At 56.4% G+C, this 57,671-nt stretch carries 50 protein-coding genes, 1 tRNA gene and 1 pseudogene (1 of these 52 running past the window's edge); 30 read left to right on the top strand and 22 right to left on the bottom strand.

What is annotated here, in order from left to right; translation table 11 throughout:
- Positions 1-423, bottom strand: the 5' portion of a protein-coding gene (locus tag H151_RS0113985) for a tetratricopeptide repeat protein (RefSeq protein WP_019962295.1). 348 nt of this gene lie to the left of the window's left edge; only the first 423 of its 771 coding nucleotides appear in the window; it begins with the start codon at positions 421-423; the stop codon falls past the left edge of the window.
- 178 nt (positions 424-601) lie between these two features.
- Here H151_RS0113985 and prfA point away from each other — a divergent pair, with 178 nt between their 5' ends.
- The 5 genes from prfA to H151_RS0113960 all read left to right on the top strand — a co-directional run bounded on the left by prfA (position 602) and on the right by H151_RS0113960 (position 7,321).
- Complete coding sequence (gene prfA, locus H151_RS0113980) at positions 602-1,678, top strand: peptide chain release factor 1 (protein ID WP_019962294.1); 1,077 nt, start codon at positions 602-604, stop codon at positions 1,676-1,678.
- Between the two features lie 2 nt (positions 1,679-1,680).
- Positions 1,681-2,532: a peptide chain release factor N(5)-glutamine methyltransferase gene (prmC, locus tag H151_RS0113975; protein WP_019962293.1), complete on the top strand. Its 852-nt coding sequence runs from the start codon at positions 1,681-1,683 to the stop codon at positions 2,530-2,532.
- A 242-nt stretch (positions 2,533-2,774) separates the two neighbouring features.
- Entirely contained in the window at positions 2,775-3,563 is a 789-nt protein-coding gene (locus H151_RS16570) for a DUF4167 domain-containing protein (protein WP_019962292.1), read from the top strand.
- Positions 3,564-3,754: 191 nt separating this feature from the next.
- Positions 3,755-6,379 carry an ATP-dependent chaperone ClpB gene (gene clpB, locus H151_RS0113965; RefSeq protein ID WP_019962291.1) on the top strand — a complete coding sequence of 875 codons (2,625 nt, stop codon included), beginning with the start codon at positions 3,755-3,757 and terminating at the stop codon, positions 6,377-6,379.
- A gap of 111 nt (positions 6,380-6,490) precedes the next feature.
- The gene (locus H151_RS0113960) at positions 6,491-7,321 is read left to right on the top strand and encodes a dienelactone hydrolase family protein (protein ID WP_019962290.1); all 831 of its coding nucleotides are present in this window, start codon (positions 6,491-6,493) and stop codon (positions 7,319-7,321) included.
- A gap of 72 nt (positions 7,322-7,393) precedes the next feature.
- Here H151_RS0113960 and H151_RS0113955 read toward each other — a convergent pair whose 3' ends face one another.
- Positions 7,394-8,929, bottom strand: coding sequence for a M23 family metallopeptidase (locus H151_RS0113955; protein ID WP_019962289.1), 1,536 nt, complete (start codon positions 8,927-8,929; stop codon positions 7,394-7,396).
- 225 nt (positions 8,930-9,154) lie between these two features.
- Between H151_RS0113955 and H151_RS0113950 the strand changes: the two genes are divergently transcribed.
- From H151_RS0113950 to H151_RS0113920, 7 genes are all read left to right on the top strand, one after another.
- On the top strand, positions 9,155-9,388 hold the full coding sequence (locus tag H151_RS0113950; RefSeq protein ID WP_019962288.1) for a hypothetical protein: 234 nt from the start codon (positions 9,155-9,157) through the stop codon (positions 9,386-9,388).
- A 57-nt stretch (positions 9,389-9,445) separates the two neighbouring features.
- Positions 9,446-10,111, top strand: a complete 666-nt coding sequence (gene chpT, locus H151_RS0113945; RefSeq protein WP_019962287.1) for a histidine phosphotransferase ChpT — start codon at positions 9,446-9,448, stop codon at positions 10,109-10,111.
- Between the two features lie 101 nt (positions 10,112-10,212).
- Positions 10,213-13,077, top strand: coding sequence for a chemotaxis protein CheA (locus H151_RS0113940; protein ID WP_019962286.1), 2,865 nt, complete (start codon positions 10,213-10,215; stop codon positions 13,075-13,077).
- A gap of 11 nt (positions 13,078-13,088) precedes the next feature.
- Positions 13,089-13,550, top strand: a complete 462-nt coding sequence (locus H151_RS0113935) for a chemotaxis protein CheW (protein ID WP_019962285.1) — start codon at positions 13,089-13,091, stop codon at positions 13,548-13,550.
- 11 nt (positions 13,551-13,561) lie between these two features.
- Positions 13,562-13,927: a response regulator gene (locus H151_RS0113930; protein ID WP_019962284.1), complete on the top strand. Its 366-nt coding sequence runs from the start codon at positions 13,562-13,564 to the stop codon at positions 13,925-13,927.
- A gap of 18 nt (positions 13,928-13,945) precedes the next feature.
- Positions 13,946-15,031, top strand: a complete 1,086-nt coding sequence (locus tag H151_RS0113925) for a protein-glutamate methylesterase/protein-glutamine glutaminase (protein ID WP_019962283.1) — start codon at positions 13,946-13,948, stop codon at positions 15,029-15,031.
- Positions 15,031-15,846 carry a CheR family methyltransferase gene (locus H151_RS0113920; protein ID WP_019962282.1) on the top strand — a complete coding sequence of 272 codons (816 nt, stop codon included), beginning with the start codon at positions 15,031-15,033 and terminating at the stop codon, positions 15,844-15,846. Before H151_RS0113925 ends, H151_RS0113920 begins: the two co-directional genes overlap by 1 nt.
- A gap of 148 nt (positions 15,847-15,994) precedes the next feature.
- On the opposite strand, the gene ctrA is transcribed toward H151_RS0113920, so the two are convergent.
- The 4 genes and pseudogenes from ctrA to H151_RS17905 form a co-directional block, all read right to left on the bottom strand.
- Positions 15,995-16,696: a response regulator transcription factor CtrA gene (gene ctrA / locus H151_RS0113915; RefSeq protein ID WP_019962281.1), complete on the bottom strand. Its 702-nt coding sequence runs from the start codon at positions 16,694-16,696 to the stop codon at positions 15,995-15,997.
- A gap of 188 nt (positions 16,697-16,884) precedes the next feature.
- The gene (locus H151_RS0113910) at positions 16,885-18,330 is read right to left on the bottom strand and encodes a KamA family radical SAM protein (protein ID WP_019962280.1); all 1,446 of its coding nucleotides are present in this window, start codon (positions 18,328-18,330) and stop codon (positions 16,885-16,887) included.
- Between the two features lie 236 nt (positions 18,331-18,566).
- Positions 18,567-18,698 carry a hypothetical protein gene (locus H151_RS17820; RefSeq protein ID WP_267878386.1) on the bottom strand — a complete coding sequence of 44 codons (132 nt, stop codon included), beginning with the start codon at positions 18,696-18,698 and terminating at the stop codon, positions 18,567-18,569.
- 64 nt (positions 18,699-18,762) lie between these two features.
- Positions 18,763-18,969 (bottom strand): annotated as a pseudogene (locus H151_RS17905) (ATP-binding cassette domain-containing protein); the annotation flags it as partial.
- Between the two features lie 240 nt (positions 18,970-19,209).
- Between H151_RS17905 and fliI the strand changes: the two are divergent.
- The 3 genes from fliI to H151_RS0113890 all read left to right on the top strand — a co-directional run bounded on the left by fliI (position 19,210) and on the right by H151_RS0113890 (position 22,376).
- Positions 19,210-20,535, top strand: coding sequence for a flagellar protein export ATPase FliI (gene fliI / locus H151_RS0113900; RefSeq protein ID WP_019962278.1), 1,326 nt, complete (start codon positions 19,210-19,212; stop codon positions 20,533-20,535).
- Entirely contained in the window at positions 20,532-20,948 is a 417-nt protein-coding gene (locus H151_RS0113895) for a flagellar FliJ family protein (protein ID WP_019962277.1), read from the top strand. The genes fliI and H151_RS0113895 overlap by 4 nt, the downstream gene beginning before the upstream one ends.
- A gap of 414 nt (positions 20,949-21,362) precedes the next feature.
- Positions 21,363-22,376, top strand: coding sequence for a DUF6607 family protein (locus tag H151_RS0113890; RefSeq protein WP_233354599.1), 1,014 nt, complete (start codon positions 21,363-21,365; stop codon positions 22,374-22,376).
- A 411-nt stretch (positions 22,377-22,787) separates the two neighbouring features.
- Here the strand turns inward: H151_RS0113890 and H151_RS0113885 are convergent, their stop codons facing one another.
- From H151_RS0113885 to H151_RS0113825, 13 genes are all read right to left on the bottom strand, one after another.
- Positions 22,788-23,135, bottom strand: coding sequence for a hypothetical protein (locus H151_RS0113885; RefSeq protein ID WP_019962275.1), 348 nt, complete (start codon positions 23,133-23,135; stop codon positions 22,788-22,790).
- Positions 23,136-23,196: 61 nt separating this feature from the next.
- Positions 23,197-24,018 (bottom strand): nucleotide-binding protein, encoded by an 822-nt coding sequence (locus H151_RS0113880; RefSeq protein ID WP_019962274.1) that lies wholly within the window; start codon positions 24,016-24,018, stop codon positions 23,197-23,199.
- Entirely contained in the window at positions 24,015-25,007 is a 993-nt protein-coding gene (locus H151_RS0113875) for a flagellar biosynthesis protein FlhF (RefSeq protein WP_019962273.1), read from the bottom strand. The genes H151_RS0113880 and H151_RS0113875 overlap by 4 nt, the downstream gene beginning before the upstream one ends.
- A 13-nt stretch (positions 25,008-25,020) precedes the next feature.
- On the bottom strand, positions 25,021-27,153 hold the full coding sequence (flhA, locus tag H151_RS0113870; RefSeq protein ID WP_019962272.1) for a flagellar biosynthesis protein FlhA: 2,133 nt from the start codon (positions 27,151-27,153) through the stop codon (positions 25,021-25,023).
- 74 nt (positions 27,154-27,227) lie between these two features.
- Complete coding sequence (gene flbD / locus H151_RS0113865; RefSeq protein WP_019962271.1) at positions 27,228-28,601, bottom strand: sigma-54-dependent transcriptional regulator FlbD; 1,374 nt, start codon at positions 28,599-28,601, stop codon at positions 27,228-27,230.
- A 34-nt stretch (positions 28,602-28,635) separates the two neighbouring features.
- Complete coding sequence (fliN, locus tag H151_RS0113860) at positions 28,636-28,968, bottom strand: flagellar motor switch protein FliN (protein ID WP_019962270.1); 333 nt, start codon at positions 28,966-28,968, stop codon at positions 28,636-28,638.
- Between the two features lie 9 nt (positions 28,969-28,977).
- The gene (locus tag H151_RS0113855) at positions 28,978-29,640 is read right to left on the bottom strand and encodes a FliH/SctL family protein (protein WP_019962269.1); all 663 of its coding nucleotides are present in this window, start codon (positions 29,638-29,640) and stop codon (positions 28,978-28,980) included.
- Between the two features lie 10 nt (positions 29,641-29,650).
- The gene (gene fliG / locus H151_RS0113850; RefSeq protein ID WP_019962268.1) at positions 29,651-30,682 is read right to left on the bottom strand and encodes a flagellar motor switch protein FliG; all 1,032 of its coding nucleotides are present in this window, start codon (positions 30,680-30,682) and stop codon (positions 29,651-29,653) included.
- Positions 30,683-30,684: 2 nt separating this feature from the next.
- Positions 30,685-32,319: a flagellar basal-body MS-ring/collar protein FliF gene (gene fliF, locus H151_RS0113845; protein WP_019962267.1), complete on the bottom strand. Its 1,635-nt coding sequence runs from the start codon at positions 32,317-32,319 to the stop codon at positions 30,685-30,687.
- Positions 32,320-32,473: 154 nt separating this feature from the next.
- Positions 32,474-32,752 (bottom strand): CtrA inhibitor SciP, encoded by a 279-nt coding sequence (gene sciP, locus H151_RS0113840; protein WP_019962266.1) that lies wholly within the window; start codon positions 32,750-32,752, stop codon positions 32,474-32,476.
- A 181-nt stretch (positions 32,753-32,933) separates the two neighbouring features.
- Positions 32,934-34,337 carry a flagellar hook protein FlgE gene (locus tag H151_RS0113835; RefSeq protein WP_019962265.1) on the bottom strand — a complete coding sequence of 468 codons (1,404 nt, stop codon included), beginning with the start codon at positions 34,335-34,337 and terminating at the stop codon, positions 32,934-32,936.
- 87 nt (positions 34,338-34,424) lie between these two features.
- Positions 34,425-35,108 carry a flagellar hook assembly protein FlgD gene (locus H151_RS16565; RefSeq protein ID WP_019962264.1) on the bottom strand — a complete coding sequence of 228 codons (684 nt, stop codon included), beginning with the start codon at positions 35,106-35,108 and terminating at the stop codon, positions 34,425-34,427.
- A 15-nt stretch (positions 35,109-35,123) separates the two neighbouring features.
- Positions 35,124-37,340 carry a flagellar hook-length control protein FliK gene (locus H151_RS0113825; RefSeq protein WP_019962263.1) on the bottom strand — a complete coding sequence of 739 codons (2,217 nt, stop codon included), beginning with the start codon at positions 37,338-37,340 and terminating at the stop codon, positions 35,124-35,126.
- A gap of 415 nt (positions 37,341-37,755) precedes the next feature.
- Here H151_RS0113825 and flgK point away from each other — a divergent pair, with 415 nt between their 5' ends.
- The 3 genes from flgK (at position 37,756) to mnmA (ending at position 42,162) form a co-directional block, all read left to right on the top strand.
- The gene (flgK, locus tag H151_RS0113815; RefSeq protein WP_019962261.1) at positions 37,756-39,879 is read left to right on the top strand and encodes a flagellar hook-associated protein FlgK; all 2,124 of its coding nucleotides are present in this window, start codon (positions 37,756-37,758) and stop codon (positions 39,877-39,879) included.
- Positions 39,880-39,893: 14 nt separating this feature from the next.
- The gene (locus H151_RS0113810) at positions 39,894-40,802 is read left to right on the top strand and encodes a flagellin (protein ID WP_019962260.1); all 909 of its coding nucleotides are present in this window, start codon (positions 39,894-39,896) and stop codon (positions 40,800-40,802) included.
- Positions 40,803-40,914: 112 nt separating this feature from the next.
- Complete coding sequence (gene mnmA / locus H151_RS0113805; protein ID WP_233354597.1) at positions 40,915-42,162, top strand: tRNA 2-thiouridine(34) synthase MnmA; 1,248 nt, start codon at positions 40,915-40,917, stop codon at positions 42,160-42,162.
- A 17-nt stretch (positions 42,163-42,179) separates the two neighbouring features.
- Here the strand turns inward: mnmA and H151_RS0113800 are convergent, their stop codons facing one another.
- Together H151_RS0113800 and H151_RS17700 are read right to left on the bottom strand one after the other, a co-directional pair.
- Positions 42,180-42,479, bottom strand: a complete 300-nt coding sequence (locus tag H151_RS0113800; RefSeq protein WP_019962258.1) for a hypothetical protein — start codon at positions 42,477-42,479, stop codon at positions 42,180-42,182.
- A gap of 144 nt (positions 42,480-42,623) precedes the next feature.
- A complete protein-coding gene (locus tag H151_RS17700) occupies positions 42,624-42,992 on the bottom strand; it encodes a CPBP family glutamic-type intramembrane protease (protein WP_169336762.1) in 369 nt (122 codons plus the stop codon).
- Between the two features lie 208 nt (positions 42,993-43,200).
- Between H151_RS17700 and H151_RS0113790 the strand changes: the two genes are divergently transcribed.
- The 10 genes from H151_RS0113790 to H151_RS0113745 all read left to right on the top strand — a co-directional run bounded on the left by H151_RS0113790 (position 43,201) and on the right by H151_RS0113745 (position 54,179).
- The gene (locus tag H151_RS0113790; protein WP_019962256.1) at positions 43,201-44,388 is read left to right on the top strand and encodes a thiolase family protein; all 1,188 of its coding nucleotides are present in this window, start codon (positions 43,201-43,203) and stop codon (positions 44,386-44,388) included.
- A 331-nt stretch (positions 44,389-44,719) separates the two neighbouring features.
- Positions 44,720-45,949 (top strand): thiamine pyrophosphate-dependent enzyme, encoded by a 1,230-nt coding sequence (locus H151_RS0113785; protein ID WP_019962255.1) that lies wholly within the window; start codon positions 44,720-44,722, stop codon positions 45,947-45,949.
- 2 nt (positions 45,950-45,951) lie between these two features.
- Complete coding sequence (locus tag H151_RS0113780) at positions 45,952-46,965, top strand: alpha-ketoacid dehydrogenase subunit beta (protein ID WP_019962254.1); 1,014 nt, start codon at positions 45,952-45,954, stop codon at positions 46,963-46,965.
- A 2-nt stretch (positions 46,966-46,967) separates the two neighbouring features.
- Positions 46,968-48,278, top strand: coding sequence for a dihydrolipoamide acetyltransferase family protein (locus H151_RS0113775; RefSeq protein ID WP_019962253.1), 1,311 nt, complete (start codon positions 46,968-46,970; stop codon positions 48,276-48,278).
- 63 nt (positions 48,279-48,341) lie between these two features.
- On the top strand, positions 48,342-49,763 hold the full coding sequence (lpdA, locus tag H151_RS0113770; protein ID WP_019962252.1) for a dihydrolipoyl dehydrogenase: 1,422 nt from the start codon (positions 48,342-48,344) through the stop codon (positions 49,761-49,763).
- A gap of 188 nt (positions 49,764-49,951) precedes the next feature.
- Positions 49,952-50,293 carry an energy transducer TonB gene (locus H151_RS0113765; RefSeq protein ID WP_019962251.1) on the top strand — a complete coding sequence of 114 codons (342 nt, stop codon included), beginning with the start codon at positions 49,952-49,954 and terminating at the stop codon, positions 50,291-50,293.
- 54 nt (positions 50,294-50,347) lie between these two features.
- Positions 50,348-51,301: a cation diffusion facilitator family transporter gene (locus tag H151_RS0113760; RefSeq protein ID WP_019962250.1), complete on the top strand. Its 954-nt coding sequence runs from the start codon at positions 50,348-50,350 to the stop codon at positions 51,299-51,301.
- 157 nt (positions 51,302-51,458) lie between these two features.
- Entirely contained in the window at positions 51,459-51,791 is a 333-nt protein-coding gene (locus H151_RS0113755) for an energy transducer TonB (RefSeq protein WP_019962249.1), read from the top strand.
- A gap of 80 nt (positions 51,792-51,871) precedes the next feature.
- Positions 51,872-53,911 carry a methyl-accepting chemotaxis protein gene (locus H151_RS0113750; protein ID WP_040759754.1) on the top strand — a complete coding sequence of 680 codons (2,040 nt, stop codon included), beginning with the start codon at positions 51,872-51,874 and terminating at the stop codon, positions 53,909-53,911.
- Between the two features lie 191 nt (positions 53,912-54,102).
- Positions 54,103-54,179 (top strand) — tRNA-Met (locus tag H151_RS0113745).
- 60 nt (positions 54,180-54,239) lie between these two features.
- Here the strand turns inward: H151_RS0113745 and H151_RS17220 are convergent.
- Positions 54,240-55,739 carry a pentapeptide repeat-containing protein gene (locus H151_RS17220; RefSeq protein ID WP_233354595.1) on the bottom strand — a complete coding sequence of 500 codons (1,500 nt, stop codon included), beginning with the start codon at positions 55,737-55,739 and terminating at the stop codon, positions 54,240-54,242.
- A gap of 111 nt (positions 55,740-55,850) precedes the next feature.
- On the opposite strand from H151_RS17220, the gene H151_RS17620 reads away from it, so the two are divergent.
- Positions 55,851-56,093: a hypothetical protein gene (locus H151_RS17620; protein ID WP_156823521.1), complete on the top strand. Its 243-nt coding sequence runs from the start codon at positions 55,851-55,853 to the stop codon at positions 56,091-56,093.
- 410 nt (positions 56,094-56,503) lie between these two features.
- Positions 56,504-56,995: a winged helix-turn-helix transcriptional regulator gene (locus tag H151_RS0113730; RefSeq protein ID WP_019962245.1), complete on the top strand. Its 492-nt coding sequence runs from the start codon at positions 56,504-56,506 to the stop codon at positions 56,993-56,995.
- Positions 56,996-57,671 lie beyond the last annotated feature (676 nt).

The following is a 57,671-nucleotide window of genomic DNA, read 5'->3' as shown; positions in this document are numbered from 1 at the left end:
CTCATGCATGGCTTGTGGGTGACCTGCAATGGCTGCGCCCAACAGATATTCAAATCCGGCATTGAGATTGGGTTTGGAGCCAAAGCTTAAGACCAAAACACCCACGCGATACATCGCCTCAGGATCATTCGCCAAGGCCTGTTCCATCAGCGCCGGTGAGATTTGACCCGTGCTCTGCATATATTGGGTTTCACGCTCCATCCAGGCCAGGCCCGGGCGATCAGCCCAAATCGCGCTGGTTGCACAGGTCTGCGCGCGCGTCAGCCAGGTTTGTTCCTGCGCGGAGAGAGGGGGAAGGGCACCTGCGGTTTCGCTCGGCTGCGCGGCCTGCGGATAGCTGATCCACAGCGCGGCTAGACCCAAAATGCTGGCCGCACTGGCCCAGCCCCACCGTACCGGGTGGCGCGATGTTTCCTCAGCCATGATAGTCCCCTCAAAGTCCAGTCTAAGGCCCACTATGGCAGGCTCGCCTAAGGGGTGAAAGCAAAAAGTGTTAACACTTTCTTGTCACCTGCAGTCGGCCCCGGTTTGCTGTGGAAAGCGGCATAAACGGTAAAAGGGGACTTCACGGACGATCAATCCAAGCGTATTCGCTTATCCTATGCGTGTACAAGAAGCCAAACTCGACCAAGTCATCGACCGTTTTGAGCAAGTTGAAGCCCGTTTGGGCGCGGCTCAAGACGGGGAAGAAATCGTGCGCCTGTCCAAGGAGCATGCCGAATTAAAGCTCGTGGCGGATAAAGCCAAGGAGCTGAAATCCGCGCGCGCGGACCTGAAAGAGGCCGAAGCGATCATCGAGGATAATTCGGATCCCGATATGACGGCGCTGGCGCGTGAAGAACGCGAAGAGATTAAAGCCCGCTTGCCGGAGCTGGAGCAGGAATTGCGTTTGCTGCTGCTGCCCAAAGATGCCGATGATGAAGCTTCGGTGATGTTGGAAATTCGCGCCGGGACCGGCGGCGATGAAGCCGCTCTGTTCGCGGGCGATTTGTTCCGCATGTATGAGCGCTATGCCAGCTTGAAGGGCTGGAAGGTCGAGGTCGATTCCGTCACCGAGTCTGAAGTGGGTGGGTATAAAGAGATCATCGCGGCCGTATCTGGCGCGGGCGTCTTTGGTCAATTGAAATTCGAATCCGGTGTGCACCGGGTACAGCGCGTACCGGAAACGGAATCGGGCGGACGTATCCACACTTCGGCGGCGACAGTGGCAGTTTTGCCTGCGCCCGATAATATCGAGATTGATATTAAAGACAGTGATATCCGCATTGATACCATGCGCGCCTCTGGCGCGGGCGGTCAGCACGTCAACAAAACCGATTCTGCGGTGCGTTTGACCCACCTTCCCACCGGGATTGTTGTGGTCTCGTCTGAGAAGTCTCAGCACCAGAACCGCGCGCGGGCGATGAAAATCCTGCAAGTGCGCCTTTATGAAAAAGAGCGTGAGGAAAAGGCCGCTGCGCGTGCCGCTGAGCGTAAGGGCCAGGTCGGTTCGGGCGATCGTTCTGAACGGATCCGCACCTATAACTATCCGCAAGGCCGGGTCAGTGATCACCGGATCAATTTGACGCTGTATAAATTGCCCGAAATCGTCGCGGGTGACGCGCTGGGCGATGTGATCTCCGCGCTCATCACCGAGGACCAGGCCGCGCGTCTGGCCGCGATGGAGCAAGAGGGTTAGGCGTGGCGGGGCTCAGCGCCCTTCGCCGCACTTTGACGACGCGCCTTCTTCATGCCGGAATTGATGAGGCCGAGGAGGAGGTGCGCCGCCTGATCCTCGCCCTTGAGGGGATGAGCGCCAGCCGGTTGATCACCGATCCCGACTATGAACTTGACGCCGACAACTTGGCGCGTTTGGAGTGCTGGATCAAACGGCGTGAAGCGCGCGAGCCTCTCTCTCAGATCTTAGGGTGCCAAGCCTTCTGGACTTTGGATCTGAAGGTCACGCGTGATGTTCTAACCCCGCGCGCCGATAGTGAGGCCTTGATTGAGGCCGCGCTCAAACGCCGGCCTGATCGCGTGCCAGCTTATAGATTTTTGGATCTGGGTACCGGATCAGGGGCGTTAATCCTGGCGCTCCTCAGCGAATATCCCAAGGCAACCGGGGTGGGCGTTGATCTCTCGCCTGAGGCCTTGGCGGTGGCGCGCGAGAATATGAGGTTGACCGGGTTGGAAGCGCGCTGCGAGATGCGACAGGGCTGCTGGGCAGACGGCTTGAGCGGGCCTTTTGATCTGATCATCTCAAACCCGCCTTATATAGCCCATGAGGTGATCGCCAGTTTAGATCCAGAAGTGCGCGATTTCGAACCGCATCTGGCCCTGGATGGTGGGGCGGATGGACTTGATCCTTACCCGCATTTATTTCGCGAAGCGCGCCGATTATTAGCGCCCAAAGGGGTGGGTGTTTATGAAATTGGGTATGACCAGGGTGCGCGTGCGCAAGAAATTGCACATCAGGCGGGTTTTCAGGATGTTGAAATCGTTAAAGATTTAGGGGGGCGTGATCGCGCCATCGCTTTTTCGCAAGCACACTGAGAAAAAGGGGTTGGAATCTAGGACATAATAAGGCTAGGTTCAGAACCCGAGCGAACGAGACGCACGCGATATTTCAAAATCGTGTCTTAAAGCGGGGGTTTGTCGCTCAAAGATCCGGGCCAGGGACATACGCTTTGTAACCCTTTTCATGGGTGTACAAACGCAAGGCTTAAACCTCGCGCGACTATTAAGGCTCCGGGATAAGCATTTTAATGATAACGCCGCAAGAGGTCAGGCGAACCATGAAGCGTCAACGTGGTCGCGGACGTAAGTCCAGCAATCCCCAAAACCGTACGTTTGAGAGCAATGGCCCAGACGTAAAAGTTCGGGGCAATGCCAGTCATATCTACGAGAAGTATTCTCAATTGGCCCGCGATGCCGCCTCGTCTGGCGACCGGGTTATGGCGGAAAACTATCTCCAATATGCCGAGCATTATTACCGTATAGCCTCGCAATTCGCGCCCAAGCGTGAGCGCGAAGATCATTATGATCGCGACGATCATGACAGCTCGGATGAGGGCGAGGATACACTCGACACCTCTAACGAGGAGGGCGAGGGCCAAGAGGCCAATAATGGGGCCTCTCATGGGGGCTCTCGTGACTCGTCTCACGGTGATCAGGACGGCGAGGACAATCGTCAAGAGCGTCCACGCCGTGGTCGCCACAATAATAATGGTCGCGGTCGTCGTCGCTCTGAGGATGAGGATCAGCGCCCGCGCCGTCAACCGCGCGCAGAAAAGCCTAACAGCGACAGTTTTGGCGATCCTTTGGCTGTGGTCAGCCCTGAGGGTGCGGATGATGAGGTCAGCCATGGCGCGAGTGAGCTGGATGGCACATCGAGTGACACCGCGCCAATACCTGCACCTGTACCCGCTCCTGCACCGAGCCCTGAGGTTGGCGCAGAGGAAAAGCCCAAGCGTGTACGTCGTCCGCGCAAGCCCCGCGTCGCCAAGGATGAAGACGCTGAAGCGGCTTTAAAAGACGCAGGCCCTAAGGATTCTGATGATAAATCAGAGACCGCTGCGGCCTAAACGCGAAGCGCAAGGATGTTAAAAAAAAGCGCCGTCCCGCCGGGACGGCGCTTTTTTTTGTCCATTTTGCCGCATCCCCCTTGTGTTGCGTGTTTGTCACACCTAAGTGAAGGACACGCAGCCAGAGCGTGCTTCGAAGAAGGCGTTCAAATCCAACAGGCTGTGTCTCGCTGAAGTCTCGGGAGACAGATATGAACTTTGATACTTATACTGAACGTGCGCGCGCGATCATTCAGGCCGCACAGGGCTATGCCCTTAATCGCAAACACCAACACTTTACGCCTGAGCATCTGTTCAAGGCGTTGATTGATGACAATGGCGGATTAGCGAAAAACCTGATCCAGGCCGCCGGTGGGCGCGCGGATGCCGCGCGCGATCTGATCGAAGCGGCGTTGAAAAAACTGCCCCAGGTTGAAGGCGGCAGTGGCCAGCTTTATCTCGCGCCCAAAACCGCTGAGGTCTTCACGACCGCTGAGGAGGCCGCGAAGAAGGCGGGTGATCAATTCATCACCGCTGAGCGCCTGTTGCAGGCCCTAAGTGTTGTGGGTGGCACGCCTACGCAGGAAATTTTCAAACAAATTGGCGTCACCGCGCAAAGCCTTAATCAGGCGATTAATGATCTGCGTCAGGGCCGGACGGCCGATAGTGCGTCCTCAGAAGATACCTATGAGGCGTTGAAGAAATATGCCCGCGATCTGACCGAGGTCGCCCGCGAAGGTAAGCTTGATCCAGTGATTGGCCGCGATGATGAAATCCGGCGCACAATCCAAGTGCTTTCCCGGCGCACCAAGAACAATCCGGTTCTGATCGGGGAGCCCGGCGTGGGTAAAACCGCGATCGCCGAAGGCTTGGCGCTGCGCATCGTCAATGGCGATGTGCCCGAAAGCATCAAGAATAAACGCCTGTTGGCGCTGGATATGGGTGCGCTGATTGCGGGGGCAAAATTCCGTGGTGAGTTTGAGGAGCGTTTGAAGTCGGTCCTCAACGAGGTTCAGTCCGCCAATGGCCAGATCATTCTCTTCATTGATGAAATGCACACGCTTGTCGGTGCCGGGAAGACCGATGGCGCGATGGATGCGTCCAATCTGTTAAAGCCCGCTTTGGCGCGTGGGGAGCTGCATTGCATCGGCGCAACGACCTTGGATGAGTATCGCAAACATGTGGAAAAGGATGCCGCCTTGGCGCGTCGTTTCCAGCCGGTCTTCGTGGAAGAACCCAATGTGGCCGATACGATTTCGATCCTGCGCGGTTTAAAGGAAAAATACGAAGTTCACCACGGGGTGCGCATCGCCGATAGCGCGATTGTGGCCGCGGCCACCTTGTCCAATCGCTATATCACCGACCGCTTCTTGCCCGATAAAGCCATCGATTTGATGGATGAGGCGAGCGCGCGTCTGCGTATGCAGATCGATAGTAAGCCCGAAGAATTGGATGAGCTGGATCGGCGCATCATTCAGCTGAAAATCGAAGCCGAAGCCTTGAAAAAGGAATCGGATGAGGGGTCGAAAAAGCGCCTCGATAGTCTGCATAAAGAATTGGCGGAGCTCGAAGGGCGCTCCAATGAGTTGACCGCCGCTTGGCGGGCCGAGAAAGACAAGCTTGCCTCTGCCACCGAGGTTAAAGAGCAGCTCGATCGCTTGCGCGCGCAATTGGCTGATGCAGAACGGCGCGGTGATCTGGCCAAAGCCTCTGAGCTGAAATACGGCCAGATCCCTGAATTAGAGGCGCGCGTGCGCGCGGCTGAGGAGGGCGATCATGCTCCCGCCAATGGTCATGCCAGCATGGTCAAGGAAGTGGTGGAGGATGAGCAAATCGCCGCTGTCGTGTCGCGCTGGACCGGGGTGCCGGTGGAAAAAATGCTTGAAGGCGAGCGTGATAAGCTATTGCGGATGGAAGACGGTCTGCGTTCGCGCGTCATTGGTCAGGATGCGGCATTGGAAGCCGTGTCGGATGCCGTACGCCGGGCGCGTGCAGGCCTGAAAGATCCGAACCGCCCGATTGGCTCTTTCCTCTTCCTGGGGCCGACGGGTGTCGGGAAAACCGAGCTGACCAAAGCTTTGGCGGAGTTTCTGTTCGATGATGAAACGGCCGTAACACGCCTGGATATGTCAGAATATATGGAGAAGCATTCGGTCAGCCGCATGATCGGCGCGCCTCCCGGCTATGTTGGGTATGAAGAGGGCGGAGCCCTGACCGAAGCCGTGCGTCGCCGGCCCTATCAGGTGGTCTTGCTGGATGAGGTAGAAAAGGCGCACCCGGATGTCTTCAATGTCTTGCTGCAAGTGCTTGATGATGGGCGTTTGACCGATGGTCAGGGGCGCACGGTGGATTTTCGTAACACCTTGATTATCATGACCTCTAATCTGGGCGCGGAGCATCTCTTGAGCGGGGATGTTGAGGCGGCCCGCGATAAGGTGATGAATGCGGTGCGCATGGCCTTCCGGCCCGAGTTTTTGAACCGGATTGACGAGGTTATCCTCTTCCGCCGCTTGGAAGCCGAGCATATGGGCTCTATCGTCGCCATTCAGATTCAGCGCCTGGCGCAATTACTGGCGGATCGCCGGATGACGATTGATCTGGATGACCATGCCGTTCAATGGCTGGCGCAGAAGGGCTATGACCCGGCCTATGGCGCACGGCCTTTAAAACGGGTGATCCAGAAGGAGCTGCAAGATCCGCTGGCGCGAATGATCTTGGAAGGAAGCTTGAAAGATGGCCAAGCCATTCATGTCAGCGCTGAAGGCGATGCCCTAACTGTCAATGGCACGGCGGTCAGTCGAAATGTGCGTCCGGCGCAAGAGGCGGTCATTCAATAAGCCTTGCGTGCTCATTTGATGAAACGCCTCAACCCGGCCGGGTTGGGGCGTTTTTACTTGGTGGGGGCAAGGGGCTGTTCTAGGGTTAAGGCCTAACCGCATGAGAGCGCCATGGAAGATTTTAGCCCCGATCCCTATCGCCAAATCCTGAAATCGGATGCGCAGCATCCCTTCGACAACGCTTTTGATTTCGAGGCCGAAGGGATGGGCCATCCCGTCCTGGTCGAAGGCGCGGGGCCGGGCGTCATCTTGATGCATGAAATGCCGGGCTTTGTGCCGCAATTCTGGCGCTTGGCGCGCTGGTTGATCGCGGCAGGCTATCGGGTTTATGCGCCTGCGCTTTATGATCCCGTGGGCACCCCCGCGGATGAGGCCTGTCAGGCCAAAGGTATGGGGGCGTTTTTAACTGCCTGTATCTCGCGTGAGATCCATTTGTTTGCCCGCAATCACGCCAGTCCCGTGACGCAATGGCTGCGCGCGCTGGCCCGCCACGCTCATAACGAATGCGCTGGGCCGGGTGTGGGGGTGATCGGGCTATGCGTGTCGGGTAATTTTGCCTGGTCGATGGCGCTGGACCCCAGTGTTGTCGCCCCCGTGGCCGGGGAGCCGTCCTTGCCGCTGGGCGCGAAGGGCGCGGCGGGCAGCCTGCATCTTTCGCCCGCAGATGAGGCCGCCTTGACGGCGCGTGAAGACCTTCATGTTATGGCGCTGCGGTTTTCTGGCGATCCGGTCTGCCAAGCCCCGCGCTTTGAGCGCTTGAAATCCGTGGTGGGCGCGCATCGCCTGATCGAGCGTGTGATGCCGGACAGCGCCAAGAACCCGGCGGGCAATCCCTTTCCCCATGCCGTTCTCACCAAAGACCTCATCCAAGCCGATGGGGAGCCAACTTTTGAGGCCGCGCGTGAGGTTTTGCTCTTCTTAGAGGCGCGCCTTCAGCCTTAAAGATCTGTATGCGCCATTAAAAAAGCCGGGCTGCGATGGCCCGGCTTTTGTGCTTACGATGTCGAAATCCGATTACTCAGTCTGTCCATCGCTGTCCTGGCTGTCACCGGCCTGGGTATTGGCGGCAAACAGGGGTTGTGAGAAATCGCTGTTGGCGGCCGGTGAGGCGTCGCGCATGGCCCGGATCTCATCACGCGCGGCGATGAAGGTTTCCAACTCAGCATCGCTTAAGCGGCGGCCCGTAGGCAGGTCCAAGCTCATTGGATTGATGGGCGTGCCGTTCAAATGCACTTCATAGTGCAGATGCGGACCGGTAGAGCGCCCGGTTGTGCCGACATAGGCCACGATCTGGCCCTGGGTCACGCGGCTACCGGCGCGCACGCCGCTGGCAAACCCATTCAGGTGCGCATAGGCCGTTTGATAGCCATTGGCGTGGCGGATACGTAGATAATTACCAAAGCTGCCAAAGCGATTAGCGCGCTCGACTACGCCATTACCTGCGGCCATGATCGGCGTGCCGCGCGGGGCGGCAAAGTCGGTGCCGTTGTGCGGGCGTGACGTGCGCAAGATTGGGTGGAAACGACGGCCAAAGTTGGACGACAGGCGAGCCCCGTTGATCGGTGTTTTCATCAATAGGCGTTGGGCGCTTTCACCCTCTGGCGAGTAATAGCCGATAATGCCGTCTTCGGTTTCAAAGCGATAATATTCCAGATCCCGCCCACGATGATTGAGGTTCACATAGAGCACATCGCCGGTGCGCGCCACGGACCCTTCTTCATCGACCATGCGTTCAAATAGCACATCAAACGTATCGCCGGCCTGAATGGCGCGGAAGTCAACGGCAAAGCCTAGAACGCCGGCCACTTCATAAACGATGCGGTCGGTTGCACCAGATTCCAATGCGGCAAGGTAGAAATTGCTGTCAATTTCGCCTTGAGCGCGGACCATTTGCTGATCAAAGCTCGCCAAAGCTTCGCGGGTTTGGAACGTGCCATCATAGGTGCGCGCAACGGTAATGACGCGCTCACTATCGGGGCGGAAGGAGAGACCGGCCAGAGCCTGGACGGTCTCTTCAATCGCCTCGCCGGTATCATCATCCTGACGGGTGATTTTACGCGGGGCAAAATAAACTTTCAAATCCTGACCGGCGCGAAGATCGCGTGCCGGATAGACGGGGTTCAGCGCGGCAATGGCGCGCGCGGCTTCAACCCGTTCGGCACCGACATCGGAAAGGACGCTGGCGAAAGTCTGACCCGAGCGCACAGTGACATCAACACCGGGATCTTGGATGCAGGTTGCACACGCGCCGGTGAAAATCTCGTGCTCGGCCTCAATCAAATTGACGCCGACCAAAGCCGTTTGCGGGGCAGGGCTTTGCGTTAAAGCCGCTGAGGTGAGTTCTGTGCTCTGAGCATCCTGAGCGGATCCGCGCTGATGGCGCAGAGTGATCTGATTGCTGGCAGCCTCGCGGCTTTGCTCTTCGGCATAAGAGGGAAAGCGCGAAATCAGCAGACCAAAGGTCAAAACCAGACCCAGGCCCAGGGTGAAGAATAAGACCATAGCGCGAGAGCGACGCGCATGAGCGAGGCGGACGTCAAAACCGGACATTACGGGTGGCGCCTTTTCCTGCGTTGCTGAACAATACGATGAGTGTCAGGGTTGATCCCCGATCACAGTCGTTAAACTTACACTCTTATTGTCAACATATTATGATCATAGCGTCAAAATATGTCGAACCAGCATGTTGCTATCAATTTTGCCGTCTGCCAAGTGACTTTTAACGCGTTAACTGGTTAAGGATTTTCTGGTTTGGGCGATTAAGGATAGAGATCAATGACAAAGACGATTTTGCTGGCGGTGGTGCTGGGTGCAATTTTATTGGCCGCTGTGATTGCCTCGGTCATCACATGGCTTAGCATTGATAGTGCTATGACTTGGCACGGTTATTTGGCCTTATTCTTGGGCGTGGTCATTTCGCTGGGTTTGGGCGGTGGCCTGATGGCGCTGAGTTTCTACTCCTCACGCTCAGGCTGGGACGAGGCCGCGCATGATGATCGTGATGTATAAAATTTTGCACGCGGCGTTAACCTTATTGCTAGGCTGAATCAGCTAAGAGCGAATGTTATGATAGATACACTCGCTCTCGCCCCCGCCCAAATGGCCGCTTTGCTTTGTGCGCGGCTGTGTCACGACCTTGTCAGCCCTGTCAGTGCGCTCGGGGCTGCGCTTAGCGTTTTAGATGATGAAAACGCCGCTGATATGCGCGATGACGCTTTAGATCTGGTGCGCACCGGTGTGCGCCAGGCGCAAAGCAAGCTGGAATATGCGCGCTTGGCCTATGGGGCAGGCGGATCTGCCCCAGGTGTGATTGATATGCGCGAAATTCAGCGCCTGGCCGGTAATCTTTATAAAGAGGCCAAGCAGGAGCTGATTTGGAAGACCGAGGCTAGTGGTCTGGGTAAGCCTGCCGCGCGGGTATTGCTCAATCTGTTAATGCTCGCGGTCGATTCCATCCCGCGCGGCGGTCAGGTCACTCTTGATGTGACATCTAATGGCGGCGGAACGCGCATTCGATTGATTTCTCAAGGTAAAAAGGCGCGGATCGAAGAATCTGTGAAGCTGGCTCTGGCCGGTAAGACCCCCGATGATGGCTTCGATGGGCGCTCGATCTTGCCTTATTATACCGGACTTATCGCACGCGAGGCCGATGGCCGCGTCGATACTCATGTTGAAGAAGAGCGCACGGAATTTTCAGCTTTAATCCCGCCTATGGAAGGCATGATTGGTTGAACTGATTTCAGTGAGTGGGCTCGGACAAAAACGATGCGTTAACTCTGTGCGTGACACAGTAGGCAATATACTTGATCGAGCCCGTACTTAAGGTAGGCGTCATGGATGATCTGATCGTCGAATTTCTCGGTGAGACTTCTGAAAGTCTCGATGTTATTGATGTTGAGTTGGTCAAGTTTGAAAACGACCCGACCGACAGAGCAACGCTCGATAACATTTTCCGTCTGTTGCATACGATCAAGGGAACCTGTGGTTTCTTGGGTCTGACACGGCTTGAGGCCCTGGCCCATGCGGGGGAGACCTTGCTGGGTAAATTCCGCGATGGAGATATGATCGCGGATAGTGCGGCAGTGACCGTGGTTCTGAAATCCATCGACCGCACCAAAGATATTTTGGGCGGACTGGAAGAAACCGGGGCGGAACCTGCGGGCGATGACAGTGATCTGATCACCCAGCTGGAAGATCTGGCCATGCGTAAGAACGCACCGGCCCCGGCTGCGCCGCCGCCCGCACCAGAGCCTGAGCCTGAACCTACCCCGGCGCCTGTTGAGGCAGCCGCGCCAAGTGATGATCGCTTCGATTCTGATTTAGATCGGCCATTGCGTCCGGGCGAGGTATCCCTGGCCGAATTGGAAGCCGCCTTCCAGAATACTGACATTGAAGATGCGGCTCCAGCGGCCCCTGCGGCAACCCCACAGCCTTCTGAGGCGGGTGAAGAGCGAACTTTGCGTCCGGGTGAAGTGTCTTTGGAAGACCTGGAAGCCGCCTTCCTGGCCGCCGAAGGCCCAGACGACATTATCAATCCGCGCGATGAAGTCCCGGCTGAGCCTGTGGCTGTAGCGCCTGCGCCAACGCCAGCCCCTCCGGCTGCCGCGCCTGCGGCGGCGGCACCTAAACCCGCTGCGCCCGCACCGAAACCTGCTGCGCCCAAGCCTGATCCGCGTGATGATACGGCGCATGAAGGCGGTCTGAAAAAAGGTCAGTCTTCTATCCGGGTGAGTGTGGACGTCCTTGAAAGCCTGATGACAACGGTGTCGGAATTGGTTCTGGCGCGTAACCAACTCCATCAGATCGTTCGTGATAACGAAGATTCAACGCTGAAAACCCCGCTGCAACGCTTGTCCTCTGTGACCGCGGAATTGCAGGACGGCGTGATGAAGACGCGTATGCAGCCGGTGGGCGATGCCTGGCGTAAGCTGCCGCGGATTGTTCGCGATATTTCTCAGGATCTGGGTAAGTCCATCAATCTGGTGATGGAAGGTGAAGAGACCGAGCTTGATCGCCAGGTCTTGGAACTGATCAAAGATCCGCTGACTCATATGGTGCGTAACTCCGCTGATCACGGGTTGGAGACCAAGGAACAGCGCAAAGCCTCAGGTAAGTCTGAGGTCGGTACGATTAAGCTGTCTGCCTATCATGAAGGCGGCGCAATCATCATGAAGATTTCTGATGATGGTGCGGGCCTTAATACTGAACGCATCGCACAGAAAGCCGTTGAAAAAGGGCTGATCAGCGAAGACGAATTGGCCACGATGAGCGAAGGCCAAATCCATCGCTTTATCTTTGCCGCTGGCTTCTCCACAGCCGCCCAGGTCACTAACCTTTCTGGGCGCGGTGTGGGTATGGATGTGGTGCGCACCAATATCGAGCAAATTGGTGGCTCCATCGATGTGATGTCAGAGCGCGGTAAAGGCACCACCTTTGCCATCAAAATTCCGCTGACCTTGGCGATTGTCTCTGCCTTGATCGTGAAAGCCGGTGAAGATCGCTATGCTGTACCGCAATTGGCGGTGCGTGAGCTGGTCCGGGTTGGCCCTGGCAGCGATAATAAAGTCGAAGCGATCAATGGCGCGCACATGATCCGTCTACGTGATCGCTTGCTGCCCGTCGTCAGTGTACATACGGTTTTGCAAACCGGTCATAATGTCGATCACATCAATGAGTCTGGTTATGTCATCTTGGTCGAAGCGGCCGGGCGTAAAATCGGTCTCATCGTTGATGATGTTCTCGATACAGAAGAAATCGTGGTCAAGCCGCTCTCCGGTGCGCTGCGTGGGATCAATGTCTATTCGGGCGCGACCATCTTGGGCGATGGTGCGGTGATCATGATTTTGGACCCCAATGGTGTGGTTCAAGAGGTCGCCCATAGCGAAGAAGAGGGCGAGACCGAAACCGCCGAAGCGTTGCGCGCTTCAACCGAGCAGCGCCAGCGCTTGTTGTTGGTCAAGGCCGGTGGGGCCGAGGCCAAGGCCGTTCCTGTCAGCCTTATCACCCGTCTGGAAGAATTCGATGCGGCCAAGATCGAAGTGGTCGATGGTCAGCACGTGGTGCAATACCGCGAGCGTCTGCTGCCGCTGGTCCACATTTCGGGTATGGATACCTTTGCCGGTGAGGGCCGTCAGGCCGTGCTGGTCTTCTCCGAAGAGGGGCGTTCTGCCGGTGTCGCCGTCGACGAGATCATGGATGTCGCCGAGGAAACTCTTGATCTGCAGCTCGGCTCGCAGCGTCCAGGGATTATCGGCTCTGCGATCATCAAGGGCAAAGCCACTGAAGTTATCGACATCGCCTGGCATATGGAACGCGCCTGGAGCGGGGCTCCGGAACGCCGGATCCAGGGGCGCAAATCCATCCTGCTGGTTGATGCCGACGCGTTTGCACGTCGCATGATGGCGCCTCTATTGGCCGCCGCAGGCTATGATGTGACCGTTGCCGGTAGCTTGCATGAAGCGCGCGATGCCGGGGCCCATGGGGCTGTGTACTCGGCCATCGTTGGCGATCCTGCGGCGCTATCGCGTCTCGCCCAGGAAGGCTATTTCGCCGAAGTTCCACGTCTGGGCATCAGCTCAGAAGGGGCGTATGGCGCAAGCTATGACAGCGTCAATGAAGTGATCAGTTCCAATGATCGCGGCGGTATCATTGCCGCTCTTGATCGTGCGGCGCAATCTGATGATCAGCGTGCGGCTTAAGGAGCCAGGCTATGTCGACCATAACCAACGCCGAAATGACCTATGAATATGTGACCGTCAAAATTGGCGATCAATTATTCGGGGCCGGGGTGAGTGAAATTCGCGAGGTCTTCTCACCCCAGGGGGTGACCAGCGTGCCGCGTGCGCCCAGTGAAATCGGTGGATTGTTAAATTTGCGCGGACGAATTGTCACAGCCATTGATGCGCGTCGCCGGTTGGGCTTGGCCCCACGCGGTGCGAAAGAGCCTTGCATGGCGCTCGGCCTGGAAGTTGGATCTGAATTATATGGGGTTCTCGTCGATAGCGTGGGTGAGGTGATGCGCCTTCCCATATCAACATTGGAACCCACCCCTAGTCATTTGGATGGGCGCTGGCGCTCGATGATCAAGGGCGTTCACCGTTTAGAAGGTGAACTTATGGCAGTCTTAGACATGCGCGCACTTATCGCGGTTGACGCCGCCTATGCGGCGTAGAGGAGACGGTGATGAAAACCTGCCTGGTGGTGGATGATTCAAGGGTTATCAGAAAAGTAGCCCGCAAGATTGTCGAGGATATGGGCTTTGCCTGTGAAGAGGCGGCCGATGGACAACAAGCCCTCGATTACTGCCGAAAAAATATGCCTGAAGCGATTTTGCTCGATTGGAATATGCCGGTCATGAATGGCTTGGACTTTTTGATTGCACTGCGTGAAGAAGAGGGTGGGCGTAAGCCGATCGTGGTCTTCTGTACGACAGAAAACGACATGTCCAACATCACCCAAGCATTGCGCGCGGGGGCGGACGAATATGTGATGAAGCCCTTCGATGGCGACATCATTGAATCCAAGTTTGCTGAAGTCGGCCTGGTTTAAGACAAGATAGGACGCTGGATGACGGGCTCACCGACACAGATGGGTGCGGCGCAAAGCCGTACGGGACTGACATCGGTCATTGTCGTCGATGATTCTGCGGTGGTGCGCGGACTGGTCTCGCGCTGGATTGACGCCGATGAGCGTTTTCAAGTCTTGGCGACCTGTTCTGATGGCGAGCAGGGCGTTAAGAAAGCTCAAGAGCTGCAGCCCGACCTGGTGATCTTGGACGTGGAAATGCCCCGCATGGACGGGCTAACCGCGTTACCGCTGATCTTGAAGGCTTCGCCGCGTTCAAAAGTGGTCATGGCCTCATCTTTGACCCGTAAGGGCGGTGAGATCACCATTAAAGCCCTCTCCTTAGGCGCGGCTGATTATGCGCCCAAGCCTGAAGCGGGCCGGGTTGCGGGTGCAGATGCCTATCGTAAGGAGCTGCTAGACAAGCTGGCGGCTCTCTCGCCGCGCCGCGCGGCACCGGTTATGGCGCGTGCAGCCAATATTCCCGTATCTACCCGCCCGGTTGTACGCTCGAAGCCCAGCCTGGTGGCGATTGGCTCCTCAACCGGAGGGCCGCAGGCGCTACGCGAAGTCATTGGCTCACTGCAAGGCATTCGCGATGTGCCGGTGGTGATCACTCAGCACATGCCCAAGCTGTTTACCGCGATTTTGGCCGAGCACCTGACTAAGGCCGGCATGCCGTGTAAGGAAGCCACCGATGGTGAAATCCTCAAAGGCGGCCATGCCTATATCGCGCCAGGGGACTGGCACATGACCATTCATGGCAGCCCAGGTGCGTTTAAGGCCAAATTAGACCAAGGCCCGCAGGTGAATTTCTGTCGCCCGGCTGTAGATCCGATGTTCAAGACGGCCGCAGATGCGGCTGGAAAGTCGTTACTGGCGATTGTCCTGACCGGTATGGGCGCAGACGGGCGTGAAGGCGCGCGCGTCATTCGCAATGTCGGTGGACAGGTGATCGTTCAAGACCAGGCCACCAGTGTGGTCTGGGGCATGCCCGGCGCGGTCGCAGAAGCGGGCCTAGCGGACATGATCTTACCATTAAAAGATATCGGCGTAGAACTCTCACGCCGCTTGAAGGGGGGCGTATAATGCTACCTGAGCACAAACACCAAATTTTGGCCGCAGAAGTCAAAAAACGCTCAGGTCTCGTTTTGGGGCCGGAAAAGGGATATTTGATCGAAAGCCGCCTGGCTCCGGTCGCGCGCGCCGAAGGCATGGCCTCGGTTGAGGCGCTGGTCGATGCGATGCGCATGGATCAACGCTTGGCCAAGGTTGTCACCGAAGCCCTGTGCACCCATGAAACCTTCTTCTTCCGTGATCGCACCCCCTTTGACATGTTCCAGAATGTGATCATTCCAGCCATGGGGCCTGCGCGTACAAGCAATCTTCGCATTTGGTCTGCGGCGTGTTCCAGCGGGCAGGAGCCTTATTCGCTGGCCATCCTGGCCAATGAAATGGGGCGTGTGCGTCCGGATATTTTGGCAACGGACATTAGCCCGAATGTGCTGGAAAAGGCCAAAGCGGGTCTTTATTCCCAGTTTGAAGTTCAACGCGGTATGGCCATCCAGCGCCTGGTCAAGCATTTCGACCAGATGGGCGATAGCTGGAAAATTAAGCCCATGCTGCGCCAGATGGTGCGGTTTGAGGTTCTAAACCTGTTGGATGATTTCCGTCATCTGGGCAAGTTTGATGTCGTGTTCTGCCGCAATGTGCTGATCTATTTCGATGTGGAAGATAAGCGCCGCGTGCTTGAGCGGATTGCCAATCAGCTCCAGCCTGATGGCTTCTTGATCCTGGGCGCGGCGGAGACGGTTGTGGGCCTCACCAACGCCTTCCGTCCCGTACCCGGTCAGCGCGGCCTCTATGCCAAGCCTGAAGGCCTGGCGAAGATCGCAGCGGCCTAATCTAAATTCGCCTTGTGATGTATAAAGGGGAGCCGCTGGCTCCCCTTTTTTGTAAGCGATGGCGAGAGATGGCATTGAGATATTAAAAAACCCGGCTGGGGCGGAGCGCCGAGCCGGGTTTTTAATACTGTAGGACGTTGGCGCTGAATTAAGCGGCGCCGACTTCCATTTCTTCGTGTGGATCGCGCAGAACATAGCCGCGGCCCCAAACGGTTTCGATATAATGATCGCCGCCGGTTGCAGACTGCAGCTTCTTGCGAAGCTTACAGATAAACACGTCGATGATTTTCAGCTCGGGCTCGTCCATGCCGCCATAAAGGTGGTTCAAGAACATTTCCTTGGTCAAGGTTGTGCCCTTACGCAAAGAAAGAAGCTCCAGCATTTGGTATTCTTTGCCCGTCAGGTGAACGCGCTGATTGTTGACCTCAACGGTTTTCGCATCGAGGTTGACCGCGATATCCCCGGTCTTGATGACCGATTGAGAATGGCCTTTAGAGCGGCGCACAATGGCATGAATGCGCGCGATCAGCTCTTCTTTGTGGAACGGCTTGGTGAGGTAATCATCGGCCCCACAGCCCAGACCACGAACCTTGTTATCGATGTCCGCATTACCGGTCAGGATCAAGATCGGGGTATCGACCTTGGCCATCCGCAAAGTTTTGAGAACATCAAACCCAGGCATATCAGGCAGGTTCAGATCTAATAGGATAATGTCGTAATCATACAACTTACCCAGATCAACGCCCTCTTCACCAAGATCCGTTGTATAAATGTTGAAGCCGTCCGACTTGAGCATCAGTTCGATGCCCTGCGCGGTAGCTCGGTCATCTTCGATTAGAAGAACCCGCATCGATATCTCCGCCTTACACTCGCGCGAATCACTAACCCGCGCGTTAGCCCTATGGTTAACGTGCTTCGCAGCTTAGGGCGAGAAGTCCTTAAAGGAGGTTAATCACTCTTAAGCAGTGAAAGAAAAAATAAAAAAAGAGGGCATTTTTTGCAGTGCCCTCTTTTTTGGATAAATCTAACGCTTTGAAATTATTCAGCGGCTTGGCTTAACACCGGCAACAATGTTGCCATCAATTGGCCCCATTTTTTTTCATTTGCACCCTTTCGACCATCATAAAGGATGCGATCTTCATATCCAGTAATCCACAGCGCATTTTTATTGCGCCGTGCAATGATTAAATCGCCTTGCAGGTTTTCCACAGGGGTGCGGTGTAAACGGAAGATCACCAGACCCTCGGCCAGGGCATCGCCCAGCTCTCCGCCCAGGGCGCGCAGCTCTTCGCGGCCTTCAATCACGCCCACCACTTCGGTCTTGCCGGCTTCAGTGGAGAGGGCAAAGCGCGAGCGCTCAATCCCTGACAGATTGTGTTGGCTTTGCGCGTGAATTTTCCAGGCCGTTTCCACGGGCAGGGCAAAGGCTTTATGGCCCTCAATCTCGCGGCATTGGAAGAAATAGTGATTATTGACGCCCATGCGTTTAAGCTCGCGCTGCATCAGGCGCAGTACATTGGGATCATCATTGACGCTGTCAATAATCGGGGTCTGGTTTTCCAAGGTGACAAAGCTGCGTGCGCGCAGGCGGCTTGCGGCCTCTTGGACCAGAGGGTTGCGCTTTGGGCGGCCATGCTGGTTATAGACATAGCGGCCATCGGCCTCGACGTGCAAAAACTCATCCGGGTGGGTGAAGTGCACCATGAAGGCGATCATCACATCGGGGTGCAGCTCGTGGAACAGGTCGAGCATGGCGAAGAAATTATCGTCAAAGCGCTCGGGGTAGAAGGCCATCTCCTTGGTGCCGATGCGAATGATATCGAGACCCGCTTCGGCCAAACCATGCAGATAATCAAAGAGATTACGATTAGAGAGCACCATCGGATCGCCGCCCGACAAAAGCGCCTCACGAATGCGGGGCTTATCCGTGATCTCGCCTGAGGCCACCTTGGCATTATGCGTGGTGATATAGTCGGCAATCTCATGGATGGAGGCGGTGTCTTTACCCGTTTTGCCGGTCAGAAAGTCGGAGCGGTAGCAATACCGACACCAGGACGAGCAGGTGCGCACGACATATAATAAGACCAGCTCATACTTATGTAAGAGGCCCGGAATGGGCGAATATTTTAGCTGATTGGAAGGGTCTGCCTCACCGGAGAGGTCATCCATCTCTTCCGGGCGCGCCTTGATCAGATTATTGACCGCCTCAGAGCGTTTGGCGAGGTCAAGATAATAGCCCGTGGCGCGCGGGGGCAGGCGATTGGACACGCCGGAGGCTTCGAGCGCTTTTAATTCTGCCTCAGAATAGACGCTCGCCCCGCCTTCGGCCAGATATTGGCGATAGCGCGCAATATCATGCAGAACATAGCGGTTGAACTTGGTCTCTTGAATTTGGCCATAAAGATTATCTTTGTGGCGTCGCGAACGTGATTTCTGCTTCGGGCGGGATCCGGCGATCCGCACAGGCTGACTATCGAGCGGCATAGGCAATCCTTGTCGTCGTATTCAGGGTCGTGGCGTGGGTGCGCCAAACTGTTTTTATTGTGTGAGAGGCACGAACAAAGCGCGCCAATTGTCCTTAAGGCCCTTCTGCACGCAGATATCCTTATGGGGGACGGGCCGGACAAATCTGAGGCGGACCATAGAGATTTTGGCGAAAAAGGAAACAGCTGAGCGGTTTTTTCTAGGATTCCACTGCATTTTGACAAAAATGAAAAGATCTAGTGAGGCTGTACACCTAGGTTAAGTATCTGATCAAAGGTGAGATTGTCGGTGAAGCCTTGGTCATGGCTGAGCGTGATCAAGCTGGCGCTCAAGGGCGTAAATGTCGCCATGACGCAGGACTGTCTCATCCTTGCCCTCTAAAACCCGATTACTTGGAGCGCATTGACTTCGCTCTAAGCCCCAGCTCTGCTCCTGGCTTAACACCGCTCCGCTAAGGTTAATCACCCCGCGCGTGGGGGTGAGTTTTTGGGTGATAAGCGCGAGGAGGGTAGACTTTCCAGACCTGTTAGGTCCGGTCAAACCCACGCGCTCGGGGCCTTGGCTGTAATTAAGCTGAGAAAAAAGCGTTTGCGCGTCAGGTGTGACGTAGGTGAGATCCGTTAGAGATAAAGAGGGCATAAAGGCGTCCGATAACAGCGTGTGCACAAAGGGTTAGGTCAAAATTGTGCAGTGCCGAAATCATCGGCAATCTCCTGTGGATCAATGCAATTGAGTTTAGCCTAACCGGGCCAATCAGTCAAAAGTGGGCCGTTGGTGCGCGAAAGAGATCTATGTTTACGCGGTTGAAACCGCACTGACGTTATAACGCTCCATGAACCTTAAGCCCGAGCCAAAAGGCTCATTATTGCGAGAACCGCAGTGCAAAGTCTGATCGAACGTGTTCGCGGCCTTGAAACGCGCACCTATAAGGGGCGTGTGGCGGCCGTCAACGGATTGCTGATCGAAGCGCAAGGCCCGATGGCGGGCCTGACGCTGGGCGCACGTGCGCAGATTTCTCATCGCTATGGCTCCAGCGTGTGCGAAGTGGTCGGCTTTCGCGGCGATACCGCTTTGATGATGGCCTTTGGCGATCTGCATGGTGTGCGCCCGGGCGCAGAGGCGACTTTGCAGCCCGAAGGCGCACTGGTCCGCCCCCATGAAAGCTGGCTGGGCCGGGTGATCGACAGTTTTGGTGCACCTTTGGATGATTTAGGCCCCTTGGCCGATGGCCCGGCGGGCTATCACCTCAAAGGGGGACCGCCCAGCGCCCATGCGCGCGATCGTCTGGGCGAGCGTCTGGATCTGGGTGTGCGCGCGATGAATTTGTTTACCCCGATGCGTCGGGGGCAGCGCCTGGGCGTGTTCGCCGGATCGGGCGTGGGCAAATCGGTTTTGATGTCGATGCTGGCGCGCGGATGTGACGCCGATGTTATCGTGATCGGCCTCATCGGGGAACGTGGGCGTGAGGCCCGCGAGTTCGTTGAGGATGTGCTGGGACCGGACGGGCGTGCGCGCTCAGTCGTCATCACTGAAACCTCCGATGCGCCCGCCTTGGCGCGCCGCCAGGCGGCTTATATGACGATGACGGTGGCGGAATATTTCCGCGACCAGGGCAAATCGGTCTTCTGTCTGATGGACTCGGTCACGCGTTTTGCCCTGGCCCAGCGCGAGATCGGTCTTGCCGCCGGTGAGCCCCCGACCACGCGCGGCTATACCCCGTCGGTCTTTGCAGAATTACCCCGCCTGTTGGAGCGCGCCGGCCCTGGTGTGAAGAGTGGCGGGTCTATCACCGGTTTATTTACCGTTTTGGTGGATGGTGATGATCACAACGAACCGGTCGCCGATGCCGTACGCGGTATTCTGGACGGCCATATTGTGATGGATCGCGCGATTGCCGAACGCGGACGTTTCCCGGCGATTGACGTTTTGAAATCAATTTCGCGCACTGCCCCAGAGGTTTATGAGCCCCAAGAGGCTCCCCTGGTGCGTGAGGCGCGTAAAAATCTTGCTGCCTATGCGGACATGGCCGAGTTGATACGGCTGGGCGCTTATGCACAAGGCTCAAACCCGGAGGTGGACCGGGCAATTACGGTCAATGAACCGTTAGAGGCGCTACTTAATCAGGCAAAAGATGAGGCCTCCTCAATCGAGGAGAGTTTCGCAGCCCTAAGCGCAATTTTGGTGGATGAGGGAGTTCAAGGATGACACGCTCGCACGCACCTTTGATCCGGCTGGCCCGGTTCAAAGTAGAAGAGCTTCAAAAACAGATGGCCGAGATAGATCGCGCACGCCAGTCTATTCTCGATCAGATTGATCGCCTGGAAGAAAGCGTTCCCGGTGAACAAGTGGTCGCGCAGGAAAATAAAGACGGGTTCTTGGCCTATGGCTCCTATGCCCGTTCTGTTATTGCGCGCAAAGACAATCTTCGCGCCTCGCTCGATGGGGTTCAGGCCCAAACTGATGAGCTGCGCACCCGCATGGAAACGGCTTTCCAGGAATTGAAAAAATACGAATTGCTTGAAGAGCGCCGCCTGGCCCGCGCTCAGGAAAGCGTGCGTAAAGCCGAGCAAGATGAAATGGATGAGATCGCAGGGCGCATGCGCCGCCTGGCGAATTAGGATCTCAATCCTCATCACCACAAAAATAAGTAAGCCCGGGCTGATGACCAATCGCCCGGGCTTACTCCCCTCAAAGCGCGCCAGGAACAAAACGCGCCAAGATGAATTTAGATCGCCCTGCCTTTGATCGAGGAAGGCAGGGCGATCTTATGTATCCAGCTCGCCGCTCTTCTGGGAAAGGACGGATCTTTCCCGGTAAGCCGGATACAGACTTTGAACCCCTTACATCATCTGCCGATACGCGATTTCCCGATGGGGGAGGCGTGGAAAGATGCGCGCCCACAGTTGCAAGTGGTTCTCAGTTGCGATAGTTGTGCCTCAGTCTTATTAAGAACGCAAGTCAGAATCGCTCGCAATTTGCACCGGGTGATTTTAGCCATCTGGGCCTGGCTGTGTGTGTGGAAGGGGAAGACGATGATGCGACAATCACTAAGAATAGGTCTGGTTGGGGCTGTCTTGATGGTGGCGGGCTGTACGAGTGTGCCGGCTGATTTAAATCAGGGTCCGGCGGTGAGCGCTGCGCGCACTGAGGCGCAGTATGAAGCCGATCGCCAAGCTATTTTGGCGATGCAGGGCGATTATGCGGTAACCTTTGATTTCACTGAAACCGTTGCCATTGCTGAGGGATATGAGCTGAAAGAGCCCAAACTCAGCGGCGCGCGCGAGGTTGTTTGGGTGATCGCCGATACCGGTGATTTCATTTCGCTGCAGCATGCCTTGCTGGTCGGTGATGAGGATGCGCCCTTTGTGATCAAGCATTGGCGTCAAGACTGGCAATATCAACCGAGCCAGGTTCTGGCTTATGAAGGTTTTCAAACTTGGCGGGTCGATCCGGTCAGCGCGGCTGAGCGCATCGGGGCCTGGTCGCAAACCGTTTATCAAGTCGATGATTCCCCGCGTTATGCGGGCGTTGGGCGCTGGCACCATGGTGAGGGAGCCGCCACCTGGCAACCGCCGGTATCCTGGCGGCCTTTACCGCGCCGTGATGCAACGACGCGTGATGATTATGATGTGATCGCGGCCGTTAATCGCCACACCATCACGCCTTGGGGGTGGACCCATGAACAGGATAATTCCAAGCTGATCCTGCGCACGACACCGCATCAGGAATTGGTCCGTGAAGTGGGGGTCAATACCTATCGCAAGGCTGAGCTGGTCGGCACGTTTGCGGTGGAGGAATATTGGGCCGCGACGGCGCAATACTGGGCGCGGGTACGTGCGGCCTTTACCCAGCTTGAAACCACCAGCACGCGTTTTACCATTCATGATGACGCCGAGGGTACCCAGCTTTATGGTCCGCTCCTCTCCTTAAGTCAGGAGATTTATTTTGAGGCCAAAACCACCGATGCCGCCTGGGCCGAGGCGGTGGAGTTGTTACAGGCGCAAATCATCCAAGACGGCCATGGCTTTGTCGTGGATGTGGAATAGAGGACTTTATCCTCCCCCCAATTGCGGGGGAGGGGGTTCCCTGGACCCCGGATCAAGTCCGGGGACGCGTTCTGAATTAAATAAAGGACTGTCATCCCGGACGAACGAAAGTGAGATCCGGGATCTATAAACATCGCCTTCACGCTCAATAGATCCCCGATCAAGTCGGGGATGACAGGTTAAGAGGTTTCCTCGCTTACGCTGCGGGCGCGCAATTTTTATTTGTCCTATCGCCTGTCGGCTATTTGAGGACAGTCGCGCTTGCGACCCTTCGGGTCGAACATGTCATGCCAGATCAAGTTTGGGTGACAGCTTGGTGATTTATCCTCCCCTGCGATAGCGGGGGAGGTGGCCTGAAAGGCCGGAGGGGGCAGCTTTGGATTCCAAAATCAAGTTTTAGCGTAAAGCCGATCAGCCGCGTTTCTTTTGAGGCGGTGCAGGCGGGGGGCCATAGCGTCGGCGGGCATAGAACATCGCCGCAATCAGCCCGAAATACAGGGCCAGACGTAACACTGCGGCGGCACCATTATCATCGAGACGGGTAAAGGCGAACTGGAAAGCAAAATTGGCCGGAATGCCTTCAAACATGCGTCCGAAGAAGGGCGCAATGGAATCGAGCGTATAGGCGGTTAAGGCTGCCGGGGTCAGTTGATCCCAGCGCCGAATGACCAGCGCGCCGACAATCGAAAACGCGATCAGCATCCACCAATCTGATGCGGTAAAGCCCTCGGCGAGCCGCTCTACAACCATATCGAACATAAGCGCCCCCACGCCTGATAAAAACCGCGCGCTAAGCCCCTAAAGGGCCAGCGGTTTAACCCTAACGGTGTTTTACGCCGGTCGCGAGGGCATTGGCAAGGCGTTCCAGATCGGCAGACGCATCACTGGTGGGATAGCGCACACTGACGGGGGTTTGGGTGCGGATGGCCTGGGGCACGTGGGGGTCGCGCCGAATGATACCGGCCAAAGGCGGACGGAAGCTTAAAAAGCTCTCACAGGTGCGCGCGAAGGTCAGATAGGCTTGCTCAGCGGCTTTGCGGCTGGGTGCGCCATTGACGACAATAAAGGGTGAGGCCCCTTCATCGCGCATGCGCAAAGTTTTCACAAAGGCATAGGCATCTGTCAGCGAGGTCGGCTCATCATTGATGATGATCAGCACATCATCGGCGGCAATGGCCAGGCGAATATTGGTGCGTTCTGCCCCGGCGGCCAGATCCAAAATGGTGCGATCATAGGAAAGCGCGACGGCGGCAACATTGGCGGCCAGATCATTCACGGTATCCATATCCAGACCGGCCAGCGCGCCTGAACCCGATTGCCCGGGCAGCACATCAAAGCCGCCGCGATCTTTGGATCCGCCAAGTACCGGGGAGAGGGCCTCTTGCAAGGTCATCCGGCCTGACACGACCGAGGCGAGATCCCCGGCGGGGGTAATTCCCATCTGCACATCGACATTGGCCATGCCCAGATCGGCATCGACCAGCAGAACCCGCTCGCCCAGGCGGGAAAATCCGCGCGAGAGCGAGGTGGAAATCACAGTCTTGCCCACCCCGCCCTTACCTGAGGCCACGGCGAGGATCCGCCCGGCCGTGCGCGGTCCGTTTTGCGGGAAAGGTGTGGATGCGGAGGTCGGACGGTTCATCCGCTTATTCCTTCAAAGGGGCTGTCGAAATCGTCGAGCAATAAGCGCGATAAACGTAAGGGTGTGGCGGGCGCAAGCCCAGAGCCAATAAAGGGAGAGGCAGAAATTTGAGCATAAGAGAGCCCGGCTTCGCCAGCCCCTAAGAGCCCACCCAGGCGCCGGGCAATATCCAGCTTGGTAATCACCGCGCGCGCGACCCCGATGGAGGCAAACAGCGCGGCCATGTCTTCACCATCCTCAGGGCCCATCGCAGCTTCATGGGTAAGGATGATCTCGCCTTCACTGGAAAGCGCGATGTCGCGAAGATCATCAAGCTGGTCGAGGTCAAAAGGATTACACGCCGGACTATCGATCAGGATAACGCTTTCTTCTGCCCCTGCCATGACGGCATCCAATTCATGGGGGCCAAGGGCGGTTTCGAATTTGCAACTCATGGCGTGGGCAAAGGCACCTAGACGCTCACGCGCGCCTGCGGCCCGGTCCATGCCGATAATTAGCGTTGAGTTTTTATGCGCCAGCGCGCGCGCGGCGACCTTGGCCAAGGTCGAGGTCTTGCCAGAGCCCGGCGTTCCGGCGAAGACTAGCGGGCGTTGCGGGGCTGGCTCAATGGGGTGCATGGCATAACGCGCATCCAGGGCGCGCGCCAACATGGCGGTCGCTTCACCCTCTTCAAAGGCGCAGGCCGATTCAATCAACGCTTCTGCCGCAGGTTCCGAAACCCGATGATAGGAGAGGGCGCGCGCAATGCGCGTCAAGCCCTCGGCATGATCACCGCGTTCTTTGCGTCGGTCTTCATTGCGCTGGGCGGCATGGCTTTGGGCATCTTGTTCGGGGCGCGCCAGGGGTATGCGTTCTGCGGCCGCGCGCACTTCCACCCCGCCGCCGGGCGCATCATGGGTGGCGATAATCACCGCATCATGACCCATGGATTGGCGCACCTGGCTCATCGCCTCATGCAAGGTTTTCCCGGTAAATGTACGAAGACGCATGGCGCCCTAACCCCTAGACCTGACCCAATGTTTTCAGTTTTGCGCTCGGATGGATTTCATTTTGCGACATCACAATGGTCTGGGGCCTGAAGCGTTCCACCAGGGAGCGGACATAGGGCCGGATCATCGGAGAGGTCAACAAAACTGGTACTTCACCCATATTTCCTGCGTGATCGAAGGCTACACGCACAGCGTTTACAAAGTCTCGCAGTTTTGAGGGGGCGAGCGCTAATTGTTTTCGCTCACCATCATTAATAAGGGCTTCAGCAAATGATTGCTCCCATTGCGGGGACATGGTGATGACGGGCAATTGCCCATCCATGCCCCGATTGGCAAAGCACAGCTGGCGCGCCAGGCGGGTGCGCACATGCTCAACAATGGCGTCAAAGCTCTTGGTATGGCTGCACGCTTCGGCAATGCCCTCCAATATCGTGCTGAGATCGCGGATCGAAACGCGCTCTTTCAGCAGCGATTGCAAGACCCGCTGAATACCGGCCTTGGTGATCTGGTTGGGGGTAATGTCCTCAACCAGGCTTTGATGCTCTTTACAAAGACCGGCGAGGAGTTTTTCCGTTTCCGCATAGGATAGTAGCTCAGGCATATTATCGCGCAGAATTTCAGTCAGATGAGTGACCAGAACTGCTGCCGGATCGACCAAAGTATAGCCGCGGAAGGTCGCTTCTTCACGCAAGGCGTCCTCGATCCAGGTCGCAGGCAAGCCAAAGGCGGGTTCTTTGACATGGGTGCCGGGCAGTTCGACCTGCGCTCCGGTAGGGTCCATCGCCAATAGATGACGCATTTTCAAGACGCCAGCCCCGGCCTCCATCTCTTTGACGCGGATCACATAATCTTCGGCAGACAATTGTAGATTGTCGATGATGCGCACCGATGGCATCACAAAGCCGCTTTCCTGGGCCAGATTGCGCCGGAGCGCCTTGATCTGGTCGGTCAGTTTGCGCCCTTCGACGTCATTGATCAGCGGCAGCAGACCATAGCCCAGTTCGACCTTAAGATCGTCCATGGCCAGGCTGTCTTCGATGGGCGGTTCTGCGTTTTCGCTCTCAGCTTCTGCGCCCGGCTCACCCGGAGCGGGACGCCCCGCGGCCCGGCGTTTTTCCATCGCTTTTTTCTCATCAACCTGCTCGCGCGAGGGGGAGAAATAGGCCAAAGCCCCGGCACCCGCCGACATCAGTGCAAAGGGGATCAGCGGCATGCCGGGCAAGAGACCGACAATCATGGCACTGACCGCGACGACACCCAGGCCTTGGCGATTGGCGACCAGCTGGCCGAAAACGGCTTTTTCAGCCTGACCCTCTAAACCGGCTTTGGAGACGAGAATACCCGCAGCGACTGAAATGATCAGGGCCGGAATTTGTGAGACCAGACCATCACCAATGGTCAAAGTGGAATAGGTGTTGGCCGCATCGCCAAAGGCCATACCACTTTGTGCCACGCCGATAATCATGCCGCCGATCAGGTTGATCGCGGTAATCATCAGGCCGGCCATGGCATCCCCGCGCACGAATTTCGACGCACCGTCCATGGCTCCGAAGAAGTTGGATTCGTCTTCCAGCTTTTTACGCCGATCGCGCGCTTCATCCTCATTGATCAGGCCGGAGGAGAGATCGGCATCAATCGCCATTTGCTTGCCGGGCATCGCATCCAAGGTGAACCGGGCGGCCACTTCGGCGATCCGGCCTGAACCCTTGGTGATCACGACGAAGTTCACAATGACCAAGATGATGAAGACGATAATCCCGATGACGAAATTACCTTGCATCACGAAGGCCCCGAAGGCTTCGATGATCTGGCCCGCCGCGCCCGTCCCGTTGGAGCCTTCAGACAGGATCAGCCGGGTCGAGGCGACATTAAGGCCCAGGCGCAGCATGGTCGTGATCAAGAGCACGGTCGGGAAGGCGGTAAATTCCAAGGCCGAACGGGTGAAGAGCGCGGTCATCAAAACCAGGATCGAAAGCGAGATTGAAATCGCCAACGAAAAGTCCAGCAAAAACCGGGGCAGCGGCAGGATCAGCATGGTCAAAATGGCCAAGATCCCAACCGCCATACCAATATCCCCGCGCAAAAAGCGCTTGGTCCAGGCCGGCATGCCGGAGCTAGAGGAAGGGGTGAGCGAGCTGTCTGCCATGATGGGTCTGCTTTATGGTTAAGGCATTAAGGCAAAGCGAAAATCGGTCGAGCGCGAGTCAAAAATGCTAAGATCTAGGCCGGGCTGATGCGGGTTTCCCCCGGACCCGGCACGCTGACCCCTTCATCGGAATATTGCTTGAGCTTATTGCGCAAGGTGCGGATCGAAATGCCCAGAATATTCGCCGCATGGGTGCGATTACCCAGACAATGATCCAGCGTATCGAGAATGAGGTTTTGCTCCACTTCCGCGACCGTCATCCCCACCCGTGCGGCTTGGGGCAGGTGTGCAGCCTGGGCGGCGTGTTGGACCAAGGGATGGGTCTTGGTGGACATCCCGGAAAAGGCGGAGCCATCGGGCATGCGAATGGCTTCGGGCGTGATCACTTCACCGCCCGCCAGCAGAACCGCGCGGTGCATGGCATTTTCCAGCTCGCGCACATTACCCGGCCAGTCGCGCGCGGTAATCATCGCCTTGGCGTCTTCGCTGAGGGTTTTATGGCCCACCCCATTGGCGTCGGCATATTTGGCGATGAAATGATCGGCCAGCGCGATGGCATCAGAGGGGCGATTGCGCAGCGGCGGCACAGCCAGATTGACAACATTGAGGCGGAAGAGGAGATCCTCGCGGAAGCTGCCGTCTTTGACGGCCTGGGCGAGATCGCGGTTTGAGGTCGCCAGCACGCGGATATTGACTTTGACCGGCTTGGTGCCGCCCACCCGGTCAATCTCGCGCTCTTGCAGGGCGCGCAGTAATTTAGCCTGCAGGCGCGCATCCATTTCGGAAATCTCATCGAGCAAGAGCGTGCCGCCATCGGCCTCTTCAAATTTACCGACCCGGCGCGCAATCGCCCCGGTGAACGCGCCTTTTTCATGTCCGAACAGTTCGGATTCCAAAAGGTTTTCTGGAATAGCCGCGCAGTTGACCGAGACAAAGGGCTGGTTTGCGCGCTTGGACTTCATATGGACATAGCGCGCCATGACTTCTTTACCGACCCCGGATTCCCCGGTGATCAGGACAGAAGCATCAGACGGCGCAATGCGCTCCGCCAGTTCGATGACCTGCAACATCGCCGGATCGCGCGCAATAATCGGGCGATTATCTTCGGCAACGGCCGCCAGAACCGCCGCGATCAGCTCTGCATCAGGGGGCAGGGGAATGAATTCCTTCGCGCCGGAGCGAATGGCAAAGGCGGCATTTTGCGGGCTGGCATTCACACCGCAGGCAACCACAGGCACGGTGATGCGCTCAGCCTCATTGGCGCGGATCAGGCTTTGAATGTCCAGATCGACATCGACCATCAACAGATCCGCACCCTTGCCTGCGCGCAAATAGGCGGTGGCCTGAGAGACGGTATCGACATGGGCGACTTTCGCGCCGCGATCCATGGCGATCTTTGTGGCGGTCGATAGCTGGCCGCCTAAACTTCCTACGATGAGTACCCGCATGGCTCATATCCTCCAAGGCTTTGGGAAGGGGCGGCTAGACGCCTTCGCCATCCTTAATAATTTCGGTCATGGTCACGCCCAGGCGCTCATCCACGACCACGACTTCACCGCGCGCAACCAGGCGGTTATTGACGTAAATATCTATGGCTTCACCGACTTTGCGATCCAGTTCCAACACTGAACCAGACGACAGTTTCAGAAGCGAGTTGACATCAATCTGGGCTTTACCCAGAACGGCCGAGATATTGACCGGAACATCGAAGACCGGTGCCAGATCGGTGGCCGTTCGCAATTCATCGTCAATCAAGGTGGCGGGCTTACCGCCTTCATTGCCAAACTCGGGTAAATTTAAATCATCATCAGCCATGATAGACCTCTATTGTCCGCTGGCCTGATCGAAATCAGGGTCTTCAGCGTGGTCAGGCGCGCTGGACGGGGTTGCCAGCCATTTTTCCGCCGCGCCTTGAATTTGGGTGAGAATGTCTTGGCGGGTGCGCTCGATCGCCCCATTTCGCCACTCTAAAACGCAATCGCCCACCGCCATGTCGTCATCGCCGCGCACATGGATCGCGCCCTCATAGCCGATATGCTTGGCCATTTGCTCGATTTCAGGGGCGAGGGCATCGACATAGATCGGGTTCAAGCGAATAGTGACACGCGGTTCGCCGCGAAGATCGCCTAGCGCCTCTTCAATGCATTGACGCACGCTCTCTTCGCCAAATTGCTCCAGCGCTTTGTCCGCAATGACTTGCGCGGTAATGAGGGCGAGTTCAACGGCCTCGTGACGCAGGCTTTCAGATTCTTGATGGAGGCGGGAGAGCAAGATTTGTAAGCGCCCGTCAATATGGCGCAGCGCATCGGCGCGCGCATGAGCGGCCTTGGCCTCTTCGCCATGCAAAGCCGCCTGGGCGGCGGCCTGCGCCTGCGCGTCGGCTTCTTCAATCGTGAGGATTTTCTTGATCCCGGTATTATCGCGCAGAATGGTCCCATCCGCGGCGTATTCGCGATCGAAAGAGAATTTCTCGTAGCGTTCAGCCATTCATCGGGTCCTAGTAAATCAGCTCGTCTTCGCCGCCGCCATCGGCGATCAAAATCTCGCCCTTCGCGGCGAGATCCTTGGCGGTGTTGACCATGGTTTGTTGCGCGCCATCGACGTCTTTCAGGCGTACCGGGCCGAGGGCGGCCATATCCTCGCGCATGATTTTTGCCGCGCGTTCGGACATGTTGGAGAAGAACATATCGCGAAGCGTGTCCGAAGCCCCCTTCATGGCCAGGCCCAGTGTCTCCTTGTCCACCACGCGCAACAAGGTCTGAATGCCTTGCGGGTCGAGCTTGTTGAGATCTTCGAAAACGAACATCAAAGAGCGAATTTTCTCAGCCGAATCGCGGTTACGCTCTTCCAAAGCGGCCAGAAAGCGGTTTTCGGTCTGACGGTCGAAATGGTTGAAGATGTCCGCCATCATTTCGTGACTGTCTTGCTTCGAGGTCCGCGCCAGGTTGGACATGAATTCAGTCCGCAAGGTCTCTTCGATCTTCTCCAAGATCTCGCGCTGAACCGGTTCCATGCGCAGCATGCGCATCACAACTTCCAGGGCGAAGTCTTCCGGCAGCGCGCCGAGCACCCGGCTGGCGTGATCAGATTTTACTTTCGAAATCACCACCGCGACGGTCTGGGGATATTCGTTTTTGAGATAGTTCGCCAAAACTACCTCATTCACATTGCCCAGCTTATCCCACATGGTGCGCCCGGCCGGACCGCGCAGCTCCTCCATGATGGCTTCGACTTTTTTGCCGGGCAGGAAAGAGGCCAGCATGCGCTGGGTCTTATCCACCGAGCCGGAAATCGTCCCCGTGGAGGACATATTGCCGACAAATTCAACAATCACGCTTTCGACGACGTTCGAGGACACATTGCCCAAATTGGCCATGGCCTGGGAGACGATGCGGATTTCTTCCTCCTCCATCATTTCCCAAAGTTGAGCCTGTTCTTCGCCCAGCGCCATCAAGATGACGGCCGCTTTCTCTGCGCCCTCTAATTGGGTCGCATCATCGACATGGCGAATATCTTTATCGCGCGCCATTTTTAGCTCTCATTCAACCAGGATCTGAGGATATTCATGGATTCCTCAGGGTGTTGTTCGACTAGCTGAGCGACCTTTTTGACCGAGGACGCCTTCACCTGACCATCGATATGCTCGATATCAATGGTCTCGCCTTCATCATCATCTTCAGGAAGTGTGGCCCCATCCGCAGCCGGTAATCCGGTCCGCTCCGCCGTCCCGTCGCCCAGTGCGCCCGCTGAGCCTCCTGCACCGGCAAGGGCCAGCTGACTTGGCTCAATCACTGTTTTAACCAGGGGGCGCACCACCATAAAAACAATAATTAAGGCTGTGATGAATAAAACCGCAATTTCCCCGATCCGCATCAGATCGCCGCGCGCCAGAGAGAAGGCAGAGCTGGCCGGTGTGCCCAAGCTGAGATCAGGGCGCGAGAACTGCATATTGGTCACTTCCAGCGTATCGCCGCGCTCCTCACTAAAGCCCATAGCAGAGCTGACAAGCTGGCGAATTTGCGCCATTTCAGCGTCCGTGCGCGGTTGCCAGTTGAGGGTGCCATCCTCATTCAGGCTGGTGATGCCATCAACAACCACCGCCACTGACAGGCGCTGTAGACCGCCGGCCTCCATAATCCGGGTGCGATCGGTGCGCGAGATTTCAAAGTTGCGCGTGGTGCGCTCCTCTTGGGATTGCGAGCGTTGGGTGGGCCCGCTATCGCCTGCACCTTGGGCGGTTTCCTGAGGCAGGTTTTCACTGACCGAAACTCCGCCATCTTGGTTGTTTTGATCGCTGGAGGTGATGTCTGAGGAGACTTCAGAGCGCAAAACCCGTCCATCGGGGTCATAGATCTGACTGGTTTCACTTAAACTTTGTCGGTCGAGCTGGGCGGTAACCACCACACGCACCCCGCCTGCGCCCACCACGCCGGACACGACATCGCGGATTTTCTCACGCAAATCAGATTCAAAGCTTTCGCGGCGATCTTCTAAGGCGGCGGCGCTGGCACTTTCGCCTTCACCTGATGGGCTGGCCAATAGGCGCCCTTGATCATCGGCGACCGTAATGCGCCCTGGTGATAGACCTGTAACGGCGGTTGAGATCAGATTTCGGATCGTATCGACCTGGCTTTGCGTCACCCGGCCTTGCGTGGTGATGACAACCGAGGCGCTGGGGTCTTCCTGGTCTTGTGAAAACAGGCGACGTTCGGGCAGCACCAAATGCACCCGCGAGGCGCTGACGGTATTGATGGTATTGATCGAACGCGCCAGCTCGCCTTCCAAGGCCCGCTTGGCATTGACGTTTTGGACAAAAGCGGTGGTGCCCAACGCATCACTTTCGTCAAAGATCTCATAGCCGACCGAGCCAAATCCTAAAGCCCCTTGAGAGGCCACCCTTAAGCGGGCCTCATCGACCTGGGAGGCGGGGACATAAACCGCTGATCCGCCTTCGGCAAGGGTGTAGGAAATACTGGCCTGATCCAGGCGCTGGGTCACGGTTGCGGCATCGGCGGGTTGCAAGCCAGAAAACAGCAACGCCTCCCCACCCCCATTCATTTTGGAGGTGAAAATCACCAGTGCGGCTGCGGCCCCCGCCGTCAGACCAAAAATGGCGATCAGTCGGCCGATGCCGAATTTCGTCAATTGTTCTAAAAATGCATTCACGGAAACAGTCCACCCAAACGAATCAATTCGCTCTCAAAGCATTAGTGCTAGGCAGAATTTTCCCACTTGTCCCGTAAACGTCTCATTAATGTGTGAATAGAAAAAGGCGATCCGCTTCCGGATCGCCTTTTACTCATCCCTCTATGGGGAGGGATTACTGTGCTTGACGGTAATCTTGAATGCGTGTGGTGCGTAGGCCTGCAAGGCCGTGGCGGTCGATCGCGCGCTGCCAGCCGAGAAATTCCTCAACCGTCAACCGATAGCGCTCACACGCATCATCCAAACTGATCAAACCTCCGCGCACGGCGGCTACGACTTCAGCTTTGCGCCGAATGACCCAGCGTTTCGTGTTCGGAGACGGTAGATCGGCCACCGTCAGGGGCGACCCATCCGGTCCGATCACATAATTTTCCTTTTTAAACCGACGTTCCATCCGACCCAGTCCTTATCTTACGCAGCACTTTTGTGTGCCGTCATGAAGAGGACTATACGCGAAGGCTTTTAACACCGCCCTAAGCGCTTCGGTAAATATCAGGTAAATCAAGCGTTTAGAAAAAATTTAACCCCAGGGTAGATGGCCCTGGGGTTAAAGTGTAGTAAATTGCGAATTTACTCTATCGTTTCAACTGGATCGCCTCGGCCAGCATCTCATCGGCGGTGGTGATAATACGCGATGCGGCGGAGTAGGCGCGTTGGGTGATGATGAGATTTGAAAATTCTGTCGCAATATCGACGTTAGAATTTTCCAGCGTTTGGGCCGACACACTGCCTGAAGACCCAGAGCCAGGTACGTTCAGGGTAAAGGCACCGGATTCAGGGGTTACAGCGAAGGAGCCTGCGCCAACGGACGCCATGCCGTCTGGATTGACGACAGAGGCCAAGGGAACTTGATAGATCTGGCGGACCACACCGTTACTGAAGCGGGCGGAGACGAAACCATCAGAGCTGACTTCAACGCCTTCAAAGGAGCCAAAGACGGCACCATTGATAATGGTCGAGCCGATATTGGTTGGACTATTATACTGGGTAATCCCGCCTGGTGCGCCGGCTGCACCCAAATCAAGAGAGACCGTTTGTGAGCCAATCCCTGTCGCGGGTGCCCATTGGACTTGGTTTGCCCCCAAAGGCCCGGCAAAGTCTGAACCCTGAATGGTGAAGGAGTTCGGTAAAGTGGTGTTCGTGGTATCGATCTGACCATTGGTGTCAAAGGCGATTGTTCCGGTCGCGATTTGACCATCGACAAGATTTGCCCCGGTTACAGCATCTGTTGCGGGCGTGATGTGAAGCTCTGCATACCATTGGTTGGCGGTCGCGCTTTTTAAAAGCGACAGGTTCACCGTGCGAACGCCGCCTTGGGTGTCATAAACTTCCAACGGGACAACAATATCAGGCGCAACATTGCCTGAGGCCATGTTGAGAGCGCTGTTTGTCGGGTCATAGGTGGCAGGCGCGCCGGTCGCTGCAGCCGATATGGTTGTGCCAGATGATAGGTTTGCGTTCACGCGCACCCGCGATGTCGCTTCAGCAGCGCCGCCAATGTTGGACAGGTTGACCGCTTCTAGCAAGCTGACATTGGAAGGGTTTACCGGAACTGATCCATCGGAAGAAACCGGCCAGCCATAGAGATACATGCCGGCATTGTTTTTAAGATAACCAGAATTATCCGTTTCAAAGGAGCCAGCACGGGTGAAATAGACCGCATCAGCAACCCCGGCAGACGCGTTTGGGCGGACAACAAAGAAGCCTTTTCCGCGAACGGCCAAATCTGTGGCGGAGTTGGCGGGGTTTAACAGCCCTTCGGTGCTGATATCCAAAGACGATAGCGAAGATACACCACCGGCTGCATAGCGCGCATCGCCTGCGCCCTTGGTGGTTTCATAATTGGCCGAAAAGGTCGTGGCCACACGCTTATAGCCGACCGTATTGACATTGGCGATGTTATCAGAGATCGCGGCCAATGCGAATGAGTTGGCAAGTAGTCCAGATGCACCTGCGGCAAGGGCTGAGTTAATACTCATAAGTGGCTCCAGTTGTAAACACCATCGGAGCTTTCTGCTTTTTTTGTCACTTGATTGAATTTTTCAATCAAATGGGGCTATTGCCCGTTATGAATTCGTATTCGTGGTTGAGCTTTTAATGCCAACAACCAAGCCCAGAGGAATTTTAGTTTCACCGATTTCTACATAAACTTGTGAACCAGAAAGATCCACGCCGGTGACGACCCCCTCTGTACGCGTGTCAGTTTCGATTGCGTTACCTTCAGCATCCTTCGAAACAATTTCTATTCTGTAAACACCTTCAGGTAAACGCTGACCTTTTTCGTTTTTTCCATCCCAGGTGAAGTCGTGTGCGCCGGCCCCGGTCTGCGCGTCGTACTCATTCACCAAGCGGTCTTTGTCATCATAGACTTTGACAGTGGTTTCATCGGCCTCACGCGCTAGGTTATATGTCCAGGTCAGATCGCCGTCCTCGCCCAAGGAAAGTTTGTCGTTGAGGACAATCGCCTTTTGGCCCATGAAGCCCACGGCATTCATCTGCAAGCTGGTGGATTGCAGCTGTAGGAGGCTATCCATGCTTTCTTTCAGCGCGATTTGTTGCTCCACCCCGGTGAAGGCGGTCAATTGGCTGACAAATTCCTGAGAATCTTGCGGGTCCAGCGGATCCTGGTTGGCGAGCTGGGTCGTCAACAGGGTTAGGAAGGTTTCGTAATTGTCCGCCAATCCGACGCGGGCTTTGGATTGTTGGCTGGCTTGAGCTTGTGCATTTTGCGTTCCGGCGACTTCGGGCATTTTGACCTCTTAGCGCTAAGCTTGGACATTGAGGCTTTGGCGCGCTGAAAGCGCAAAGCCATATAAAGAGACGGATGCGGGGCGTGTGGCGAGGTTGAGATCCTCGTCCAGCGGATTATGGAAAAATACGGTTTGGCGCGGGCCAAAGCCCGAGTTTTCAGATGAATTTTGCTCGCCACCTTGATGATGAGGCGTATTCAGTTCAAAGCTGAGATCGCCGTTTTGTACGTCAAGCCCGGCGTCTTGCAGCGCTTTTTCCAGATCCCGTGCGGAGCGTTGCAGCTCGCTCAACGCTTCAGGGCGTTCGGCTGACAAGATGGCTTTGATGCGATCGTTCGGGCCAAGCTCTAATTTCACCGACACCTTGCCCAGCTCTGGCGGGTCAAGGCGAATATCAAAGGTCTTGCTGCCCTCATTGAATTTTTTGGCGATATGCGCGGCCATGCCATGGGCGGCAGCCGGCGCGAAGCGCCCCGCTTGCGTATGGGCTTGCGCGCGATCCTGGCCTGCACGTTCATTACCGGTGGTGCCCTCAATGCGGCTATCGCCTGTGAGGGACGCATCGCCCCCATCAAGAGGGGCGCTCGCCTGTGGATCGCTCAATACGGAAGGTTGAGTATGCGTTGGTGCGCTGGCTTGTGCCCCAATACCGGCCTTGGCGTGCAGGTTTTCAAGGGGTGTGTCGCGGCGCAGCTCAGCGGGGGCCTCTGGATTGGCCTCAACACTCAGATTGTTTGGTGTGGCCGGTGTGGATTGCGCTAGAGTGTGATGGGTTTGGTGCGTTACGCCGCTTTCTGACTTAGCGCCTTTTTCGATATGGGCTTTGGCCTTGTCTTCATAAGCGTCGAGCAAGCGTTCACGCCGTGGGGCGCTGCGTTCAGTCTCTCCGTCTGAGGAGGGCTCTTCCACCGGGGTGTTTTCGTTTTTCTGCGCCTTTGGCTTGTCTTGGGACGCGAGCGCTTGGGCTTGGGCCTGAGGGGCCTGGCTATTCTCACTTTGCGCGTTGGCGGCGGCTGAACGCGGATCCTGTGCCGTCTCAGGGGACTGTTCAACGCTTGGGGTTTTAACCGACGCGTCCACGATTTCAGAGGTGGGGAGCGTTTTAGCCTCGGTATGAGCCTTAACTTTAGGGCCTGCTTCAGCCTTAACCTCTGTTCGCGCAGATGCCGGGGTCTTCGCTTCAGATGAGGGGGCAGCGGCGTGCGCGCTATCCTGGGCGACACCTTGAGGGGCGCGCGTTGATGAAGCCTCCGGCGTCGAGGTGTTTTCAGTTTCTTGCGCGGCTTGATCGGGTGTCGGCGCTAGGCTTGCAGGCGCTTTGACAGCTTCAGCGTTTGGCTCTGAGGGGCTGGGCTGGGGCGGCTCGTTACGAGGCGCAGTGTCTACGCGTTCTTGGGGGATAGGGCGCGCTTCACTTTGAGCATGTCGGGGAGCTTGTTGTGCGTCAGGTGTCGGGGTATCGGCCTCTTGTGAAGGTGTGGCGCTGGAAGGAATGCGCGGGGTGCTCTCAGTCGCCTGCACGGAGCTTGGCGTAGGGGCGGCATTTGGCGTCGTGGGGGCATTCTCAGCTTTGGGCGCTGCGACCTGTTTTTGTGCTGCGCTATCTGGCTGAGCCTGAGGAGGGGCGTCTTGAGCACGAGAAGGGGCTGAGGCGGGCTGGGTTGGTGCAGCTTGGTTTTGGTCTGGGCGCGATGTTGCGTTTGTGCCGCTCTGCGCAGAGATGTTCGCAGGGGCGGGCCCGCCTTTGGCTTTAGGCGTGCGTGCGACGGGGGCCTCTGGCGTAGCTTCAGGCTCGACTTGAGGCGCGGCCTCAACTGCGCGGGCACCAGCGCTTTGTGCCTGCGCATTCGCGGTATCGGTTTCACGGGCCTGTGCGCCAGTTTGCAGGGCCAATAAATCTTCAGGGCTCATGCCAGGTATAGGCGCGCTTTGAGCGTGAGTGTTGGGCTGCGGGCCAGGGTGAGCCCCATCTTGGGCCTGCGCGTCTTGATCGCGCACGTGTGTATCTTCGCCATGATCACTGTTGTCGCGTGAAGGCCTGCTCGGACGCTCATTACGGCCTGCATCGCGCGTGTCTTGCGGGGCAGGACGCGCCTCATCGCGGCTTGATGCGTCTTCACGCATCATGCGCTCGAAAGTCTCATCTTTCGGAGCACGCGCGGGCATGGCGGCCTCACGAGCCGGTGCACTATTGCCCGCAGGCAAGGGTGCAGGTGAAACAGGCGCAAACATAGCAGTCCCCAGTCATCCATGGCGCGGTATTTCTCGCGCTTTTTAATGGAGCTGCGTTTTGCAGCCACGTTAGCGAGGGTATGGCTGCAAGGGGTGGGCCATATTTACGTATCGTTAGTAATTATTATAAAACAATAGCTTACGAGGAGTTTTTAACGCTTCTTTTACGTCACTGGGCAAAAGCCGCCGGGAAGACTTTGCCAGGCTTTTACTTGGCCCAAGCTTTGCGCCTTGTGATCCTAGCAAAGGCTCGAATAGTAGGAGCTGCAGGACGCGAATGTCCAATAAGGATAATTAATATAATGGGTTACCTGGTCTTCCATCTTGAATGCGCCGCTGGGCAGGAGCTGCCGGGTTCGGCAATTTCTACCCTTAAGTGGGCAAGAGATGAAGGGCGCGGGGTGGAGGATCTGCCATGTCGATGATGGGCGTTATTTCCAATGCACTCTCGGGGCTGAATGCCAGCCAGATTGGCTTGCGCACGACCTCTAACAATATCTCGAATGTTAACACGCCTGGCTATGCGCGCACCCAAGTCGTTCAGGTGCCGCGCGTCAGTGCCGGCCAAGGCATGGGCGTGGAAGTGGTCGGGGTGCGCCGGATTGCCGATGCTTTCCTGACGGCCGCATCTCTGCGTGCGCGTGGGGATGCTTCGGCGGCCCAGGCTAAATCCGATGCTTTGGATCGTATTCAATCGCAATTTGGCTCGACCAGTGATCAGGGTAGCGTATTTGGTAAGTTAAATTCGGCCTTTAGTGCCTTTGCTGCGGCGGCGTCCAATCCCTCGACCACTGTTTCACGCTTGACCGCGGTCTCGGATCTCGAAAGCTATTTCGATGAGGCCGCGCGGCTGTCCGAAGAAATTCGTTTAATGCGGGCCGAGGTCGATGACCGGATAGGAAACCGTGTCCGGCGCGGCAATGAAATTCTAGGTGAATTGCAAGCCCTGAATGCTCAAGCCCAAACTTTTGCGGCGGGTTCTGATTTATCGGGCATGCAAAACCAGCGCTCGCAATTGATGGACGAGCTGGCCACGATCATGGATGTGCGCGGGGATCTGCAACCCGATGGGCGCGTGTTTGTGCGTACCGGTAATGGTCAGCTCCTTTTGGGTAATACCATTGCGCTTCTTGATTATGTGCCCTCGGGAACGGGGACTTATGGTATTGATTATGGGGGGGTCAGCGCCTCTTATGGCAATAGCGGCGTTCCTGTTGATATCACCCATAATATTCATGGCGGTGAAATTCGCGGCCTGATCGAGGCACGTGATGTGGATCTGCCTGCGATGGCGGCAGAATTGGCTGAATATACCTCGGGCGTGGCAGATGCGTTAAACGCGGCCCACAACCAGACCTCAGCCTATCCCCCGTTAAACACTTTGACAGGGCGTCAGACGGGGTTATTGCCCGCCGATATTGTTCAGGGTTCGGGCCAATCGACCTTGGCGATCGTTGATAAAGACGGCACTTTGATCGACACGATTGATCTGCAGTTTAACGCGGGTGGGTTTACCGTGAACGGGGCCCCAGGGGGCACGGTCAATGGTTTGGTGGCGGGCCTCAACACCGCTTTGGGTGCGAACGGCACGGCCAGCTTCACCAATGGGCGTTTGACGATTTCTGCGACTAATCCCGATCATGGCATTTCTTTTATTGATGATGCGGCAAATCCGTCATCACTGGGCGGGCGCGGCTTTTCGCACTTCTTTGGCCTTAATGACATGGTCACCACGCCATACCCCAGCTTCTACAATACCATGCAGACCAATGGCGCGGATCATGGCTTTAATCCCGGTGGCACGCTGAAGTTTAAAATCAGCCACCCCGATGGCCGTGTGGTTCAGGAAATTACCAATGCCCCTGCGGGCCTGACCTTTGGCACTATGCTGTCTGGCATCAATAACGCCTCCGCCGGGATCGGGACCTATGCGCAATATAGCCTGGACGCCAGCGGCGCTTTGGTGCTGACGCCTCAGCCGGGCTATGAAAATTATACGGTCGAGATTGTAGAGGACACCACCCAGCGCGGTGCGACCGGCATTTCCTTCAGTCAGTTATTCGGGGCCAGTGATGGCGCGAAATTCTCGCGTACGGAAAGCTTTCACGTGCGTTCAGATTTGCTGAGCGATGGTAGCCGGGTCGGCATGGCGCAATTGGATTTGAGCGGGCCTGCCGTGCCCGGTGATACGGTCTTGACCGAGGGCGATGCGCGCGGCGGTCAACTATTGTATAATGTGCTCAATAAGAAATACAGCTTCTCTGCGGCCGGAGGATTGGCATCCGGCGCGGCCAGCTTGCAAGATTATGGTGCACGCGTTGCCGGAGATATCGGCGCGCGTTCGGCGCGCGCAGCGCGTGAATATGACAGCGCCCAATCTGTGCAAACCGTGGCCGATCAAAAGCGCAGCGATGTCGAAGGCGTCAATATGGACGAAGAGCTGGCCAATCTGACTATTTATCAATCGTCATACAATGCGGCTGCACGCTTGTTGCAAGCGGCCAATGAGATGACGGAAACCCTGCTCAATCTGGTTTAAGGGCGGTCTAAGCGATGCGTGTTGCCTCTAATGCAGTGATCCAAGCCTCGGTCGATAATCTGATGCGCTCGCAAAAGGCGCTCTATGATGCGAATTTTCAGATCAATACCGAGCTGAAAGCGCCCGATCTGAAAGGCTATGGCCTGGATGCGGAATTGATCCTGGCGGGTAAGGGCGCGATTTCTCAGTCTAAAACCTATATCGCGGCAGGTAAAATGGCGCAAAATCGTATGGACGTTCAGGATTTGGCGCTGAAAGAGCTGTCCAATCAGGCCACAGAGCTGCGCAAAGCTCTGACCACCGATGATGGCGACTTCATCATGACCAAGATGCAGGAAATCTTCGAAGCCGCACAGGATATTTTAAATACCTCGCATAAGGGCGAATATATCTTCGGTGGCACGCGCACTGATACCAAGCCCTTTGTGGCCGATACAATTGCCGACCTTCAAGCTGCCGCGACGATTGATGACACCTTCGTCAACAATAACCGCAAGCCCACCGCGACCATCAATAAGAACCGCACCATTGAAGTGGGCGAGCTGGCCAATGAGCTGGGCCGCGATTTGATGGGCGTGATTGAACGGGTGGCGGATTTTAACGCTAGCGCGGCAGGCCCGTTTGCGGGTGAGATTACGCCCGCCCAGCTGACTTTCATCCAGACCGAAATACAAAACGCAATCGGGGCCTTTGATCAGATCAATACGCTTCAGGCCCGCGCCGGATCGACCAATAAGCTGGTCGATAATACCATAGATGCGCAGATCAAACAGCGTGATCTGTTAACGATCATGGTCCATGATACCGAAGGGGTGGATCCAGCTGAAACCGCAACCCGGTTTCAACAGGCCAAGGCGGCCCTGGATGTTTCGGCGCGCACCTTTGCCACCTTGTCTCAGGTATCCCTGCTTCAGTTTATCTAGGCGCTTTTTAAGTCTCTCAGCGGCTTTGGCTGGAAAACCGGCCGGTTTTGCGCTATAGGTGCGCACTTTGTAACCGGTTGCTGCGGGCCTTGACCCCGCAGGAGGCGAGGATATGGCGACTTTATTCAAGACTACCCCGGTAAGCCCGGGGGCTGGGGCCATGGCTCTACCCGGTGCGCCCGGTGTGGAGAAGGCCGACTGGGCGCGCGTTGATGCGCTGCTGGAACAATATGGTTTAACCGGTGAGTTTCTGGGCCTGGGCGGTGCGCCGGGTGATCACCGCGTGGTGGCCGCCATGTCGGGCGGGGTGGATTCCTCGGTCTGTGCCGCGGTTTTACACCGCGCGGGCTATGACGTCGTGGGCGTCACCTTGCAGCTTTATGATCATGGCGAAGCGATCAAGCGCAAAGGGGCCTGCTGCGCAGGACAAGATATTTATGACGCGCGCAAAGTCTCAGAAAGCCTGGGCTTTCCCCATTATGTCCTCGATTATGAAAGCCGCTTCAAAGATGCGGTAATGGATGAATTCGCCGATACCTATCTGGCCGGGGCGACGCCCATTCCCTGCGTGCGCTGTAATCAGAAAGTGAAATTTGCCGACCTGCTGGCGACGGCCCAGCAATTGGGCGCGCGCGCCATGGCGACGGGCCATTATATCCAGCGCACCATGGGCGGAAACCGCGCTGAGCTGCGCCGGGCCAAGGATGCGGGCAAGGATCAATCCTATTTCTTGTTCGCCACGACCCAGGATCAGTTGGACTTTCTGCGCTTTCCCTTGGGTAAGCTCGATAAAGATCAAACGCGTGAGCTGGCGGCCGCTTTTGGCTTGATTGTCGCGGCCAAACCCGACAGCCAGGATATCTGTTTCGTGCCCGATGGCGATTATGCCAGCGTGGTGGAAAAACTACGTCCCGGCAGCGTGAAGCCGGGTGACATCGTCCATGTCGATGGCCGGGTTCTGGGCCAGCATGAGGGCGTTATTCACTACACGGTGGGTCAACGGCGCGGTCTGGGCGTCGCGACGGGTGAGCCGCTTTATGTCGTCAAGCTGGATGCGCAAAAGGCTCAAGTCATTGTGGGCGCGCGCGAAGATTTGAATGTCGCGCGTATTGAACTGCACGATGTCAACTGGATCGGTGAGGGTGATTTAGACGACCAGGACGGCCTAGCCCTGTTGGTCAAAGTTCGCTCTACGCGTCCACCCGCCCCGGCTAGTCTGGAGATTGTCGAAGGTAAAGTCTTCATCGTTCTGGATCAGGGCGAACAGGGCGTCGCCCCCGGTCAGGCTTGCGTCTTTTATGAAGCCCCAGATGCGGACCGCGTTCTGGGCGGCGGCTGGATCAAAGCCACGCAGAATTAAGCGAAGGGGGGCGGCGGCTAGGGTCGTAAAACCCGCCATAAACTGCCCCCTAAGGCGACAATCACCAAGGTCGCCAGGCCCCCCCATTGGGTCAGCGCCGTTTTGACGTCCACGCTGGTGGGAATGAGTTGGACCAGCATGATGGCAATCAGAATGAAGGCGGGGATCAACAGGCCCAGCGTTAAAGCCATGATTACACCGCTTAAAATGGGATGACCGCGCGATTTTTTCCGCGTGTTGGTGGGGAGGGGGCAAAAGGCACCGACCGGCATCACGCCTGCCAACGCGTTTTGCGATTTTGATTTTTGTTCGGTCATCGGAGTGTCCCCTAATCCGAGAGCGAGGCTTAACAAGTGCGCGTTTTGCGTGCAATCGTTCTGTGATTCGATTGACACGGCGGGGCGAGGTTTAGAGCCTGGAAGATGAACGCGATGTGAGCGCGGTCATGCCGCTTTAAAATTTTAAGCGCTAAGCGCCTTCCAGCCGATCACCACCACGCCATGCAAAATGACGCCGGGCCATAATGAGCCGGTTTTATGGGTCAAGATCGTTGTGGTCAGACCTAATAGTCCGGCAATCATCAAGAAAGCGGGCTCCAGGAATACACTTTGCGCGCTAGGAAGCCCGAGCCAAATCTGGACCGGATGCCAGAGTATAAACGCCAGAAGGCTGAGGCCAGATAGCGCCCAAGCCTTTGACGTGCCGCCAAAAAGTCGCTTCGGCTGGAGGAGGCCGCGAAACACGATTTCTTCGCCCAGGCTGGGGATTACAAAATAAAGCGGGCTGAGCAGCCAAAACGTCCATTCGCGCTTCAAATAGGATGTGTGCATGTGCAGCGATGACGGGTGTGCCCCAAAAATGATGAGGGCTAGAATAAAAAAGAAAACCCCATATATCAAAAGGGTGATAAGCCAGTTTTGAGGTGTGGGCGCGGTGGTTAGCCGCTTCGCAAGTGCGGCGAAAATACTTGACGACATAGCCCCCGCCTCTTCAAAGATACGCACAGCCAGAGAACAATAAGTCCCTGAGGAGACGACTATGAGCGCAGAAGATCCAATTGTCATTGTCGGTATGGCCCGCACCCCAATGGGGGGATTGCTGGGTGAATTGGCCCCCTTGTCCGCCAATGAATTAGGCGCAGAAGCCATTAAAGCGGCGATGGCTGAGGCCGGTGTCGGCGGGGACGATGTCGATACGATTTATATGGGCAATGTCTTGGGTGCCGGTCAGGGCCAGGCCCCTGCGCGCCAGGCTGCGATCAAGGGCGGTCTTCCCAAATCGGTTGAGGCAACGACCCTTAATAAAATGTGTGGCTCTGGCATGCAGGCCGCCATTATGGGCCGTAATGCTTTATTGGCCGGTGAAGCCAATGTCATCGTGGCGGGCGGTATGGAATCCATGACCAATGCCCCGCACATGCTGCCCAATCATCGGAGTGGCTTCAAATATGGCCATGACATCATTCAAGACCATATGGCCCTGGATGGCTTGGAAGATGCCTATGAGAAAAAGGCGATGGGCGTCTTCGCCGATATGATCGCTGCTGAGCATCAATTCACCCGCGAAGATCAAGATGCCTATGCGTTGGAAACCTTGGCCCGTGCGCAACGCGCTTCGGCGGAAGGCGATTTCAAGCGTGAAATCACGCCTGTGACCATTTCTACGCGTAAGGGCGATGTCACCGTGGATAGCGATGAGCTGCCGCGTAATGCCCGCCCTGAAAAAATTCCAAGCTTGCGTCCAGCCTTCAATAAAGATGGTACGGTGACGGCGGCCAATGCGTCGGCCATTTCTGATGGGGCTGCGGCTTTGGTCATGATGCGCCTGTCAGAAGCCCAGCGTCGCGGTTTGAACCCGATTGGTAAAATCGTCGCTACGGCGGCTCACGCGCATGAACCCGCCTACTTCACCACCGCGCCGGTACCGGCAATGCGTAAAGTGTTGGAAAAAGCCGGTTGGACCACGACCGATGTCGATCTGTGGGAAATCAACGAAGCCTTTGCCGTTGTGCCGATGGTGGCCATTAAAGAAATGGGCCTGTCGCACGAGAACATCAACGTCAATGGCGGTGCCTGTGCGCTGGGCCACCCCATCGGGGCCTCGGGTGCGCGCATCCTGGTGACTTTGTTGGCGGCGCTTGAAAAGCGTGGGTTGAGCCGTGGTGTCGCGTCTTTGTGCATCGGCGGGGGTGAAGCCACAGCCATTGCGGTAGAGCGCTTCAACTAAGCATAGGTCCTATGTTTGAAAAAAGCCGTCCTCCCGCCGGGAGGGCGGCTTTTTCGTGCCAGAGGGGCAAGGTGTCTGGACGCTTTGAGGGCGCATATTGTATATCTTCAGTGCTAGCTGTTTCTTTCATCGTTTGTTGGACTTGGCAGATTCCTAAGTTTCATGCGGGACTGTGCGTGTGCAGCAAATTAGCACTGTCTTTAAGGCCCTTTTTTGCCTGTGGACAAAAGGGATCAGGCCCGCTAGTCCGCGATCGAAAAGTGCTGCGTCACATCCTCCCCACTCAGCCAGTGGTGATGCAGTGATAACAGGGGATGAAATGGGATACCCAATGAGCACACAACAATCGCGTTTCCATGTACCCGCTCCGCCTTTCCGTCCTGGCGATGAGCCTGACTTCTCCAATCTTGACCTGCAAAAGGCCGGCGAGGCCAAACGCCCCGATCCCTTGATTGAGGGCTTTGAGACCCGCGATCTGGCGCTGGGCCTGATCGGGGTTTTGGACCATAACCACCAAGCGGTGGGGGAGTGGGATCCAAAGCTGAGCCCGGAAGCCATGCGCGAGGGCCTCTCGCACATGGTACTGACGCGCATCTTTGATGATCGCATGCTGAAGCTGCAGCGTCAGGGCAAGATGAGCTTCTATATGAAGTCGCTGGGGGAAGAGGCGATCTCGGTCGCTGCCGCCATGGCGCTGCGTGATAGCGACATGCTCTTTCCGTCCTATCGCCAGCAAGGCTTGTTGATTGCGCGCGGTCGCCATCTGGTCGACATGATGTGCCATTGTATTTCCAACAGCCGTGATAACCTGAAAGGCCGCCAGCTGCCGGTGCACTATGCCTGGAAAGAGGGCAATTTCTTCACCATCTCGGGCAATCTGGGCACGCAATTCCCGCAAGCTGTCGGCTGGGCGATGGGCGCAGCGATGAAGGGCGAAGATCAAGTGACCGCCTCGTGGATCGGCGATGGCACCACGGCTGAGGGTGACTTCCACAATGGTCTGATGCTGGCTTCAACCTATCGCGCGCCGGTGATCTTCAATGTGGTCAATAACCAATGGGCCATTTCGATGTATCAGGGCATTTCCAAAGGCGAAGCGCCGACCTTCGCGGCCAAGGGCCTGGGCTATGGCCTGGCGTCCTTGCGCGTGGATGGCAATGACTTCCTGGCGGTGCATGGCGCGACCCAATGGGCCGCTGAGCGGGCGCGTAAGGGCGGCGGGGCCACGGTGATGGAGCTTTATACCTATCGCGCCGATGCGCACTCCACCTCGGATGATCCCACGAAATACCGTCCGAAAACCGAAGGTCAGATCTGGCCGCTGGGCGATCCGATTGAGCGCTTGAAGCAGCACCTCATCGGTCTGGGCGAATGGGATGAGAAGCGTCATCAGGCGCTGGAGACCGAGATGACCGCGCTGGTGACCAAGGCCTATAAAGAGGCTGAAAGCTATGGCACCTTGCATGATGGTCCTTTGGCCCCGACTCATTCAATGTTTGAGGATGTCTTCGCAGAGCCCGATTGGCGCCTGCGTCGTCAACGCCAGGATCTGGGGGTTTAATTATGCCAACTAAAAATATGATCCAGGCCCTGAACTCTGCCATGGACGTCGTGCTGGACCGCGATGATGATGTGGTGATCTTTGGGGAAGATGCAGGCTATTTCGGCGGCGTCTTTGGGGCCACGCAAGGGCTGCAAAAGAAATATGGCCTTGATCGCGTTTTCGATGCGCCGATCAATGAAGCCGCGATTGTCGCCATGGCCATCGGGATGTCGGCCAAGGGCCTGCGCCCGGTCGCAGAGATCCAGTTTGCTGATTATATCTTTCCGGGCTTTGACCAGGTGGTTTCTGAGCTGTCGCGCATTCGCTATCGCTCTGCCGGTCAGTTCACCACACCCGTCACCATCCGCACCCCGTGCGGCGGGGGTATTCGCGGCGGGCAAACCCACTCGATGAGCCCTGAGGCTTTCTTCACCCATATTCCGGGCGTGAAGGTGGTGATGCCCTCCAATCCTTATGACGCAAAGGGCTTGTTGATCGCCTCGGTTGAGAGCGATGATCCGGTGATCTTCTTTGAGCCCAAGCGGATTTATAACGGTCCCTTCAATGGTGTGCCTGATGCGCCGCTGACCTCGTGGGCGACCCATCCCAAAGGCGAAGTGCCCGATGAGCATTATACCGTGCCCCTGGGTAAGGCTGAGATCGTGCGGGCGGGCTCTGAACTGACCATCGTGACCTATGGCACTTTGGTGCATGTCGCCCAATCGGCCGCTGAGAAGGCCGGGATTGATGCGGAGATTATCGATCTGCGCACGATCGTGCCTTATGACATGGAAACGATTGCCGCTTCGGTCAATAAAACGGGCCGTGTGATTGTTGCCCATGAAGCCCCGCGTACTTCGGGCTTTGGCGCTGAACTGATCGCGCAGATCCAAGAAGAGTGCTTCTACGCACTCGAGGCCCCCGTGGCACGCATCACCGGTTGGGATACCCCATACCCGCATGCGCATGAATGGGCCTATTTCCCCGGACAGGAACGGTTCATCCGTACGATGAAAACCGTGATGGAGGCATAGATATGTCTGAATATCGCTATAAACTTCCTGATGTCGGCGAAGGCGTGGTCGAGGCCGAGATCGTAGAATGGCACATCAAGGTCGGCGATAAAGTCACCGAAGATCAACACATCCTGGATGTGATGACGGATAAGGCCACGGTTGAAATTCCGTGCGCGGTCAACGGCACCGTCACGCAATTGGTCGGTGAACCCGGCGATGTGATTGCGGTGGGAACCGAGATCTTGTTCATCGCTGTCGACGGCGCGGCACCGGCTGAAGACACGCCTTCAGAGGAAAAGGCTGAGCCTAAGGCAGAGGCGGCAGCCCAAGTCGACGCTCAACCTGAAGCCAAGCCAGAACCCAAAAAAGACGCGCCCAAAGCGGTCCCTGCGCCCGCACCGGCCGCGACCAAGGCCATCACGGCCAGCCCGCGTAAAGAGGGGGAGCGCGTTTTGGCAAGCCCGGCGATCCGTAAACGCGCGCTGGATAATGATATTGATCTGGCCAGCGTGCCGGGCACCGGCCCTGCCGGACGGATCACGCACCGCGATCTGGATGACTTCATCGCCTCTGGCGGGCGCTTGATGGCGGCAATTGCCCATGGCGGCGGGGTTAATCCGCGCGCGCCGCGTACCGGCGTGGAAGAGCAAAAAGTCATTGGACTGCGCCGCAAGATCGCTGAAAATATGGCCCATGCCAAGCGCTCCATTCCCCATATCGCCTATGTCGATGAGATCGACATGACGGCGTTGGAAGATCTGCGCGCGCATATGAATGCCAAGCGCCAGGGCGATCAGGAAAAGTTGACGATCATTCCTTTCCTGGTGATGGCTCTGGTGAAGTCTCTACCTGATACCCCGCAAGCCAATGCCCATTTTGATGGCGAAGCGAGTGTCTTGACCAAGTATGAGGCCATCCATTGTGGTATCGCGGCCGCGACCCCCAATGGCCTGATGGTGCCGGTGATCAAGCATGCGGAAAGTCTGGATGTATGGCAGATCGCAGCGGAGCTGAAGCGTTTGGGCGCGGCGGCCAAAGATGGTAAATGCACCAAGGATGAGTTGACCGGCTCGACCGTGACCATCACCTCGCTGGGTGCGATTGGCGGGATCGCCACGACCCCGGTGATCAATGCGCCGGAAACCGCGATCATTGGCGTCAATAAGATGCAGACCTTGCCACGCTATGACGCAGAAGGCCGCATCGTACCGCGCAAGATCATGAATTTGTCCTCCAGCTTTGATCACCGCATCGTTGATGGCTATGACGCGGCGCTGTTGATCCAGGACATCAAAGCCTATCTGGAAAATCCCGCGACCTTATTCATGTAGGTCGACTTTAAAACCATTATCGGCCCCGGCATCGCCGGGGTCGTCCTCTAAAGAGGGTGCATGATGACGAAAATTCGTGAGTGTGAGGTTCTGGTCGTCGGCGGTGGGCCGGGCGGCTATCCAGCGGCAATCCGTGCGGGCCAATTGGGTCTGGATACGGTGATTGTGGACAAGCACGGCCTGGGCGGGACCTGTTTGAACCGTGGCTGTATCCCCTCCAAAGCCTTCATCCATGCCGCGTCTAAATTTGAAGAGATGAGCCATATCGCGGAGAAGGCGGATATGGGGCTCACCCTGGAGAAGGCCCCGGTTCTGGAAATGGCCGGTCTCGTCAAATGGAAAGACCAGATCGTGGGTAAGCTCACCAAGGGTGTGGGCACGCTTTTGAAAGGCGCAGGCGTTGAGATCGTGGCCGGTTGGGCCCGGTTTGAAGATGCCAAGACCTGCGTCGTGACCTTGGAGGATGGCTCAACCCAAACCATCAAGGCGCAAAACGTAGTTCTGGCCAATGGCTCGGTGGAAACGGAGCTTGCCTTTATGCCGTTTGGTGGGCCGGTGATTGGCTCAACCCAGGCGTTGGAATTGAGCGAAAAGCCCGAAAAGCTGGTCGTTGTTGGCGCGGGCTATATCGGGCTGGAACTGGGCATTGCCTTCCGCAAGCTCGGCTCTGAGGTGACATTCGTAGAGGCGGCAGAACAGATCTTGCCACTTTATGATAAAGACCTCACCCGTCCGGTCACGATGTGGCTGAAGAAGAATAAGGTCGATGTGCATCTGAAGTGCAAGGCCAAAGGTGTCAGCCAGAAGAGCGGTAAGACCTTCTTGGAATTTGAAGATGCCAAGGGCGAGCTACAGCGCTTGGAAGCCGACAAGATCTTGGTCGCCGTGGGTCGCCGCCCGCTGACCGAAGGTTGGGGGCTTGAAAATATGGGCCTCGATATGGATGGCAAATTCGTCAAAGTTGACGAACGCTGTCAAACCCCGATGCGCGGCGTTTATGCCATTGGTGATTTGGTGGGTGAGCCTTTGTTGGCCCATAAAGCCACCGCCCAGGGCGAATTGGTGGCCGAAGTGATTGCCGGTCACAAGCGCGTCTTCGATCCGATGTCGATTGCGGCCGTCTGCTTTACCGAGCCCGAGCTGGTCGGTGTCGGCCTGACCCCGGATCAAGCCAAAGCCAAGGGCCTGGATGTGATTGTGGGTAAATTCCCCTTCGCCGCTTCGGGGCGTGCCCTGGCCATGGAAGGCGGGGCAGATGGCGGCTTCGTGCGCGTCGTGGCGCGCAAAGATGATCATGTCATCGTCGGCATTCATGCGGTTGGCAAGCATGTCAGCGAATTGTCAGGCGAGTTTGCGCTGGCGATTGAGATGGGCGCGCGCCTGGAAGATATTTCCGGCACGATCCACGTCCACCCAACTTTGACCGAAGGCTTTGCAGAATCGGTGCTCGCCTCGCTGGGCCATCCGATTCATATTTCCGCCTAAGTCTGAGTTCTATTGAGACAATTAAAGCGGCGCATCCTGGCCGGGGTGCGCCGTTTTCATGTCTAGGGCTTTGTTAAGCCATGGTGTCCCGCCTTGATACGCAAGCGATTCAGTAATTTTCAAAGTTTCGCTGATAGCGTTCATTCAAAGTGTTGTGTGTCAGATGCTTGGCAGAAAAGGGTGCAGCTATGCTTAGACGCGTTGTTCAAGGGGTCAGCCTCGCAATGGCCAGCTTGGCTGTGGTCTTATTGTCGGTCAGCGCCATGGCGCAGCCCCAGCGCACTCCGGTCGAGATTGTCCCGCCGGAATATCCGCGCGGCGCGGAGCGGCGTAATATTGAAGGCCATGTTGAGATCAGATACTCGATAACCGCTTCGGGTGAGACAACGAACATGGAAGTGACGGCCTCTGAGCCGGCGGGAATTTTTGACCGCGCAGCACTACGTGCGATCGAGCAATGGAAATTTGAACCCGCCGACGCCCAAAGCGATGGGCATGTCCAAGAGCTTAATTTCAGTCTCGGCGGCTAAATCCGCGCACAAGGAAATTGTATATCACGGGCAAATGGGTGCAGATAGGCATCCATGTCCCATGATCACGCTCCATCCTCTTCACATACTCATGCCGATCATCACCATGATCACGCGCATTCCCACGCACACGGCTTGGGCCATCATCACCATCATCATGGGGCCAATGAAACCCGCACCTTATTTGCGGCCTGTTTAACAGGCGGCTTTATGCTGGTTGAGGTGATCGGAGGATTGCTAACCGGATCGCTGGCGCTGTTGGCCGATGCGGCCCATATGCTCACCGATTTTGCAGCACTGCTGCTGGCGTGGCTTGGCTTTCGCTTGGCGCGTCGCCCGGCTGCAGGCCGGCGCACCTATGGCTTTGATCGGCTGCAAATCCTGGCGGCCTTCGCGAATGGTGTCGTTTTAGCGATGATGAGCCTGTGGATCATTATTGAAGCGATTGAGCGTTTAAATACGGGGCCTGAAATTCAAGGTACTCCCATGATGGTCGTGGCGGGGCTTGGCCTGATCGTGAATATTGCGGCCTTTGGTGTTTTACACGGCGCAGACCGTGATAATCTCAATATTCGCGGCGCGCTGGCCCATGTGATAGGCGATCTTTTAGGATCCTTGGCCGCGCTTGTGTCGGCACTCGTTATTATTCTAATAGGCTGGATGGCCATAGATGCGGTCTTGTCTATTCTTATCAGCGTCTTGATTGGGCATTCAGCTTTGGGCTTGATCCGCGATTCAGGGCGAATCTTATTAGAGGAAGCGCCCCCTCATTTGGAGCCTTCAGAGATTCGCGAAGATTTGATTGCACACGTGACAGGCGTAATTGATGCGCATCACATACACGTCTGGTCGATTACGCAAGATCGCCCCATGGCGACTTTACATTTGTGCGTTGCAAAAGATCTGTCACAATTAGAGGTGTTAGAGGCTGCGAAAACGCGTTTATTACAACGCTTTGGCTTGACCCATGTCACAATCCAGATTGAGCACGAAACGTGCTTTAATTGATGCCTTCAATGAAGAAACATCCTTGTTAAGCAGTCTTCAACCTACTCTATGCAATAAGTTTGTCATCGAGTTGGGGGTCAAGATCAAGATAAATCCCGTCTCGAGAAGATGACTGTGAAAACCACAGCAATTAGGTTGGGTGTTAGGGATGACAACAATGAAGAAAATGAAACATGCAGTTGCAGCGTCAGTTATCGCGCTAACCGGTGTATTCGCAGGCCAGGCCGTCGCTCAAGATCGTGAGCTAGTTACGGTTGAGGCTCCAGAATATCCGCGTGGGGCTGAGCGGCGCGAACTCGAAGGTCATGTAACCGTGCGTTACACTGTGACCGCAGATGGAACGGTAGCCAATGTGGAAGTGGTTGAAGCCAATCCAGAAGGTGTATTTGACCGCGCCGTTCTTCGGGCTTTGGAAAGCTGGCGCTATGCGCCTTCAGATGCGTCTACAGATGGGATCGAGCGTACGTTCGACTTCAATCTGGGCGGCTAAAACATAACAAAGGCGGCGCGCCTGGGTCAGGCGCGCCGCTTTTGAGCATATGAACGCGTTAACGTTAATGGGCGGTGACTATGGCGATATCATTCCAATCGGTTCAGGCTCGGCTGCTTGCCGCATTCGGACTTGTGTCCACCATGACCCTGGCAGCTGCGGTTGTCGGGTTTGTTGCGTTCGGGGGAACGCGCTCCGCGCTCGATAACATTACGACGCGCGCGATGCCTTTGAATAAAGCGGCCTCGGAATTGGTGGCGTCTTCTAGTGCCATCACTGGGGAGTTGGCCGCATTTTCTCGTACGTGGGAGCGGATCGACCAAACCGCCTCGCAAGCGCAATTGGCCAATCTACTTGATGATGCCATGGCTTCTGTCGAAGCTCTTCGTGCGGCCGGTTTGGAAACCGCTCGCGTTCAAGAGCTTGAAGCGAATGTGGCCGATTTAAGTGAGCGCGTCAGCGCGGCGGATCGCGCTGTTGGGCAAAAGCTGGATGCGCGCGATCGCCGCGTAGATCATATCCGTAGCGCTTTGGCCGAACGTAGCCAGGCGGCAAGCGGACTTGAAGGCGCGCTCGACGGGGCCGATGATCCGGCCACCTTGGAAACCTTATTGCGCACGATCATGTCGATCAACCTGATCGCGACCCAGTTTGCCGAATTGGAAGGCGCGGATTCGATCGCACGGGTTGATGATATTGAAGAAAATTTCGAACTTGCCTCGGACGAGCTCTACGTAAATGTCGCGATTTTAGGTGATGTTATCGGGGGTGATGTGCGCGATACTGTGAACTCCATTCTCGATCGGGCTTCGGGTAATAATAGCGTCTTTGCCGCGCGCCGTGCTGAGATCACAGCCACAGACGCCACGGCACTGGCGGTTGAAGACGCGCGTTTTGCCCACGCTGCCTTAGTCCAAGAAGCCACCGAAGTTAAAAACCTGGCCGCAAGCCTTGAAGAGGTGGCATCTGGTCGGGCAGGGGCCGCAATCGTTTCAGGCCAGGTTCTACTGGCCATTATTTCAATTGCGTCTTTGATCATCTCAGCGGGTGTGGCCTACTTCTATGTCAGCCAACACCTCTTGAAGCGCTTGCAACGCATGTCCAGCGTGATGCGCGCTATGGCTGATGGCGATAACAGCCGCGAAATTAAAGACAATGGTAAGGACGAGCTGGGCGAAATGGCACAGGCCCTGACCGTGTTCCGTAATAACGCTCTGGAGCGCGCACGCTTGGAAGCCGAAACTCAAGAAGAGCGGATCGCGCGTGAACACCGCGCCAAACGCGTTGAAGACTTGATCGTTGAGTTCGAAAACGTATCGCGGCGCGCATTGGATGCGGTCGGCTCTGCCGCCAATCAGATGGAAGAAGCCGCAGACGCGCTCAATCAAAGCTCTTCAACCGCGACCGCGCGTACACAAGATGTGAACAGTGCTTCGGAAGTGTCTTCGCAAAACGTCGAAACCGTCGCCGCTGCGGCCGAGGAAATGACCTCAACCATTGGTGAGATCGCTCAACAGGTCGGTCGCTCTAGTGACATTGCCCGCAATGCGGCAGACCGGGTTGAGCAAGCCAATGCCGATGTGACCTTGTTGAGCGAAGCCGCGGGCCGCATTGATGGCATCGTGCGCCTGATCAATGATATTGCCGAGCAGACCAATCTCCTCGCGCTGAACGCCACGATTGAGGCCGCCCGCGCCGGGGAAGCCGGTAAGGGCTTTGCGGTCGTTGCCAGCGAAGTGAAGGCCTTGGCCTCGCAGACCGGTAAAGCGACGGGCTCAATTTCCGAGCAGATCTCCGGCATTCAAGAAGCGACCGGCAAGGCGGTAAACGCCATCCACTCAATCGGTCAGGTGATTGCGGAGATGAATGAAATCTCCACCACCATCGCCGCAGCGATGGAAGAACAACGCGCCGCCGCCGGGGAGATCACCCGCTCTGCGCAAGAAGCGGCAGGCGGCTCACGCCGGGTGGTCAATGCGATCCGCGAAGTGGACCGTGCGGCCTCAGAAACCGGCCAGTGTGCGATGCAGGTCAATGAAGCCTCAGGCTCACTGAATACCGAAGCCGATGGGCTTCGCGCGGCGGTTTCGCGCTTCCTCGAAGGGGTGCGCGCGGCCTAAGATAAAGTGCAGCGCGCGGCTTGCACCGTGCGCAGACACAGCGTATATACCCGCCTCTCGACGGCGTTGGATCACCGTCCAACGCCGTTTTGACTTCTTTACGGGGCATGGTGGGTTTGACAAAAACTCCTGTCCGCCCCGACCTTTTTCAAAAAGGTCAAACGGACGAAGCGTCATTATGATGACCCTGTGGCGGGGTAGCTCAGGTGGTTAGAGCAGCGGAATCATAATCCGCGTGTCGGGGGTTCAAGTCCCTCTCCCGCTACCAAATCCTTCTTATTCTTCTAAAGTTGAAGGCTTCGCGCTTGTTGTGACCGGCTTAGCTTCGCTAGCCCGCCTTAAAGAATTTGAGCAGGATATCGCGCAGTTGTTCAAACACATGGATGAGGTGTGGCCAGGCTGTTTCGGTCGTCAAAGCACTGCCGAGCACTCCTGATGTGACACCAACGGCGACATTGCGCAGAAATGTCATCGTAAAGCCGGCCATCGCGCGCAAAGCGCGTTTCCAGCGCCCTTTGGAGACCGCGCTGCTGCGGGTCTCATGCGGATCAGCGAGTGGGATCTCCTCGCGTTGGAGGGTTTCGGCTTGGTGGATGACAAAGCTTTGTGTGTCGGCGGTAAAATAGTTGTTGATGATGGTTTTTGCCGATCCATTGACGAGGCTTTGCAGTGTATCTTTTAGGTCCGGGATGTCATCTTCGTTCTCGGGCGTGAGCTCAATCTCGGGCGCTTGCGTAGGCTGCTCTAGGTGAGAGGGCGCGAGCGCGAGCGGGATGGGTTTTATATGCGGAGCAAGCTCGAGTATGCGCTTGCGTATACGTTCTGCCCTTGCATCGAATTTATACCAGTCGGCGTGTTCGTCCAGGCTTAAGTCAAACGTGATTTCTGCGCAGAGGTCTTCCCACTTGTACCAATTAAGGTCACGGGCCTTTGATAGAGCGGCGCATGCATCAATGGAGTTCAATATGTTTATAGGGGCCTGCGGAGGCTTATCATTCCAAGCTGTTTTGAATCTCGTACAGGCGTCGTGAATAGCGTCAAAGAGATGGTCCCGATCTTCGGGATAGGTGACAGCCGGGTGGCCGTCTGGCGGTGTGGAGACAATGTCAATTTTGCCATCGCGGAGGACGGCAGCCACCGGTCCCGTCTCGGCCAGGCGCTGGGCGAGGGGCGTTGGGCGGTCTGGTGATTGAGGCGCTTCGCCGGTCTGTATATCCTGCCGCGGATCTGGGCCTTCCCCAAAATTGGGCCAATGCAGGGGGTAATCTAACCCTATAGGCAGGATGACCCCGGTATCGCCATCCATGCTGTCGACTTGTTCTTGTGTGAGATGAAGTGATTTAAAAAGGTCGGTTCGTAAAACGGTCTTTTCATAGGTGTTCTCGACCGTTCGAATATTTGCCCCTTGAAGTTTTGTCCCTCTAAGGTTTGCCTCTGTAAGGTTTGTTCCTCGAAGGCTTGCTCCTTGCAGGTTTGCCTCTGTAAGGTTTGTCCCTCTAAGGCTTGCTCCTTGCAGGTTTGCCTCAAATAGGTTCGCGCCAAATAGGTCTGCTCCTTGAAGATATGCCGTTTCCAGGTCTGCCCTTTCAAGCTTTGCTCCTTGCAGGTTTGCAGCCTTAAGTCGTGCCTGTCTAAGGTATGCCCCAACGAGGCTTGCCTCTTGAAGTATTGCCTCGTTAAAATTTACACTAAATAGGTGTGTGCCAATTAGGTCTAGCCTATTAAGATTTGCCCTAGAGAGGTCCGGCGTAAAAGGTTCACGTTCTCGCCGTGCATTCCAAGCCTCTACGCCTTCTTGTAACCATGCGAGATGTTCGGGATTGGCCATGGGCGAGCGATCCATGCTTGCTTAAAAAATCACGGTGGGGTCGCGATTGCAGACAAATGTTAGTCTTATAGGCGAATTCGATAGATTTAAAGTATAAGTGTGGCGTCGGCTATGCGTGTTTTACGTGTGTCTGAGGGCCGGGCTATCAAAGGCTTTACGCCTCAAGACATCAAACGGTTTGGCGGATGCCTGATGGCTGGGGTCGAGATTTTGAATATGTCGGTGTGTTGTCGGGCCGGGGAGGGGCGTGCACCCTTCTGGGTGTTTGATCGCAACAACAAAGGCTCGATCAGAGATAATCCCATATCACGGCTTGGCGCAGGCAGGCTTGTAAGGATTGGGTCTGAGGATTGAGCGCGCTTAAGCTTTCCACTTGATGGTGCCTTTTATCACTGTGATAGGGGGGCATGGCCGCGGCTAGGGCGGCGATCAGGGTCAGCGCTTTGGGAAGAATAATACCATTAGGCAAAATATTAGTACGGACCTTTAGAGTCGTGAGCTGGGCTTTGCAAGCACGCGGCAATGCTGAGGGGGATAAGCTTCATCAATGAAGCTATTTTGTCATTGTTTTTAATGCATTGCCCGCGTTGTGAATGCGTTTAAATGGATATCCTTTGGCGCGTCGCAGATGAGCGCCGGTTTCTAGGCTTGACTTATCGCGCGTCGCACCGGCTCAATGGTATCTTAAAGACAGAAGACCAATGAAATAAAAGGCAAGGAGAGGCGGAGCGCGCAAGCGCACATAACCGCCCCCAGGAGGCAAAATGTCGAAGGTCGCGGAGTTTTCCCCCGATCATCATGAGCAGATTCGTCGGCGCTCACCCTTGGCGCTGGATGAATGCGGGTTGAGTTTGGTCAGTGAGGTCGTCGGGGACCGCTGGACCTTATTGATTTTACGCGAAGCCCTTTATGGCGTGCAGCGTTTTGAGGATATTGTCGCGGATTTGGGCGCGTCCCGCTCGGTTCTGACCCAGCGGCTGAATACGATGGTCGAGCAGGGGATTTTGAAAAAAGTGCCCTATCGTGAGGATGGTTCGCGCACGCGCTTTGCCTATCGCCTGACCGAGGTGGGGCTTGATCTGGCCTTGCCGCTTTTTGTGTTGGCCGATTGGGGCAATCGCCATCTGCTTAAAACCGATGAACCTCCGGTCTGGATGCAGGATCGCGAAACCGGGGAGCGTTTGGGGCTCGCCTTTATCGATCAAGACGGTCGCCGTGTGCCAGCGGACCGGGTTAAATTGATGATGCGCACATAAGGGGTGAGACATTTTGCTCCCTGTTTACAGGATCCACGCGGCCCCGGACTTGATCCGGGGTCCATTCCGGATGGGTTGAGCTTGGTTCGGAATGACCAGAACAATCGTCAAGTTTACGGCATGGATGCCAGATCAAGTCTGGCATGAAAAAATCAAAATCTGTCATCCCGGCCTTGAGCCGGGATCTATTGAGCGTGATGGCTATGTTTATAGATCCCGGATCTCACTATCGTTCGTCCGGGATGACAGTATTTATTGAAAAGCTAAGAGAAAAAATGCCCCCTCCGGCCGTACCGGCCACCTCCCCCGCTTCGCAGGGGAGGATAAATCACCAAGCTGTCACCCCAAACTTGATTTGGGGGCCATACCGAAAGCGTTGAGCAAGGTTTTGATCGGTCAGAATAACGTCAAGCTCACGCCATGGATGCCAGATCAGGTCTGGCATGACATGTTCGAACCCGCAGGGTTCGCAAGGACGACCGTCCGCCCGCAGCGAAACGAGGAAACTTAAAGAAAAAATGTCATCCCGGCCTTTGAGCCGGGATCTATAGACCTAAATGGCCAAGACAATAGATCCCGGATGTGCGCTGACGCTTCTCCGGGATGACAACTCTTTTTTTGCTGTTTTTGCCAAGCGAGGATACTTCACAAGAAGACGCCCCCTCCGGCCGTACCG

Source organism: Woodsholea maritima DSM 17123 (assembly GCF_000382325.1).
In the GTDB taxonomy this organism is placed as follows: domain Bacteria; phylum Pseudomonadota; class Alphaproteobacteria; order Caulobacterales; family Maricaulaceae; genus Woodsholea; species Woodsholea maritima.
The sequence above is the reverse complement of the archived record's forward strand: the minus strand, read 5'-3'. Positions and strand labels throughout refer to the sequence as shown.

Excerpts from the sequence above, each read along its gene's own strand:
- prfA (WP_019962294.1), top strand. The coding sequence starts at position 602 with ATGCGTGTACAAGAAGCCAAACTCGACCAAGTCATCGACCGTTTTGAG.
- H151_RS16570 (WP_019962292.1), top strand. The coding sequence starts at position 2,775 with ATGAAGCGTCAACGTGGTCGCGGACGTAAGTCCAGCAATCCCCAAAAC.
- clpB (WP_019962291.1), top strand. The coding sequence starts at position 3,755 with ATGAACTTTGATACTTATACTGAACGTGCGCGCGCGATCATTCAGGCC.
- H151_RS0113960 (WP_019962290.1), top strand. The coding sequence starts at position 6,491 with ATGGAAGATTTTAGCCCCGATCCCTATCGCCAAATCCTGAAATCGGAT.
- H151_RS0113955 (WP_019962289.1), bottom strand. The coding sequence starts at position 8,929 with ATGTCCGGTTTTGACGTCCGCCTCGCTCATGCGCGTCGCTCTCGCGCT.
- H151_RS0113950 (WP_019962288.1), top strand. The coding sequence starts at position 9,155 with ATGACAAAGACGATTTTGCTGGCGGTGGTGCTGGGTGCAATTTTATTG.
- chpT (WP_019962287.1), top strand. The coding sequence starts at position 9,446 with ATGATAGATACACTCGCTCTCGCCCCCGCCCAAATGGCCGCTTTGCTT.
- H151_RS0113940 (WP_019962286.1), top strand. The coding sequence starts at position 10,213 with ATGGATGATCTGATCGTCGAATTTCTCGGTGAGACTTCTGAAAGTCTC.
- H151_RS0113935 (WP_019962285.1), top strand. The coding sequence starts at position 13,089 with ATGTCGACCATAACCAACGCCGAAATGACCTATGAATATGTGACCGTC.
- H151_RS0113930 (WP_019962284.1), top strand. The coding sequence starts at position 13,562 with ATGAAAACCTGCCTGGTGGTGGATGATTCAAGGGTTATCAGAAAAGTA.
- H151_RS0113925 (WP_019962283.1), top strand. The coding sequence starts at position 13,946 with ATGACGGGCTCACCGACACAGATGGGTGCGGCGCAAAGCCGTACGGGA.
- H151_RS0113920 (WP_019962282.1), top strand. The coding sequence starts at position 15,031 with ATGCTACCTGAGCACAAACACCAAATTTTGGCCGCAGAAGTCAAAAAA.
- ctrA (WP_019962281.1), bottom strand. The coding sequence starts at position 16,696 with ATGCGGGTTCTTCTAATCGAAGATGACCGAGCTACCGCGCAGGGCATC.
- H151_RS0113910 (WP_019962280.1), bottom strand. The coding sequence starts at position 18,330 with ATGCCGCTCGATAGTCAGCCTGTGCGGATCGCCGGATCCCGCCCGAAG.
- H151_RS17820 (WP_267878386.1), bottom strand. The coding sequence starts at position 18,698 with ATGAGACAGTCCTGCGTCATGGCGACATTTACGCCCTTGAGCGCCAGC.
- H151_RS0113895 (WP_019962277.1), top strand. The coding sequence starts at position 20,532 with ATGACACGCTCGCACGCACCTTTGATCCGGCTGGCCCGGTTCAAAGTA.
- H151_RS0113890 (WP_233354599.1), top strand. The coding sequence starts at position 21,363 with ATGATGCGACAATCACTAAGAATAGGTCTGGTTGGGGCTGTCTTGATG.
- H151_RS0113885 (WP_019962275.1), bottom strand. The coding sequence starts at position 23,135 with ATGTTCGATATGGTTGTAGAGCGGCTCGCCGAGGGCTTTACCGCATCA.
- H151_RS0113880 (WP_019962274.1), bottom strand. The coding sequence starts at position 24,018 with ATGAACCGTCCGACCTCCGCATCCACACCTTTCCCGCAAAACGGACCG.
- H151_RS0113875 (WP_019962273.1), bottom strand. The coding sequence starts at position 25,007 with ATGCGTCTTCGTACATTTACCGGGAAAACCTTGCATGAGGCGATGAGC.
- flhA (WP_019962272.1), bottom strand. The coding sequence starts at position 27,153 with ATGGCAGACAGCTCGCTCACCCCTTCCTCTAGCTCCGGCATGCCGGCC.
- flbD (WP_019962271.1), bottom strand. The coding sequence starts at position 28,601 with ATGCGGGTACTCATCGTAGGAAGTTTAGGCGGCCAGCTATCGACCGCC.
- fliN (WP_019962270.1), bottom strand. The coding sequence starts at position 28,968 with ATGGCTGATGATGATTTAAATTTACCCGAGTTTGGCAATGAAGGCGGT.
- H151_RS0113855 (WP_019962269.1), bottom strand. The coding sequence starts at position 29,640 with ATGGCTGAACGCTACGAGAAATTCTCTTTCGATCGCGAATACGCCGCG.
- fliG (WP_019962268.1), bottom strand. The coding sequence starts at position 30,682 with ATGGCGCGCGATAAAGATATTCGCCATGTCGATGATGCGACCCAATTA.
- sciP (WP_019962266.1), bottom strand. The coding sequence starts at position 32,752 with ATGGAACGTCGGTTTAAAAAGGAAAATTATGTGATCGGACCGGATGGG.
- H151_RS0113835 (WP_019962265.1), bottom strand. The coding sequence starts at position 34,337 with ATGAGTATTAACTCAGCCCTTGCCGCAGGTGCATCTGGACTACTTGCC.
- H151_RS16565 (WP_019962264.1), bottom strand. The coding sequence starts at position 35,108 with ATGCCCGAAGTCGCCGGAACGCAAAATGCACAAGCTCAAGCCAGCCAA.
- H151_RS0113825 (WP_019962263.1), bottom strand. The coding sequence starts at position 37,340 with ATGTTTGCGCCTGTTTCACCTGCACCCTTGCCTGCGGGCAATAGTGCA.
- flgK (WP_019962261.1), top strand. The coding sequence starts at position 37,756 with ATGTCGATGATGGGCGTTATTTCCAATGCACTCTCGGGGCTGAATGCC.
- H151_RS0113810 (WP_019962260.1), top strand. The coding sequence starts at position 39,894 with ATGCGTGTTGCCTCTAATGCAGTGATCCAAGCCTCGGTCGATAATCTG.
- mnmA (WP_233354597.1), top strand. The coding sequence starts at position 40,915 with ATGGCGACTTTATTCAAGACTACCCCGGTAAGCCCGGGGGCTGGGGCC.
- H151_RS0113800 (WP_019962258.1), bottom strand. The coding sequence starts at position 42,479 with ATGACCGAACAAAAATCAAAATCGCAAAACGCGTTGGCAGGCGTGATG.
- H151_RS17700 (WP_169336762.1), bottom strand. The coding sequence starts at position 42,992 with ATGCACACATCCTATTTGAAGCGCGAATGGACGTTTTGGCTGCTCAGC.
- H151_RS0113790 (WP_019962256.1), top strand. The coding sequence starts at position 43,201 with ATGAGCGCAGAAGATCCAATTGTCATTGTCGGTATGGCCCGCACCCCA.
- H151_RS0113785 (WP_019962255.1), top strand. The coding sequence starts at position 44,720 with ATGAGCACACAACAATCGCGTTTCCATGTACCCGCTCCGCCTTTCCGT.
- H151_RS0113780 (WP_019962254.1), top strand. The coding sequence starts at position 45,952 with ATGCCAACTAAAAATATGATCCAGGCCCTGAACTCTGCCATGGACGTC.
- H151_RS0113775 (WP_019962253.1), top strand. The coding sequence starts at position 46,968 with ATGTCTGAATATCGCTATAAACTTCCTGATGTCGGCGAAGGCGTGGTC.
- lpdA (WP_019962252.1), top strand. The coding sequence starts at position 48,342 with ATGACGAAAATTCGTGAGTGTGAGGTTCTGGTCGTCGGCGGTGGGCCG.
- H151_RS0113765 (WP_019962251.1), top strand. The coding sequence starts at position 49,952 with ATGCTTAGACGCGTTGTTCAAGGGGTCAGCCTCGCAATGGCCAGCTTG.
- H151_RS0113760 (WP_019962250.1), top strand. The coding sequence starts at position 50,348 with ATGTCCCATGATCACGCTCCATCCTCTTCACATACTCATGCCGATCAT.
- H151_RS0113755 (WP_019962249.1), top strand. The coding sequence starts at position 51,459 with ATGAAGAAAATGAAACATGCAGTTGCAGCGTCAGTTATCGCGCTAACC.
- H151_RS0113750 (WP_040759754.1), top strand. The coding sequence starts at position 51,872 with ATGGCGATATCATTCCAATCGGTTCAGGCTCGGCTGCTTGCCGCATTC.
- H151_RS17220 (WP_233354595.1), bottom strand. The coding sequence starts at position 55,739 with ATGGCCAATCCCGAACATCTCGCATGGTTACAAGAAGGCGTAGAGGCT.
- H151_RS17620 (WP_156823521.1), top strand. The coding sequence starts at position 55,851 with ATGCGTGTTTTACGTGTGTCTGAGGGCCGGGCTATCAAAGGCTTTACG.
- H151_RS0113730 (WP_019962245.1), top strand. The coding sequence starts at position 56,504 with ATGTCGAAGGTCGCGGAGTTTTCCCCCGATCATCATGAGCAGATTCGT.